This window comes from Acinetobacter colistiniresistens (assembly GCF_000413935.1).
GTDB lineage: Bacteria > Pseudomonadota > Gammaproteobacteria > Pseudomonadales > Moraxellaceae > Acinetobacter > Acinetobacter colistiniresistens.
The window spans coordinates 379,501-437,171 of record NZ_KE340379.1 but is presented as its reverse complement, the minus strand read 5'-3'; the positions used below and the strand labels follow the sequence as shown (position 1 = coordinate 437,171).

The window sequence follows — 57,671 nt, the reverse complement described above, 5'->3', positions numbered from 1 at the left end:
CACATCATTATCTTTTAGATAGAAAATTTCCCCACAATCCAAAATCGTTAAAACCTGAGCTTTTCTTTTTACTATCACACCCTTTCTTATTATTTTATAGATTTCTTCTGCTTCAATTCTAAATTGATAAAAAAATACGATTTGTCCTGCTTTAAAAGCTTCTGGTTCAACTTTTTTATATTTACCGCATGTTAAGCAAATCCATTTTTTCATTTTCGGTGCTCTATACAAGCTCACCCTATTGTATAAAAAACAACCTCAAAAAAATTAACATCAAACATGCAAAAAATTATCATATCGTGAAAATTTCAGCCTTTAGAACTAAAAATTATGCAGTTCAAACAAAATACAGGTGGCTAACAATGCCACCTGTATTTTTTTGGATCCTTAAAGTTATCCGTCTGGATTTAGAAGGTCTGGGAAATACTGAGTTTATAATCTCGACCTGTACCCGTCATATATTCACCTAAATACATTTTATAGTCTCGATTAAACAAGTTATCGATTGAAAGGTTCAATCTAGGCCCTTTTTCCCCTACAGGTTGCCAATCCGCATAAACGCCATGTAAGGAATAACCTTTGGTCTTAGGCAAAGAAAAAGAGGATGCCGCAATCGACTTATCATTATCCGATAAACTCCGATCTTGTTTAGCCACAAAAATCCCGCGCCAGCCCATAGTGAGATGATGTTCAGGCACATTTACCCCTAGCGTTGCAGTTGCCTTTTTCGGTGGAATATCCGTCATCCAAGTTTTTTGCTCAAACCATGGATTGACAGGTGAATTGTCACGTTGCCCCCGAATATAAGAATAGGTTAAACCCGTGAACCAAGTCGGCTGATTATAGAAAATCTCAGCTTCATAAGCTTTAATGGTATAGTCGGTGACATTGCGGTAAAAACCGTGCTTATAATTTCCATTACAGTCATTGATACTACCATTCCCACCATTGGCATTATTTTCAGCTTGTGCTTTACAGAACGTTGACCGATTACGGAAAATTTCATCACCACCCCGATTGTGATGATAGGTCAAGCGAACTTGTAAATGATCTTCTGCCGAAAAAAGATCATCAAAGTTCATTTCATTCCCTAAACGGATCGCCAACATTTTTTCAGGCAATAAATAACGACTGGTTGAGGGCACAGAAGTCATGGCGGATTGCACATAATATTGCTCATCTACGCGAGGGGCACGCCAAGTTTTACTGATATTGGCAAACCAAGTGAGATAATCTGCTTGCTTCCACGCCAAGGCTAAACGTGGCGACCACCCTGTATAAGTTTTGCTTGAATAATCATGCCCAGCACTTGGATCATTATAACGAGGTGCTCGGTTCGGATTACCGGTATTGGTAATATGATCATAACGAAGTGATGGTGTAATCGTGAAATTGGCAACCTGATATTGATCCTCCACAAATGCACTGAGCATTTGCTGTTTGCCTGAAGGCATATAGTTTGGTTCATAATAACCAAAATTATAATCAGGTTTTTTAGCATTATTCTTATCGTAAATGAGCGAATTCTGCTCCATTTTTTGATATTGCGCCCCGACCTTTACTTTATGCATCCCATATTCAGTCGCAATATCGCTGATATTACTGAGTTTAAATGCGGTATTGGTATAAGTCACCCAGCTTTCATTGCCCAGCGTTGCAGCCGACCCATTTACACTAGGTAATCTTTGATCATGCTGGTCAGTCTTTGAATAAGAAGCGACCGCTTTCAAGTTCACATAGGGATTTGCTTCAGGGTTTAACTCATAGCCCACTGAATAGCTACTATCATTTTGATCACGATAAACCAAACGACGTTTCCATGCTTCCTCATAACCATATTTCTTGATATCTGCTTCAGTCGGTACCGCATCCTGATCACGCATTGCAGCAAAAGGCTCCCACCCTTTATGCCCACTCTGCATCGCATTCAAACTGATTTTTTGACTGTCTGTCGGATGAAAATTCAGTTTGGCCAAATAGGTCTCTTGCTGTTGCGCTGAATATAAGAATTTAGAACCATCTGGACGTTTAACATCACCACTGTCCCGATTGGTATAATAGAACATCCCGTCAGCCCCACCGGCCTCAGTTTTTCCATAGACCGCACCCGTATAAGTATTTTGCTGATTATTGGAAAATCGTGAATATTTTACAAAGGCACCCACCTTTTTATTCTCATCGAGCAGATCAGTCGCATCTTTGGTTTCTAAGGTCACCTTACCACCAAAGCCACCATTACCCACTTCGACATTGTGGGGGCCCTTATCCACCGTAATTTTCTTTAAGAGTTCTGGCTCAATAAAAACTGAGCCTTGACGATATTTATCAAAACTTTTGACCGAATCATCCAAAGTAATTGGCACATCCTCAACCCCACCCATGCCGAGGATATTAATGGTTTGCCCGCCTGGTCGTGGTGAACCTGCTGAACCCACACTCGGCATATGATCCAGCAATTGAGCTACATTGTTGGCTTGGTAACGGTCAATGGCTTTTTGATTTAATACGCTCTGCCCAAACTGGATGGTATCTTCTTTCTCCGCTTGCACAACAATGGGGGTCATCTGATAGATTTGATTCTGTGCATTGGTCTTGGACAATGTTTCTTGTAAGGTCCGTTCTTTTATCGTAGCACTCGCCAAAGCCCCTGTCGTATTATCGGCATAGACGGGCGTGGTCAAGAAATTCATAGATAAAACGATAGCCATTACAAGTGGCTTTATCAACATTGCTTGAGAGAGGGATTGAGACATACATCTTCATCAAAAGATAAAAATTCATCAGCAACCTAAATAGGCCACAAAACAACCAAAAAAATTAAATAAAAAAACAATGAAGTAAAAAAATTAAGAAGAAAGCTTCGACTTAGCGATTGTCGTGGACGGCCATAGTAGTCGGTATAAAGCGTGTGAAGCAACCGTGGTGGAAATTGGGTAAGGGAATTATTCATCATTCAATGGAATAAAAGCAATAAACGATATTAATTATCATTTACATTTATAGATATGTAAATGGATTGTGACAAAAAACTGGAAATCTTTCGCAGTTTTGTATGCACAGTCTCAGTTGAATAGCCCTTTTTATTCACTGTCCTGGCTGTTATTTTTCATCTTCAAAGGTTATAAAGCTTAAGAACTGCAATTGAAATTTAGCCAATCATCATTCTAAAGCCTGCATCTCTGGCAAAGAGATCAAGACCCTGTAACACAAATAAAATTATGAATGATGATTTAAGATTTTTTTCTTTCGATATTGTAAAGGACTCATCCCAGTCCAGACTTTGAATGCTCGGATAAATGACGTTTGCTCTTGATAAGCCAACAACATTGAAATATCCAATATACTTAAATTGAGATCGGCAAGATAATCAAAAGCTAAATCTCTACGTACTTGGTTAAGCTTTTCTTTAAAGGTATAGCCTTGTTGCTTTAATTTTAACTGTAATATACGGGACGGCAAACCGATCCTATGTGCAACATAATCAACACTAATATTCCCTTTACTTACCGCTTGAATCAGCGTTTTTTGGATCAACTCATCAAAAACATCAAGATGAGGCCGTTTAGAAAGTAATAAGTTTGCTTGCTTAAGTAAAATATCATTTAGTATTGGATCAGCATTGGATACTTTTAGATCAAGACTATTCATTGAGATGTAGATTGCAACTTCTTCACTTTCGAATGCAACAGGACATCCAAAAAAATTTTCATAATTATAAAAATTTTTTGTTTTCTCCACACAAAAATCGACCTGATGTACTTCGATAATATTAGGATGAACCAATTGATTTAAAAATACATAGAAAACCCCCATTAACACCTCATCTATCAGTGCATTATTTTTAATATAAGGATCTACTCCCCAGCTTATGACAATAAACTTATCAGAGACAGACATTTTCGCTGGTTTAGTCTCACAAAAAAGTCTTTGGTATTTTATAAAAAAATTTAACACCTCCAATATATTTTCACAAGACAGCCCAATATACCCCAATATACCAAGATGCTTAGGCTGAGCATATTTTGATATTTCCAATCCCAGTGTCGGCTTTGGATATTTTTGATTAATCTCATCTAACAATTCAGCCCACTCTCCAAATGGGATCAACTGATTTGTTTTATATTCACTCAAATATTTTGCATGTTTCAGATCATTTTTTACACAGAAATAAATCAATAAATTAAGCATCGCACTTGATACTAATTTAACTTGATTAGGATGACTCAACACCATACTACCTACTCTACATCATATCAAAAACCACACCTCCAAGAAGGAATCACAAAACCAATCATGTAAGTATATTATTTAAGCAATTTAAAAAATTCACAGTACGTTGATCTTTTACCTCTTTGCACACAAAACAAAAAAGTAATTTTTTGTGACTTTTGTCACAGATAATGCTAAGAATCTACTTGAAAACTCAATAAAAAAATTATCATTTCAATAAAAAAATTTATCATTTCAAGGAAGTTTTTGAGCACAGAGGGTGATGTCTGCATAAAAATGACAGTTAAAGAATATTTGTATTCAGATTTGTAATCTCGGTTTTATAAAAACATTATTAAATCTTTATTTTTAAATTTATATTTTATCTTTCCTCCTTATTCATTAATCAAAAATTTTCTCATCGAATTGAGATATTTCAAAACCAATCGTAAAATTAAATCGGTGTTCTTTTTTATTCCAATAAGCAGACACAAAAACTACAGCTACTAAATTTTATAGCTCTTTATTTAAGAAAAATAATTCCATTAGAAACATCATAAAAACCAAAAACAAGATCACAATAAAACTAAATATAAGAGAAAAGCCAACTAAAAAATAAAACTCATTTACTATTTCAACAACAAAATTTAAAAAGTATAAAAACAAAGAACCATATCCAATATTCGTATTCCACAAGCACATCATCAACAAAAAAACCAGATAACTTCTTAGGTGAAACTTACTCACTCCAACTTCATTTTCTCTATTTATTTTCCCATATTCGGATACTATCGTTTTTTTATATACCACATGCAAGCCTTAGTTATATATTATCAAAATAACCATAAACTTTTTCATTTGAAATTTATTAGCATTTCAGACAGTAAAATTGTCTGTTTTTACACACAATCTGATTTCTATTCCTGACCGATCTCCACTCCTTGCTCACGCCATCAATCCCATACGAACTAAAAATAAGCTTACATTGCCCTATCTATGAACGTTTTTATGTCCTCAATAGAGCTTCGCTTTGTTCAGTCAACGTGAACCGTACCGGGTTTGTCGGAGACTTTTTTATTTAAGTTAAGCCACCTGACCTAACGGGTTAATCTTATCATAGTACATTGCTTCAAACTCAAAAGGCGATACATAACCCAGTGCACTGTGTACACGCTTTTTATTGAACCAATCTACCCAGTTTAGTGTCGCAAGTTGTACATCTGCTAAACCTTGCCAATCTGCTTTTAAATATTCAATCACCTCTGTTTTGTATAAGCCATTCACCGTTTCAGCCAGAGCATTATCGTATGAATCACCCGTTGTACCGACTGATGCTCGTAAATTTGCTGCTTCTAAACGATTGGTATAGCGAATGGAAAGATATTGCACACCTCTGTCGGAATGATGAATCACATTCTTTGGCATGCCTCGATCATGCAATGCTTGCTCTAATGCATCAAGCACCATATCTGTATTCATCCGTGTAGATACTTTCCATCCAACAATTGCTCGTGAGAACACATCAATAACAAATGCGGTATATACCCAGCCTGAATGAGTTTGAATATACGTAAAGTCACCCACCCATAGTTGGTTTGGATGATCAGCATTAAAATTACGTTTCACTAAATCATCTGCCCGTTTTTGGTCATCTCGGTTACGGGTGGTTTGTTTATTCTTACCACGCCAAACACCTTGTATACCTAGCTTTTGCATCAATCGAGCAACTGTACAACGTGCAATAACATAACCCTCACGTTTCAATTTTTGCCAAACTTTACGTACACCATATCGACCTGAACTTTCTTTCCAAATTCGTTTAATTTGTTCAGCATGATACTCATCATGTAGATCTCGTTTCGCTCGATGTTCTGGATTGTCAGTGAGATCTAAAGTTCGGTAATAGGTTGAAGGTGCAATCGGTAAAATTCTACAAATCGCTTCAACACCATATCGATCTTTATTGTTATGGATAAAATCCACCATTATTTGTGTGGGCGGTCGAGCTCCGCCTGGGCGAAAAAAGCGGCTGCTTTACGTAGAATTTCATTGGCACGTTTTAATTCTTTAATTTCACGTTCCATTTGCTTCATTTTTTCTTGGTCAGATATCTGTTGTACTTTGGCAGGATTTAGTTGATCCAGATGCTTTAAATACCAAACACGCAATGTTTCAGGAGTACAACCGATTTTAGGAGCAATAGCTGTGATTGCTGCCCAAGTAGAAGGATAATCTTTTTCAGATTCAATTAGTAATTGAACCGCTCTTTCTCTAATTTCGGGGGTATAGTTTGGTTTTGTCATCGGGATAGTCTCTCAGAATATTGACTCTCCGACAAACCCGGTACGGTTCAACGTTTTTATTGCCATACCCTTGATACATCATGAAATTAGAACAATACGTTTCATTTCTTCTAGATGAAACTTAAAACCGATACACTAAACTAAACTCAGTTAAAACATGGAATGAGGGGAATGATGATGTTTGATATACGTTTAGCTCATGAAAGAGGTGCTGCACATCATGGCTGGTTAAAGTCACGCCACTCATTTTCATTTGCAGATTATTGGGATCCAAAGCAAGTTGGCTTTTCTGATTTACTGGTCATCAATGAAGATACCGTTGCGCCGTCTAACGGCTTTGGGACACACTCTCACCGCAATATGGAAATTATTTCCTATGTATTAGAAGGTTCATTGCAGCACAAAGATTCAATGGGGACAGGGTCGGTCATTGTTCCTGGGGATATTCAATTGATGAGTGCAGGCCGCGGTGTAGCACACAGTGAATACAACCACTCTGCACAAGAAGAGGTTCACTTCTTACAAATTTGGGTGGTACCTAATGAGGCGAATACGGAACAAAGCTATCAGCAATTGCATATTTCACCTGAAGATAAACGTGGAAAACTGCACTTGATGATTTCACCAAAAGGTGGTGATAAAACATTAACCATTAAACAGGACATCAATATCTATTCTGGTCTATTCGATGGCGAAGAACATGCTGAATTCAGTATTCCCGAAGGTCGCTATGTCTATCTTCATATTGCTAAAGGTCACTTAGAGATCAATGGTCAAACCTTCAATGCGGGTGATGCAGCCCGTATCCGAGAAGGTGGAACCCTGTCTTTTCGCAATGGTGAGCAAGCTGAAGTGCTGATCTTCGATATGCGCCCAGAAGAACTTCCAACTATGCTGTAGATGACAGCGAGATTCCCGTTCTCCTCTAGTCTCCCTTAACACTCAGGTTAAGGGGGGACTTCATTTGTTATTTTTCCTATTTATAAAGATTGAATTGCATGAAGGAGCGTACTTCACACACAAAACATGCATTATTCGCAGCGGATCAGTAATTTATGTTCATAATAGGACATGACCAGTTCCAGCTCATTCCTTAACTGTTTCTCGGTGTATTCTTTGGATGCCAGTTTCAATAATGCAGGGATGTATTGCTTCTCAAATATCTCAGGATAATCATGGCACAGGACTTTAATCAGTTTTGCTCGCTCTGTCTGAGGACTGTCTAAGATATCCATGAGTACATTGATTTGCTGATCAATCAAATCAAATTGTTTTCTCGCCTCTGAATATTCTGCAATTTTATTCGGTTGCTCGCCACACCCTACCCCTAAAAAAGTTGCTACAAAACATAGGCTTAATATTTTTAAATTCATAGCAATCTGATAAAAATGTTTTGAGGAGTATACTTGATTTTTATTACATTTTTACACTAAGCAACACGATTAATGCTTAGAATGATCTCAGCTAAAGATTTCACAAAATCGTATAAGATTTTTTCCAAGCCATAAAAGTATTGGCTTTTAGCTCAACACTTTATCCATCTTGATTAAATACGATTGGCTCATCTCCATATTTATAGATCTTAGGACAAACGATTTCTAAACAACCACGCCGCTAAAGGCAAAGTCACAACTGCCAAGATAAACATTGGTACAAAATCCCACTTCACCTGTGAAAAATCAGCACCTTCCAAATACACCCGCTGCACCAAATCAATACCAAAGCGTAAAGGATTCGCATAAGTTGCCATTTCCAAAACGTATGGCATATTTTGAACAGGCGTTAACAACCCAGACAGAAGCATGAGTGGCATAATCAAAAAGAACGTAAACAACATTGCTTGCTGCATATTGAGTGAAATTGCTGAAATGGATAATCCCACACCAACCACCGCAATGTTGAAACACAGTAAACCAAAATAAAGTAAAGCCAGTGAACCATTCATGGGAATCTGAAACCAGAATAGAATAATGATCAGAATAATTGTGGACTGCATTAACCCCACAAAAATTGGGGGTAAAGCCTTACCAATCATAATGTGAATAGGTGTGTACGGCGTTACCAGCAATTGGTCAAAGGTTCCCTGCTCCCTTTCCCTAGCAACGGATAAAGAAGATAACAACAAAGTTTGCATCATACTTAAGGCAGCAATCAGAGATGGCATCAGCCCCCATCTTGATTCCTGATTTGGATTATACCAAGTACGGGTTTCGATATTAATGAAGGAAACTGCGCCCAAACGTTCCTGATTAAATTTTGCGACAATATTATTGATATAGGAACCAGCCATGCCCGCAGTTGAGGAATTGCGTCCATCTAAAATTATCTGAATGGGTGAGAGTTGGCCCTGATTGAGTTTATCTTCAAAATCAGGAGGAATTGTAATCACAGCTAAAGCTTCGCGATCATCAATCACCTGCTTGATTTGATTGTTATTTGCCAAAGTCGCAGTTCGGTTAAATACGCCTGAACCATCCAGATGTGCCAAAAATTGTTGTGATAGCTGCGTTTTACTCTGGTCCAATACTGCATAATCAACATGATTGACATCATAGCTGGCAGCATAGCCAAACAACAAAGCCTGCATCAGCGCGGGAACAAATAAAATAGTCCGATTTGCAGGGTCACTAAAAATGGTGAGAAATTCTTTCTTCACCAACACCATAAGGTAACTAAACCAGGCAGTAATACGTTGAATCATTGGAGTTACCTCAAGCGTTTTTTCAATGACTTGGTGGTTGCAAATGTAAGAACCACAACATAAATCATTAAAATCCCACACTGCTTAAACCATAAAGCCCAATCATCCCCACCTAAAAACAGGGTTTTGATGAGCGTCATAAAATGGGTTGCAGGTAAGAGCTGGCTAATCATTTGCACGACTGTTGGCAGATTGCGGGTATCAAAAACAAAGCCTGAAAGCATCATGGCAGGCATAAAACTTGCCAATAATGCCATTTGGCTGGCCTGAAACTGACTTTTTGAAACGCCCGAAATGGTTAAGCCCAAAAGTAATGAAACCAATAAATATAAGAATGACGAAGTGATAATAGAGAATAAAGAACCACGAATTGGAACATCAAAGACCAAAGAGGCTGCCAATAAACACACGACAATATCAATCATGCCAATCACGATATAGGGAACCAATTTTGCGAGTACAATTTCTAAAGGACGAACTGGCGTCACAAATAACGCTTCCAGTGTCCCTCTTTCACGCTCTCTGGCAATCAGCAACCCCGTCAGAAATGCGCCAATCAAGGTCAGTACCAATACCATTAAACCGGGTACTAAGAACCAAGTACTATTGGCTGACTCATTAAACCACATACGTTGTTCCACACTGACCATAGCAGCGGATGGCTGCATTTGACTACGATCGGCCTGAATCGTTTGAGGCGTCGTTAAAGCACCCGCAATATATCCTTGTAGTGCTGAAGCGACACTGGTTGAACGACCATTGCTAATGACCTGAATCGTGGCATTGTTATTGGCACTTTGCTCAGCAAAATCGGAAGCTAATACCACAATCGCATCGATTTCTGCTTTCCCCATGGCCTGTTCAGCTTGATGATAACTTTGATAATGTGTTGCGGTAATATACCGAGTCCCGTTCAACCCTGTAATCAGTTGCTGACTTTGTGGTGTCATATTTTGTACCACCACGCCAACCCGACCATTGCTTAAATCGAAAGACAGACCATAGCCAAATAATAGAATCAGGATAAGGGGCAAAATTAAGCCGATTGCCAAACTGCTTTTATCCCGTATCAATTGATGACTTTCTTTGCGAATTAACGCCACCAAACGCAGGGCAGATGCTGGGAGTTTCATACACTGTTCCCTGCCCGATCTGGATGACAACGGGCTTGCTCAACGATGGCAATAAAAGCACTGTTCATATCACTATGACCTTGCGCTCCAGCTTGTATCCGAACCTGTTTAGGCGAACCTAAAGCCAACATTTTTCCTGCATCCTGAATGGCAATGCGATCACAATATTCTGCTTCCTCCATAAAGTGCGTGGTGATAATGATAGTTATGCCTTGATTCGCCAGTTCACCAATGGTGTACCAAAATGAGCGTCTGGCCACAGGATCAATGCCACTGGTTGGCTCATCCAGAAAAACAATCTCGGGCTGATGTAATAAAGCCGCAGCCATGGATAATCGTTGCTTGAAACCATTGGGAAGATCACCACTTTTGGCATGCGGTTTCAGTTCAAAACGTTGTAGGGCCTCATCAATCTGCTGGTTTAATGTTTTCCCTGATAAACCATATGCTCCACCGAAAAACTTTAGATTATCCAAGACAGTCAAATTGCTATATAAAGCAAATTTTTGTGAAACATAGCCAATTTTTGCTCGTGCCTGTGCCCGTGCAGTCCGCAAGTTCATGCCTGCAACTTCCAGTGTGCCACTACTGGCTGGTAGCAACCCACATAACATTCTAAAGGTCGTGGTTTTTCCCGCACCATTTGGGCCGAGCAGTCCAAAAATTTCTCCCCGTTTCACTTCAAATGAGGTATTTGCCACGGCAGTAAAATCACCAAATGTTCGCACCAGATCTTTCACAGCAATTACGGGAGATTGCTGCGCAATATCCAGCACGGGGGTACCTTCGATCACACTCTGCTTATTCTTGGATTGTTCATGTGCGACCTGTTGTGCTTGTTGTAAAAACCACATAAAGGCATCTTCAAGCTCAGGCTCCCGACGAGAAACGACTGCATCTACAGGCAACTGCTCCGCTGGTAATTCTGGACAATCAGGTCTGGTAATAAATCGCACCACATTACCTTTGGGTACAGCATCAATAATATACTGATGCATATCTAATAACTGGCTTTGCAGAATCCGAGCTTTCATATTTTGAGGTGGTTCAACTTGCCAAGTTAGACCACGAACCTGCTCACTCAGACTTTGAGCGGTACCCTGTTCTAAAATTTTTCCTTCATACATCACATAAATGTCGGCACAACGCTCGGCTTCATCCATATATGCAGTACTGATAATAACGCTTAAATTTTCTTCTTTGACCAGTTGTTCAATAATGGTCCATAGATCCCGTCTAGACAACGGATCAACCCCGACACTCGGTTCATCCAATAACAATAATTCTGGTGAACGGACCAAAGTACACGCCAGTCCCAATTTTTGCTTCATCCCACCCGATAATTTACCTGCAGGTCGTTCTGTAAATTTACTCAGATCTGTAATTTCCAGTAATCGGGCAAAACGCTGTTTGCGTTGTTGTTGCGGAACACCATGTAAATCAGCATATAAATCCAGATTCTCCTGAATGCTTAAATCTTCATAGAGTCCGAAGCGTTGTGGCATATAACTGATACGGTTTTGTACCCCTTGTGGATTTTTAGCCACATCAAGACCCAATACCTCTAATGAACCTGCTGAGGGTTGATAGAGGCCTGCAACCAAACGCAGAAAGGTAGTTTTTCCCGCACCGTCAGGACCAACCAAAGCAGTCAGTTGCCCAGAGGGAATCTGTATATTCAAATCCTCAAGTGCCAAAATATCCACGCTGTTCTTATTGCCTGCCTGAAATACCTTACTTAAATTACGGGCAATCACGACATGAGAAGCATTATTATTTTGCAGGACATTCATATCAGTCTACTCAATTCGCCTTGGCAATCTTAACCGTAACGGGTTGCCCCATTTTGAGTTGATCACCTGGATCATTGACATACACCCGAACCTCATAAACCAGCGTCGTACGGATGTCTTCGGTCTGTACCGTTTTAGGTGTAAATTCGGCAACAGATGAGATATAACCTATTTTTCCTGTAATCGGCTGATGAGGTAGAGCATCCCGAATAACCTGAGCTGCCGCTCCCATTTTGATAAAGCTCAAATCATTTTCATTGGCATATACCCGTACCCATTTGGGATCAGTCAAAGCAAGCGTATAGACCGTTTTTTGTGCAGTGGTCATATCTCCTACTTCCTGTAATCTTGCCCGTACCACAGCATCGACTGGTGAACGCAATTCACTTTGCGCAATTTGATATTGGATTAAATCCAGATTGGCTTGTGTTGCCTGATATTGTGCTTTTGCTGCTGCACGTTCTTCTGCCCGTGCGCCTTGCTGCAATAACTGTAAATTTGCTTCACTTTCCTTTACTGAAGCGGCCGCGGTTGCTTGTGTACTTTGTGCAGCATCCAGTTCCTGTTTACTGATCGCCTGCCCAGAAGTTGTCTGATTCAATACGTTTAAACGCTGATAATCTTTATTAGCTTTTTGCAGTTGCGCCTGTGCTGAAACTAATTGGGCTTTTGCCTGAGCAATCTGTTCAGGCCGATTCCCTACCTTCTGCTCAATCAGGGTCTGTTTTTGCACATTCAGCTGAGCTTCCGCCTGTTGTTGCTGAATTTTCAGGGCATCTGTTTTGAGGGTAGCCAAGACCTCGCCCTGTTTCACTTTGTCTCCCTCCTGTACCGAAAGGGTTTCGATTCGTCCAGCCTGCTCAAAAGCTAAAGAGACCTGACGAATATCAACATTTCCATAAAGCGTCAGGTCATGCTCTGGATTTTTATCTTTCTTTATAAGCCATATCGCAATCCCTAAAATAACAATAATGCATAGCAGCGCACCCGCAATAACACGCTTCTTCATGGAATAACCCTTTTAATTAAATTAAAGTTTAAATTCAATTTAAATTTAAACTATATCAATTTAACAAAAAAAGCTATACTTGATCAGTAATGATTGATTCAGAGTAAAAGATGTCGAGAGCTAGGCGAAGTGATGGTGATGTAACTAAATCGAAAATTCTCGAAGCTGCGGGTCACTTGATTGCTCAAAATGGTTTTGCGCAAACTACAAATAAGCAAATTGCCAAAGCCGCAACGGTAGATTTAGCTGCAATTAACTATCATTTTGATGGTCGTGATGGTTTATATAAGGCGGTCTTAGCTGAAGCACATACACATTACATTGATGAGAAACGGCTAGCTGAGTTAGTAGAGAGTTCTGTCCCACCTACCAGAAAACTTGAAATTTTCTACGAAACACTGATTAGTAAGCTGGTTGAGCAAGATGTTTGGCATAGCAAAGTCTTTATTCGTGAACTGTTTTCTCCGACTCCCTACTTACATGAGTTTATGGCAAGTGACGGCGCAAGAAAATTCAACTTTGTACGCAAAATTATCAGTCAGGTTTCTGGGCTAGATGAGCATCATCCCGCTTTACTCCCCTGTATTTTAAGTGTAATTGCACCATGCTTAATGTTGATTATCGCAAACACCAATATCCCGACACCGATACAAAACATTTCGCAGATGCAGTCCCAACAACTTGTACAACATCTCATGACTTTTTCTATAGCAGGATTAGAAGCGATCAAGAAGCATCAATGATTAGAACGTGAGAGTTAGCCGAAGCTCTCTCACCTATAGCCTTATTCAATCAGATAAAGGTGCGCTGACAATAAAACAGGTTGGAACAATGTCGAGTGCTTTATATTCTTTGATCGATGATAAAGCCGATATAAAAACCTCAAAATTGATTGGTTGGGATTCTCATATTGATTACCGTCTGCTCGATGGTTAAAACAGCTTGCAGGAAGAGAACCAGATTTAAAATTGAATAGCTTAAATACGCAGAAAGCGGCTATTCAAGCTGGCTTAGGTATCGGCATACTTCCCTGTTTCATTGCAGATGGTTTTATTCGTATTCAACAACCCTATCTCTTTGAAGAGCCATTGTGGTTGGTCACACACGCTTCAGCAAAGCTCTCCCCAAGAATCAGACTTGTTTATGATGAAATCTCTTCGATCATGCAAGACCATCAATCCAGACTCCATCAGAAGTTTTAATCCGATCAATAGATATGTATCGAACTGGCTTATTTAAATCGCCAAAAAAAAGCCACATCTGGAGAATGTGGCTAAAGTATTGCTTTGCTTGCTACGGTTAAACCGTAGTTTTAGATTAAAACCCGTGGCTTAATTTAAACTGAATAGTTAACGTATATATCCCTTTTCGATAAATTTTGAGAACACAAATTGATAAACTTTTAAAATCCAGCTCACCAAGTAATTTCCATATTTCTGCCAAATCGAGATACCGACCATGTTAAGTAACAGTGCAAGCGTAAACGCCCCAATCATATCCAAAGGATAATGGACGCCTAAATAAACGCGAGACCATGCCACAAACCATGCAAGAATCAAAAAGAGATAACCAATACGCTTTTGCTGAGAAAATAAATATGAGAAAGCAATAGTGCTAAAAAATAGCATATGATCACTCGGGAATGATCCGCTCGGCGCATGTTCTATAATCGTCCGTCCAATCTCTACAACAAAAGGACGAGGATAATAAAAATAGCTCGAAATGATTTGGCTAACAATAAAGGCAATTAAAGTAAAAATTGTCGCTTTAACAATTTGCTTTTTAACCGCAAAACTTCCTTTTAACCAAGCAATCAAAAAACCTAAAACCACTAAATATAACAAATCATTAGCAACAAATATTGCAAGCTTTATTGTAAATTCAGATGCATTTTCAGAAGCATTGATAAAATGAAATAGGTTTAAATTAATATGCTCTATATTCATATAAGCAACCCAAAAAATTGAAGGAATATAGCATATTGGCTAAACAATACTGTTATATCCACTAAACAATTTTCCAGAGTTGCTTATATTTCAAAGAAATACAGACGCTTAGCAATGTATCGTTTCTGTGATCTTGATTTAACAAAGAAATCTAAGAATTAAGACCCTAATAATTGCCCTATTTCCAAGCTTGAATACCCTCGTTCTTTAAATATTAAAACGATGGCTTTTTTATAGGCTTCAGAATGAGAAGTTTTATATTTTGTGATCAGTTGAATTTCAGTATTCAGTTCAAGATCACTTTTTAAAGTCAATACTTCCGTAGAGATTGTGTCAAAAATCTTTAAATTAAACATACAGGCGCTCTTTAGCTAAGTTGTAGCGGCCCGACTACAACAAACACCTGCCTAAGTTTAACTAGACACCCTTTGAACAAGGATTACAAATTTAAGAAATGTCTGCAAGACTCTGCAAAAGAAAAGTGTAAATATTATTCAAGGCAAACTTATCAATAGATTGCATCTTCAAGTAAATGCGAGCCCAAGCGATAAGAGTCAGCTTTTTCTTACAAAGGACGTTGCCTTGATCTTCTCGGGTGAGATCTCTTCCATTGCCGCATAAAGAGCTCGATAATGAGTTTTTACAAACAACTTTGCACAACAGATCCGTTTATTTCTTTTTGTAATTCCAGTAAAGATCAATTTATTTTATATGCGCTCTTCTTGCTCATCTCAGTCATTCATCTGCACCTCATAAATCGATGAAGATATAGATTATACAATTTCATGATTTTACTTAAAAATATCTTTATAAAATCTTAATCATCTATTCTGAATATGGATCGAATCCAAAATTTATGACCTTGAATATTAATTGCATCATTCATCCGCAGCATAAAAAGTAAAAACACAAAACACACAAAGCAACAGATAGAAAAAACATAAAAAATATCCTGAAATTTAGCCATGAAATCTTTATAAATCTTAAGCAACTGATAAATAAATATTTAATCAGAAAAAGGCAAAATAAATTGCTATACACAAGCAAGACAATATGTGATTTAAATCACATATTAAAATAAAAGTGAGAAATACTTAACAATCAAATTATTTATGAAAAATATTCAGCCATTCCTTCCAACCAGTCTATTGTTTTTTTTAATTTCAAATCTTTCATATGCACACTCCACTGATTTATTAAGAGAAAAAGCGATTTTTCAGATTAAAAATGGACAAACAACACAAGGTTTGACAACACTTGAATTGCTGTTACAGCAATACCCTGAACAACAGAAAATTCTAGCTGACTACCTCTTGTCAGCTTCGCAAATCCAAGACATCCCCCAAACTACCTTGACCCATTTAACACAGCGGATTTTACCAAGCCAATTCCCAGAATATGCTCAGCTCGCAACAGTTAAACTTTTACGAGACCAAAAACAGTTTGCTGACGCATTGGTATTATTAGAAAAGTTTGAACCTTATCAAAAACATAATGAATTACAAGTTTCAATTCTAAAATCTGTATTATTTGCAGAAAATAAACAGCAAGTTGAAGCAGTGAAGATATTAAAAAATCTTGATGCCAAACCTATGAATGCTGAACAACTTGCCCTCGTCGCATATGTATATCGCCTATTACAACAAAATACTTCTGCCTTACAAACCATTCAGTTGGCTTATGCCCAACAGCCAACAAATGAAACCATTCAAAATGAGTATTTAAATATTTTAATTGCACTTCGCAGTTATGAAATGGCGACCGCTTTTTCTCAAAAACATCATCTCACTGATAAAATTGAGAATTTAACTTGGCAGACTAGAGTTGGAAAATTTTCACAAAACATAAATGAGGCAATCAAACAGCAAAAATATTTATCTGCTCGTGCAGAAACCGATCACAAAAGTTTTGAACAACTCGATCAAGTTCTGAAAGAAGGCGAACAAATTGCACAGCAGATTCCAGCGAATCAGGCCATGTTCAATCGTTTCTATTATGACTACCTGTATGCATTGAGTTATCGTGGGAGAAAACAACAGCTGTTGAGCATCTTAGGGCAAGTTCCCTTACCCCCTATCGAGCAAATGCCTGCCTATACACGCCATGCCATTGCAGATACCTACCTTGCAAATAAACAACCAGCCGAAGCTGAGATGATCTACCGTACCTTATTAACTGAAAAAAACTACCCAGATATTAACCTCTATACCTCACTGTATTATTCATTGATCGAACAAGAAAAATATCAGGATGCCAATGCACTCATTCGCTTGACTGATGAACTGCTTCCTACATATGAATACAGCGAAGCCAAAGGTGTCGATAAAAATGTACACCCAGATCGAAATGAATATCTATCTCTGCTTGCTCTAAATATGGCTTATAACAACCGCCTCGATTTATCTGAACAATATCTCAATGCTACCGTTGCCAAAGCTCCAAATAATGCTCAGTTTTTAAATGACTTAGCCAAAATCCAACGTTGGCGTGACAACCCTCGCCAAGCTCAACTCAGTATTGACCGTTTAAATGGTTTAGAACCTCGCTCAAAATATACACGGATCAATGCCATGCAAAACACTCAAGCACTTGGCGATATCCAAGCTTGGCGTAAGCAAACTAAAGATCTCGTTGAAGATTATCCAAACGATAGCAGCGTCATAAAAAGTAGTCAGGAATTAGATGATCGCAATCACGCGATGATTACACATGAAAGTCGATTTTCACGTAGCCGTTCGGAGCAAAATCAACTCTTACAATCACTCAAAGGGGCACGCGATCGCGAATCGAATACCTCCTTATATTCACCTTGGATTGCAGACAATTATCGTCTCTTTATTGAACATCAGAATATTTGGGGAAAATATGCCGATGGTAATCTACAAGAGCAACGCTTTGGTTTAGGCCTACACTGGCAAGACAAAGGTAAAAATTTGGCGCTTGTTGCCTCTCAAAATACTGAGGGTCAGCGCCAAGGCTTCAGAGCGGATTGGTCACATCAACTCAATGACAATTGGCAGTATGCATTATCCCTCAACACCCAAGCCAATATTCCATTACAAGCCATCAATCAAGGTGAAAATGGCGAATCTTATAGCGCTTCGATTCAATGGCAACAAAATGAATCCCGACAAGCCAATGCCGGATATGGCTACACCGATATTAGTGATGGAAATAAACGCCATGATTTTTTTGCAAACTATAATCAACGTATTTTTCAAACTGCCCATCACACCACACAAGCTGGTTTTTCCGCATTTTTAGGAAAAAATCGTTTAGATAACGTTGCTTATTTTAGTCCTAAACAAAGTTATAGCCTCGCGGTCAACTTGAACCATGACTGGCTGACTTGGCGAAATTACGAACGTCACTTCAATCAAAATTTTTCGATCAATGCAGGGCTGTTCCAGCAACAAGATTACGGCTCTAAACCCATTTTTGATGCGCAATATCGACATGAGTGGCAATTGTCTCGGATCTGGGCACTGCATTATGGCATTGGTTGGAAGCGACATCCTTATGATGGCATCAATGAGAATCAAACCTATGCCCTGTTCGGTTTTGGAGGACGATTCTAATGAAATTTTCTAATATTTTTAAAATACTCTCAGCTTGTGTCATCCTCATTCCAATCCATAGCTTTGCAGCAGACGAAGCAAAATTCGACACTCATCATTTTGTCAGCCTGACCTTTCATGATGTCCGTGACGATGTCTTGAAAACGGGTGACCGCGATATTTATGCCATTAATACCCAGAATTTAGTACAGTTTTTTGAATGGCTGAAACGTTCTGAATGGACTCCAATTACCTTAAAACAAATTATAGCCTCTCGGCAACATGGTGTTCCCCTGCCTAAAAATGCAGTTTTGATTAGTTTTGATGACGGCGCCTTAAGCGGATATAGCCATGTCTATCCTTTGGTCAAGCAATATCAAATTCCGGTTGTGTTTGCTTTGGTCACCAGCTGGACCGAAGGTAATACACAGGCTGCTTATGAAGCCTATGGTCAAAATAACTTGATGAGCTGGGAACAACTGCAAGAAATTCAAAAATCAGGTTTAGTAGAATTTGCCAGCCATAGTCATGATTTGCATAAGGGGGTACTGGCCAATAGACAGAAAAATGAAAAACCTGCCGCGCTGACTCGACAATATGATCTAAGCAATCAACGCTATGAAACTGAATCAGAATACCGCCAGCGGATCTATAACGACTTGGTGAAATCAAAACAGGTGTTACAGCAAAAACTAGGAATAGATGCACTTGCAATCATTTGGCCCTATGGTGCGGTCAACCCACAAGTCACTCAAATTGCCAATCGAGCAGGCTTTCCTCTGTCTTTTAGTTTAGGGACGGAAAAATTAAATGATGCCAATGATGCAACCTTTCAACGCGGCATTGTTTCGAATAATCCAACGGCAGAAAATTTACGTGAACAACTCACGGGTTTTATGGAATATGGTCAACGACAAGAGTATGAACCCATGCGCGGCTTGCAATTTGACCTAGCTCAATTTTCACAAGATGACGCCTTGTTTAATCAGCAATTAGGCAGCTTATTAAACAATCTAAGTGCGTTAAAAACCAATACCTTAATCGTTAATGCTTTAACTGATGATAATAAGAGAAACGATGATCAAGCGTATTTCCCAACCACACATTTAAAGCTGGCTCAGGATATTTTAAGTCGTACCCATTGGCAGGCCCGAACACGGGTTTTTCATCGGGTGTATGCCCAGATACCGATTTATCCCGATCTGAAGCAGACTCATTTAGCAGTCGATTTAAGTAAAGACCTGATTCAGAATAACCCCAATCTGGATGGCATTATTTTAAAAACAGACCAACTCCTTGCATGTCGTTATAGCACCGTTGTGGACTCAGCTTGTCTGGAAAAAGAAGCTCAAATTTTAAAGCTGACTCAGCAGGTACAAGCTGCGGTCACACCTTATCTCAATCAAAGCAATCTCTTTCATTTAACACTACAACTTTCACTCTCTGATTTAACAGATCAGGGCTTAGAGCAAATTGTTAAAACCTATCTGCCCTTCGTATCATTACTGAATATTGAGATCGACAGTCTAGACCACCTCCATACCTATCAAAAATTTATAGCACAAGTTGATCATTTAACTGCCCCACAAAAAGCCAGATTGATGGTCACCTTAGTGAATCGAGACCAAACTTCCGCAAAAGAATTACAGGTCTTGCAACAACAGTTTTTAAACTTACAAAGACATGGAATCCAAAAATTGGTTTTAAGCAATTACCGCTTTGATAATGCAAAAGTGGTGCATGAACAATTATTTACACCACTGAGCTTAAATGAGAGCCCAATCAGTTATCGCAATCCTTTTATTGATCAGCGGGTCCATGGAGCACAACCATGAGCTTAATGGAAATTCTTTTTTTATTTGCTTTTCTCTATCCATTGGTCATGGCATGGACATGGATGGTCGGTGGTCTATGGTTCTACTTTAAACGTGAATATCAACAAAACCACTTGCCCGAGATATCAGAACAGGGATGCAGCATTATCATTCCTTGTTTTAATGAAGAAGCTCAAGTTCGAGAAACCATACGTTTTGCAATACAAACACAATATCCTCAATTTGAAGTCATCGCGGTCAATGACGGTAGCTCTGACAATACCGCAAATATTTTGGATGAGTTGGCGCTTAAACATCCAAGTTTAAGGGTTGTGCATCTGGCAGAAAACCAAGGAAAAGCGTTTGCCTTACGTTCTGGCATGATGGTGAGCCAATACGAATATCTGATTTGTATTGATGGTGACGCTTTGCTGCATCCGCATGCTGCGATTTGGATGATGCATCAACTGACGGCGTTCAATCAGGTCGGCGCAGTGACTGGTAATCCTCGAATTTTAAATCGTTCAAGTATTCTGGGAAAACTACAGGTCGGTGAGTTTTCATCCATTATTGGCTTAATTAAACGTGCACAACGAACTTATGGGCGTATTTTTACAGTTTCAGGTGTCATTGCCGGCTTTAGAAAAACAGCCCTTATGCAAGTGGGGTTATGGTCAGAAGATAAGATCACTGAAGACATTGATATCTCTTGGAAACTCCAACTCGCTGGCTGGGATATTCACTATGTTCCAAATGCACTGTGTTACATCTATATGCCTGAAACCTTTAAAGGGTTATGGAAACAAAGATTGCGTTGGGCTCAAGGTGGCGTTGAAGTCATCAAAACCTACCTTCCCAAACTTTTTAAAGTTTCAGCACTCAAAATGTGGCCTGTCGCGCTTGAAGCAATTACCAGTATGATTTGGGCATACGTCATTTTTCTGATCATTATCCTGTTTTTCCTTGGATTAGTCGTTCCGCTGTCCCCAGCATGGCAGATTAAATCCTTATTTCCACAGTGGTACGGCGTCATTTTAGCGATCACCTGTCTGATTCAGTTTTTTGTCAGCTTATTCATCGACAAACGATATGACGGTAATCGTTTCTTGAGAAATTATTTCTGGGTGATTTGGTACCCGCTATTTTTCTGGATACTCAGTGCAGCAACCACCGTTGTTGCTGTCCCCAAAGCCTTATTTACACGTAAAAAAAGAGCGAGATGGATCAGCCCTGATCGTGGGTTTAGAGGAGAATCCGAATGAAACCACTCCATTCAAGTATTGTTGTTGATGAATCACAACTCGATATTCCTGAATATATTGACCAACAGCAATATGTAAAAAACAAAGGCGCACACTATTTACTTCAAGGCATCGGTTGGACGCTCTGGACACTGCTCTTTTTACCCTTATTGGCAATATTTTTATGGCTCTACCAAGGTAAATTAATTAAAAATTATATTTTTGCAGAACAGATCAGCGTACAGATCCATAATTTCTTCTGGTTAACACTGATCGTGGCGATTTGCTGTACCTCTTTATTGTTATGGGCAAGCTATAATTGGTTACGCTACCGCAAGACTGAAAAGACCACAATCAACAATGTTAGTCCATCTTTATTGGCAGAATGTTTTTTCATTCCAATGGATGATTTAGCAAAAATTCAGAATTCCAAAAATATTGTACTGCACTACGATCATGAAGGTCTGTTAGCTGACTACGAACTTAAATAAATCTTCATTCACTATGAAATAAAAAAGAGGCAAATCATTGCCTCTTTTTTATACGTTCTACGCTTCAATTTCAGCAATAAAGACGTATTTCAAACCTCACTCAATCAAACCAATAATTGATTCCGCTTGATTGGTACTTCCCTGCTCTGCCATGCTTTTTATTATGCCACTGCGATGTGCCAACACAGGGACTTCCATTTTCATGGCTTCCATAATGGCCACCACTTGTCCTTCTGTGACCGGTTCACCCTGTGCAACTTTCCAAGCGCTAATCACACCACTAATGGGTGCAAGTAAATGCTCAGCTTGTATTTCTGGTTCGGTAGATTGTGCTGGCGTTGTCGTTGTTACTGAACCTTGTGCAAACATACCTGCTGGTAAGCCTAAACGATGTAATTTGCCATCAATTTCAATATAACTGAGCAACATCGGTTGTTGATGGTTTGGAATACCGCGCTTGCTTGGCTTTAACTCTTGTTTAAAGTCATTTTCGATCCAGCGGGTATGTACATTAAATTCATCTGTAAAGTCAGGCTCATTGAGTACCGCACGATGAAAGTCTAGAACCGAGGCAACCCCTTCAATTTTAAATTGCTTTAAGGCACGTTTGGCACGAGCAATCGCAACCTCACGGGTTGGGCCAGTCACAATCAGTTTTGCCATGAGTGAGTCAAAATGACTAGAGACCAATGAGCCCGTGCGAACGCCTGTATCGACTCGCACACCATGACCAAAGGGTGCTTCAAACAAGCTCAATACGCCAAATGCTGGAATAAAACCGCGTGCTGGGTCTTCCGCATTGATACGAAACTCAATGGCATGACCTTGTGCTTTGGGTGTCTCTTTAATCGAAAGTTCATGACCTTGTGCAACACGGATTTGTTCTACCACTAAATCCACGTTTGCGGTTTCTTCAGTGACAGGATGCTCAACTTGCAAACGAGTGTTTACTTCTAAAAATGATAGCTTTCCATCACGGCTCAATAAATATTCAACTGTGCCTGCGCCGACATAATTGGCTGCCTGACAGATATTTTTTGCCGAGTGTAAAATTTGTTGGTAAGTCTCATCACTAATAAATGGTGCAGGTGCTTCTTCGACTAACTTCTGGTTACGGCGTTGCAATGAACAATCACGTGTCCCTAGCACCACAATATTGCCATGTTGATCGGCAATCACTTGAGCTTCAACATGACGGGGTTGATCTAAATACTGCTCGACAAAACATTCACCACGACCAAAAGCAGCTTTGGCCTCACGTACCGCCGAATCATACAGCTCTTTGACTTCTTCAAGTTTCCAAGCCACTTTTAAACCTCGACCGCCACCACCAAATGCGGCTTTAATCGCAACCGGTAAACCAAATTGTTTGGCAAAATCCAAAGCTTCATCAGCATTGTTGAGCGGGTCTTGCGTCCCGTGAACCAAAGGTGCACCGACTGAAGCGGCTATTTTACGCGCTTCAATTTTATCCCCCAGTTTTTCAATCGCGCTTGGAGATGGCCCTACCCATTTTAAGCCCGCATCAAGTACCGCTTGGGCAAATTCGGCACGTTCAGATAAAAAGCCATAACCCGGATGCACCATGGTCGCTTGGGATTTTTTTGCAATCTCGATAATGGCCGCAATGTTTAAATAGGTTTCACTAGCAGTCGCACCAGCCAAGCCCCAAGCCTCATCGGCAAGCTCGACATGCATACTGCCAATGTCGTCATCGGCATATAGTGCGACCGATGCAATGCCCATATCACGGCAAGCATGAATAATACGGACGGCAATTTCACCACGATTGGCAATCAATAATTTTTCAGTTTTCATCTTTTATTCTCAAAATCTGTCAATTCGGCAATTTTTTTAAATTGGATACGGCAACCCGCAGGAATCTGTGCCACCAAATTCCAATGGTGTTTCGCAACCGCAGCAATGACGGGATATCCACCCGTTAAAGGGTGATCATTCATAAACAAAACTGGTTGACCACTCGGTGGTATCTGCAAAGCACCAATGCACGCACCTTCACTTTCCAGTTCATGGCTAATTTTGCGGGTTAAAGGTTCAGCGCCTGACAGTCTGAGTCCAACGCGATTGCTTTCATTGGTCACCAACCATTCCTGCTGACATAGCAGGTCTATACTGTCTTGTTCAAACCAATCGGTGCGTGGACCCATCACAATATCGAGCTCAACTAGATCACCGACTTTGGGCAGATTCAGTTGAGCCACTTCGTTAATGCTGATATTGATGACCTTGGCCTGTCCTTGATAAATGGTATCACCAAGTTTTAACGGTTCTGGCCCTAGCACAGCCAAACTATCAAATGAAGCACTGTCTAAAACAGATTGAACCTCAATGCCACCACGAACGGCAAGATAGTTTCTAAGTCCCGCTGTAGGCGGCTGAATGTGAAACTCATCACCGTCATCCAGATCAATGAGCTGATAACTAGCAAAATCTGCAGTTTGACCATCGGCAAATTTCACACGAATTTTTGAGATGCCGCCTGTCACTGCAATTACGGCGGCATGCTGCAGTTTGGCCTTTAAGCCACCATTTAAAACCTCAATCACAGGCGTATCAGTTGGATTCCCCACAAGACGATTGGCACTGTGCATCGCAGATACATCCATTGCCCCTGCAACCCCAACACCAATCTTGGTCTGGTTAAAGCGCCCTTCATCCTGAATCAGCATCTGTAGACTAGGCATAGTGATGCTAAACAGTGGCACCGATTGTTTCGGTTCAACCATACGCGTGATCTGTTGAGGTACATTCACCGTTGTTGGACGATGCGTGACATCTTTAAAATGTACCGTCATGCCCGGCAACAAGAGCGCTGGATTTTTTCGCTCTAAATCCCACATTTTTTCTGTTGTGGTGCCAATCAGTTGCCAGCCACCCGGACTGTCTTTCGGATAAATACCAGAATATCTCCCAGCCAAGCCTAACGAGCCTGCAGGTATTTTTTTACGTGGAACCGTTAAGCGTGGAATATCGGTAAAAGGTCGGTCAGGACTGCTCATATAAGCAAAGCCCGGCGCAAAACCAATAAAAGCCACATTCCACACGCTTTGTTGATGTTTTCTAATCACATCGGCAACAGATAACCCTTGCAAGTCAGCCACCTGTGCAAGGTCTTCACCATCGTAACGAATCGGCACAATCACAGCTTGACCACTACGCTCAAATCCAGCATCAACTTTGAGGCTCTGAATTAAAGCAACCAGCGTTTTAAAGTTGGTTTCGATCTCGTTAAAAAAAACCAAAATTGTTTTGGCAGCAGGGACTAGGTCTTTAATTCCATTCAATGGCGTGTTTTGCAATGTATTGTACAAGGCCAAAGTTTCTTCTAGGCTTGCAAGCTCAATCAGGAAACAGTCGGCGTTTACCGATAAAAAACGCATTTGCTTATCCTTTTTAATGGTTCTTTATTCCAATTAGCCCATCCAAGCACGGTCAGGAATGTCGGTAATCAACATATGGCCGGGTGCATGGCTAATTGCAAAAGGAATTTTAGAGTTCATCACTGCCGCTTGTGGAGTGACTCCACAGGCCCAAAACACTGGAATTTCACCTGCTTCGATCCGGGAGGCCTCACCAAAGTCGGGTTGATTTACATCGCTAATGCCTAAGCTTTCAGGATGTCCAATATGTACGGGTGCCCCATGCACACTCGGCATACGCGCTGTAATTTTTACCGCTTCACTAATTTGATGTGACGGAATGGGTCGCATGGAAACCACCATATTGCCTGAAATACGCCCTGCGGGCTGGCACTGGATATTACTCAGATACATTGGCACATTGGTCTTATCCTGAATATGACGAACTTCAATCCCCGCTTCTTGCAGAGCAGTTTCAAAAGAAAAACTACAACCAATCAAGAAAGTCACCAAATCAGGATGTGCATGATAAATCTCACTGGCATCGGTCACTTCATCGACCATTTCGCCCTCTTTCCAAATGCGATAACGCGGGAAATCGGTTCTAATATCTGAGTCTGCAGCAAGCTTGGTTGCATAAATGCCTTCTTCGAGCACATCCAACACTGGACAGCTTTGTGGATTACGATGTGCATAGAGCAAAAAGTCATAGGCCCACGCTTTCGGTACCGAAATCATATTCACCTGCGTCATACCCGCAGCCATGCCTGCTGTCGGCTGATCAAAACCAGCACGGATTTTTAAGCGTGCATCTAAAGCGGCTTCAAGCTGAGCTGGGTCGACTTTAATATCCTTATACATGGTGCTCATCCTTATACTTTATTTACAAACGGGCGGATTTCAATCTTGTGTTTTAGTAGTTCTGCTTTAATCGCTGCTGACATTTCTAAAGCGCCATCGGTGTCACCATGTAGGCAAATGGTGTCAGCCTGAATGGGAGTAAATACACCATCAATTGACTCTACTCCACCATTTTTCAGCATGGATACCACACGACTGGCCACAAATGCCGAGTCGTGTAAAACCGCACCGTCTAAACGACGAGACACCAGTGAACCATCACTGTTATAAGCTCGGTCTGCGAATGCTTCCGACACCACTTTTAAACCCGCAGCACGTGCCTGCTCGACCAAGTTTGAACCGGCCAAAGCCACTAGAACCAGTTCAGGGTGATACATTTTAATCGCATCAATCACTGCGGCAGCCTGAGCTTGATCATGGGCAATGGTGTTGTAAAGTGCGCCATGTGGTTTAACATATTGCACTTTTGAGCCCGCCACTTTTGCCAAACCATCCAGTGCTGAAATTTGGTAAAGCACATCAGCAATCAGTTCGTCACGTGACACATCCATATTACGGCGGCCAAAACCAACCAAATCTGGATAAGACACATGTGCACCGATCGTGACACCCAGTTCAACGGCTTTACGCACTGTTTTTAAAATGCCAAGCGGGTCACCTGCATGAAAACCACATGCAATATTGGCACTGCTCACCACAGGTAAAATCTGGTCATCATTGCCCATTTTCCATGAGCCAAAGCTTTCGCCCAAATCACTGTTTAAATCTACAAACATGGCAGTATTCCTTTTTCGCTATACGATTATCTGGCTTAAAGTTTGGTCAAATAGTTAAATACGGTCGTAAATGACATATAGCCCATCCACCACGTCAATACACAGGTGAGTGCACCTAGAATAATTAACCATTTCGGATAATTATAATTGCCCATCAAGTCTCTACGGCAAGCCGCAACATAGACAAAAATTGTCAATCCAATCGGCAAGACTAAACCATTAAACCCACCAACAAAAATCAATAGACCTGCTGGGGTTGCCCCTAATACCACATACAGTAATAAAGCCAAGGCAATGAAGCTAATCGTGGTGTAATTACTTTGCTTAGGACTGAGATTCTTTTTGAATGCACTAAAGAATGAAACAGATGTATAAGCTGCGCCAATAGTGCTACTAATACCCGCTGCCCAAAAGATCAGGCCAAATAATTTATAACCAAATGTACCTGCTGCATATTGGAATGCTTGAGCTGCTGGATTGGCATTATGACTGGCTAGATCAATGCTTGCTCCACTGACCACCACCCCCAAAAATGCTAAAAAAAGCACATAACGCATGATGCCAACCACCACAATGCCTTTAGTCGCTGCTTTGGCTACTTCATCAATATTTTCAGGGCCAACAGCACCTTTATCCAGTAAACGGTGTGCACCTGCATAGCAGATATAACCCCCAACCGTACCACCGACAATGGTGGTAATAATGGCAAAATCAATTTGGTCTGGCGCAAAGGTTTGCTGTACCGCTTGTCCAACAGGCGGCATTACAATCACAGCCACAATGATGATCAGGATAATTTTCAGCAGTCCCAATACGATCATGCTTTTATCCATCGCAAGCGTGGCTTTTCTTGAAGCAAAAATCAAAATCGCCAAGGCACCACTTAATATTCCGCCCCACTTGGTATCCATACCAAATAGCGCATTGAGACCTAATGCAGCGCCTGCAATATTTCCAATGCTAAAGAAGAAACCGCCTAGAATCACCAGAAACGCGAGCAGATAACCACTGCCCGGTAAAGCCTTATTGGCAATATCGGATGCACGCATTTGCGTGAGGGTCACTACACGCCAAATGTTTTGTTGAACCACATAATCAATCAAAATTGAAACTAAAATGGCAAACCCAAATGCGGCACCTAACTTCACCGTAAATACAGCGGTTTGGGTTAAAAATCCAGGCCCCATTGCCGAAGTTGCCATCATAAATATTGAGGCGACGATGGCCCATTGGCGATCTGATAGAAAAGAAGACTTCAGTAAAGACATATTTATGCGTTCCTCATCCATTTGAGCTCAATAACGCGATTTTTAACTTGATCCAAGAGCATCATTTTATTTACAAACGATCTTCTTTAATCCTTTTAAATCACAAAGATTCCCTGTTTTCCCACAACGCGATGGGTAATCAAATCTTCCATTTAGAATAAGAACATAAGCAAGTCAGCTGGACAATACGACTTTTTACAGAACAAATTTAAAATAAGGATATGAATTTATTAACTTTTTATTTTTAATATTTTTCAATATAAATTTTACTTATAACATTCCATAAGCTGCTTTTATGGCTTATCCAACAAATGACCTTGTTCTAGAGCAGAGAAATACACTGCAAAGTAAATGAATCAGCTTCTATTTTTTGATGTGTTGATTCAGTCTTTGCATCGCACTTTCCGAGACCATCACAGCGACATCGGTTAATTTCTCTTTTAAAACAGCATCATTCCCTTGAATATAAATCGAGGTAAAATGAAAGGTCTTTAACTGAATTGGGGTGTTTAGTATTTCCAAGCGACCATCGGTAATTTCTTTTAAAGCCGTTAGCGTCGGTACCACGGCAATCCCTAAACCTTGCTCAGCAAGACGTAAAAGTGTTGCTAAGGAGTAACTAGTAATCGAAAGTGGCTCATCAAGCCCCTGTTCTTTCATTTTTGCTTTAAGTTCTTTATAGGGATAGGTAATTTTGGGATAGGTTAAGATCGTATGCGACATCAGGGTTTTCAATGACATTTGCCCAACCCCACCTTTAAATGAGGGTGAAGCCAAAAAGCTGAGTTCAAAATCACAAAGCGCCTGTTCAATACACTCAAACGCCAATGTTGGTCCCAGCAAAAAAGCCATGTCCAGATCACCTGTGCGTACACCTTCTTGTAAATTCGGGGTCAGATCAACCACAATTTCTACAGACACTTTAGGGAATTCTTGCTGAACCTTCTCGATATATTCGACCAACCAGGTATAGACAATAGTTTCTGAAACACCCAAGCGGATTGTACCGGTCAGATGCTGATTTTCCGTTAATTCCGCAATGAGTTCAGTTTCTAAACGCATTAACTTTTCAGCATATTTAAATAAGGTCATGCCCTTATGCGTGGGTTTAAGCTGGCGAAAGCTTCGATCTAAGACTTTAAATCCTAACTCGTTTTCAATGGCGGTGATTTTTTGTGAAACTGCTGGCTGAGTGGTCTGTAATTTGATCGCTGCCTTATTAAAACTATTCAGCGTCACCACCCAGTAAAATGCTTCAAGATTCTTTAAATTCACTTTAAACCAAAGCTCGCTATCCTTTTCTTGCTATATAGTATGAGAGTGATCCGCCTGATTAAGCTACCTATTTATTGATTTTTCTTGAAGCAGATTTTGCGACTGGCTTATTTCACCCTGACAAAGATAATGTCCAAATCCCGCTTTGGAATAAAACTGTGCTTGCTCATTTGAAATTGGGTTGGGCTGATTTTTTCAACTTTGCCATCCCAGCAAAATGAAACCAGCTCATTTTTATCGCGCTCAATGGTCAACTTAAAATTTTCAATCGGTTTGGCCCAATTGGCACCTGTGGTCAAAATGTAGCTCAACGCATTAAACGGTGAATTTTCTGCTTTGGCTTTTTTTAAGCCCTGCTTAAATTGTGCATCCATACAAAAGTTCTGATTATATTCATCAGGATATAGGGCAACCGAACCACCTACCAAAGGTTGATATTGATGCTGAATTTTAGTCAACGCATTGGCTTTAAAGGTTTGCTTCCAACTATAAATTACTTGAGATGACCATGGAATTTCATCATCTGGTTTAAAATTAGCCAAAATTTTCTGCATTTTTGGCTGCTTACATTGCTTTAATTTATCTACATAATAGACAGAGTCATCATTGTTACGAACCCAGGGATTAAGCATCTCTGTTTGGCTAAAACCGCATTGTTTAAATAGATCTGTTGCATCAATCAGCGGAGACTTTTCGTCCTTTTGAATAAAAGTGCGCACATGCATTTCTGGTTGAATATTTTTACCATCGACAATAATTTTAAAGCTTTTTAACAAGGCTTCCGTATGGGCAAAATCTGCTTCAAAGAAGTTATCAATACGGGGTAAGGGAAATAAAATAGTTTCCGTCACATCTTGGGAACTTAAATTTTTATACAGGTAATTGACCTTAATCAACTTTTTGCTAATAAATAGCTCTTCACTTTGCATCGCAATCTGTGCATTTTTAAGATAGGCAACGCCACCTGTACCAACATAACCCGTTGAATCATTGGCGAGGCTATAACTCGGTATTTGAATCAAAATGGCAGAAATAAATAAAATATTTTTCATTATTGAGTACTCAGTTTAATACTGTAATTATCAAGACAATCATAGCGGCTCAAGACCTCAGCTATTAACTTATTCTGTATCAAAGTAAAATCATTTTCAAAATCACATTACATCTTTATCTATGCATCATAAGCATTTAAAAATAAAAAGTTTTTATGCAAAACCACTGCCATTCGAAGTCTATGATTTTATCGCAAATGGCTAACTGTACATTGAATATACATACTGCCATTTCACCACCCTTTTTTTCAATAACTCAAATTTGTTACCATTGCATCACTAGAAAGGCTTGAAGCCGCTTTATACTATGGATGCAATTCTCTACGCTTATTTAGTTGTCATCATTATTTGAGTGGCATCCATATTCACAAAAACTGAAATTGGTTCAATCACCAAAAGTAAATATTATTGATTTTTAAAGAGTTTAATACGCATGAATAGCGCTGAAATCATGACTGATCTTTCATCACATACGCCGATGATGCAGCAATATCTCAAAGTCAAAACAGACTATCAACATGCTTTGCTGTTCTACCGTATGGGCGATTTTTATGAGCTTTTCTTTGAAGATGCACATTTAGCAGCCAAACTTTTAGGTATTACCCTGACTCATCGCGGCAAAGCCAGTGGTCAGCCAATTCCAATGGCAGGTGTACCTTATCATGCAGCAGAGGGCTATCTCGCTCGTTTAGTCAAAGCTGGCCGTACTGTCGCCATCTGCGAACAAGTTGGTGAGGTCACAGGCAAAGGTCCGGTTGAGCGTAAAGTAGTACGTATCTTAACGCCAGGCACATTAACCGATGATGCTTTATTGGGAAGTTACCAATCGTCGAATCTGGTTGCGCTCTGTATTCAACAAAATCAAATTGGTTTCGCCTTACTCGACTTGAGTGCAGGAATCTTTAAAGTTCAACAACAAGACTATAAGCCTGAACAATTGGCCATTGAACTGGCACGTTTAATGCCAAGTGAAATTCTGATCGATGAAGATCTGGTGGATCAGAATATTATTGAGCAAATTAAGAAAAATCTGGACTGCCCAATCACCAAACGCCCGAATGTCGATTTCAATTTAAATAATGCCCAAAAGACTTTGTGCGATCAGTTTAGTGTATCGACTTTATCTGGATTTGGCTTAGATCCACTTCCACTGGCAAAAGCCGCTGCCGCAGCACTGATTCACTATGCGAAAGAAACTCAAAAAACGGCCTTACCACATATCCGTTCTATTCAAATTGAGCAAAGTACCGACTTTATTGCACTTGATCCAATCACCCGTCGCAACTTAGAGATTATTGAGCCATTGTTTGAACATGGCACATCTTTATTCCAGTTGATTAATGATTGCCAAACTGCAATGGGTGGACGCTTACTCAGTCGGACCTTGATGCAGCCGATTCGTGATACGGCTGTTTTAGATGCGCGTCTTGATGCAACCGAGCAATTATTAAAAGGCTATCACGAATCACCTGTGCGCTTAGTGCTCAAAGAAATTGGTGATATTGAACGTGTACTCAGTCGTGTCGCTTTGGGAAGTGCGCGTCCACGTGATTTAGTTCAATTGCGTCAGGCATGTGCACAGATTCCATTCTTGCGTCATGCTCTTGATCCTGTATTAAAAACACAGCAATCTAAACTGTTAACACAATTAGATGAAGAACTTGGTGATTTTAAGAGCCTGCATCAACATTTAATGGCTGCCATTGTTGAACATCCACCTGTGCTATTGCGTGATGGTAATGTCATTGCAGAAGGTTATGACGATGAACTGGATGAGTTACGTAAAATTCGTGATCATGCAGGACAATTCCTGATTGACCTAGAAATCAAGGAACGTGAACGTACAGGAATTAATACCTTAAAAATTGGCTATAACCGTGTCAGTGGTTACTATATTGAGTTAACCCGTGCACAGGCAGAACAGGCACCTGCCGATTATATTCGCCGTCAAACACTGAAAAATGCTGAGCGTTATATCACACCTGAACTGAAAGGTTTTGAGGATAAGGTGCTTTCCAGTGAATCACGCGCCCTTAGCCGTGAAAAACTGCTGTTTGAATCACTTTTAGATGAGTTACGCCAAAATATTGCACATTTACAAATGATGAGTGCCTCGATTGCACATATCGATGTATTGGCAAACTTTGCCCATCAAGCCCGATTGAACAATTGGGCAAGACCTGAGTTTAGCGCAGAAACAGGCATCAAAATTCAAGCGGGTCGCCATCCTGTGGTAGAAGCCTTAAATAAAGCGCCATTTACACCAAATGATACCTTTTTGGACACCCAACATCGTATGGCGATCATTACAGGTCCAAATATGGGTGGTAAATCGACCTTTATGCGTCAAACTGCCTTGATTAGTCTACTGGCCTATTGCGGCAGTTTCATTCCAGCCAAGTCGGCAAAATTAGGTTCGATTGATCGAATTTTTACCCGTATTGGCTCTGCAGATGATCTCTCTACAGGTAAATCGACCTTTATGGTCGAGATGACTGAAACCTCCCAGATTTTGCATCATGCCACCAGTCAATCTTTAGTCTTGATGGATGAAGTCGGTCGTGGAACCAGCACCTATGATGGCCTTTCTTTGGCTTGGGCCTGTGTGGTTGATCTGACCAAACGGGTAAAATGCTTATGCCTGTTCGCAACACATTACTTTGAATTGACTGAACTTGGCAGTGAAGCAGGTATTGATAACTACCATGTCACCGCCCAAGAACTGAATGGTAACTTAATCTTGCTGCATAAAGTACAACAAGGCCCTGCAAGTCAAAGCCACGGTTTACAAGTTGCAAAATTGGCAGGTATTCCAGCCAATGTGATTAAAGAGGCACAGAAGCGTTTAAAAATTCTGGAGAAACAGCAACATCAACATTTGCAAAGTAGCGTACAGAATGATTTATTCAGTGCTGTTGAACATGAAATAGAAACTCAGGTGGTTGAACGAGTGATTGAAGTTGAAGTCAAATCTCCGGCATTAGAATTGTTACAACAGATTGATGTTGATGATCTGACTCCTCGTCAGGCACTTGAACAATTGTATCAACTCAAAGCCTTATTCAAGACAACACAGACGCTCGAAAGTTAATCCGCTCGAAATCAGCTCTGGTTTTATGCCAGAGCTGATTTACATAGTGCGCACTAAAACCAACAATCCCTCACCCTGTTATCGGCTTGATCATGTTATTGCTGTATGAGATCAATACCTCTGTGAGGAAAATCTCATGTCTCGTGGTGATAAATCGGCTTATACGTCCAAACAGAAAAGACAAGCAAAACATATTGAGCAAAGCGAACTGGAACAAGGTCGCTCTCTAGAAGAAGCTGAGCGGATTGCTTGGGCAACAGTCAATAAACAAGATGGTGGTGGGCTGAAGAAAAAGTCAAAATGACCAAATAAATGCTGTTTTTGAGAGTTATTATCAACAAAAGTCATATAAATAAGTCCATTTCATTGATACGAATAATAAATATCAATAAAAGGAATTGTTTATGTCGGTATTTTTTGCCTAAAATACACCATTAAAGATGAAAACCATATTTTTTAGGTAGCTGCCGCCATGACCTTCGTTGTCACTGAAAATTGTATTAAATGTAAATATCAAGATTGTGTTGAAGTTTGTCCTGTTGACTGCTTCTACGAAGGTCCAAACTTTCTTGTCATCAATCCAGATGAATGTATTGACTGTGCACTCTGTGAACCTGAATGCCCTGCAAATGCAATCTTCTCTGAAGATGAATTACCAGAAGGTCAAGAAGTCTTTATTGAACTCAATGCTGAATTGTCTGAGAAATGGGCTGGCAACAATATCACCCAAATTGGCGAACAACCTGCTGATCGTGAAGAATGGAACGGCAAGCCAGACAAACTGCAATATTTAGAAAAATAATTTGAAAGGCCAGTTTTACTGGTCTTTTTTATACCTGAATCACACATTTCTTTGCAATTACCTCATTATTCATGGCTTATTTTGCATTAAAATAGTACACCTACAGATTTTGAACTGCCTTTTTATCATGCAAAATAAATTACAGGGTCTATTATCATTATTTATCATCCCTGTGATGATGGTGGGTTGTAGCAGCTCCACAACAAAAGTAAATCAAAACCAAGGTAAAAGAATTTACATCCCACAAGAACAAGTGACCTTAACTCGCCCGATTCCAAATAAAGTTGAACCCGCATCATATCGCCAATGGCTCAATCAAGGTGATAACTATGCGCGCGTTCGTGAGTATGAACAGTTTCTGAACCGAAATAACGTTGCACACATCATTCCAAGTTTTGAGTTATTACGTACAGCACGTGACTGGCAGAAATGTGGTCGTACAGAATATATGGTACCCAACCGTGAATTGTGGGGGAATGCCCTATCAACCCTTCGCGTGTTTAAATATTTAATCGCAGCCAAAGTCTTAACCGATTTTGAAGTCACTTCCGTTTATCGCGATTTGCCTCTAAACCAATGTGCTGGCGGGGCTGGCTCTTCAAAGCATTTATTTAATTCAGCGATCGATTTTCGTATCGGGCCTGAATATCCTCAACCGCAAGACTATGCATATATTGAACAAACCAAGTTTAAGCTCTGCCAATTCTGGGCACAGCATGGCCAAAGTCTGGATTTAGGGATTGGCTTATATAGTTCTGGCCAAATTCATATTGACACTCAAGGCTACCGTACTTGGGGACCTGATCTGACCCGAAATAGCTCTATGTGCAATTTCTAAAAGTAAATAACGCAGTAAAAAGGGATCGAAATGATCCCTTTTTACTGCAATCAAATTGCACTCTGAGTATAAATGTTTAAAATGCAGCTAACAGATTCATAGGTAAACTTGATTATGCAACAGATGTGGACCGAGGTTGATGACTATATCAATTCACATTTAATTCCCACAGACCCAAGACTTCAACATGCATTAGATAATACCGATACTCAGGGCTTTTCTAATCATTTGGCTGTTGCGCCTAATCAAGGCATGTTTTTGCAGATGCTGATTCAGATGAACCAATGCAAACGCGTATTGGAATTGGGTACCTTTGGCGCATATAGCACCATTTGGCTTGCCAAAGCATTACCAGAAGATGGCTATCTACTCACCGTTGAAGGTCGAGATACCCATGTCATGATTGCCCAAGAAAATATTGATTTTGCCAATATGCCAACCCGTATTGAGCTAAAAAAAGGTCGTGGTGCAGATATCATGAATCAACTGATTGCGGATCACAGTGAGCCTTTTGATTTCATTTTTATTGATGCAGATAAACAAAGCTATCGTGAATATTTTGAACTGAGCTTACAACTTTCTCATCCAGGTACGATTATCGTGTTGGATAATGTCATCCGTGCCGGTGCGATTCTGGATGAAAACAACAAGAAGCCAAGTATTGAAGGGATTCGTAAGGCATTCACCGCCCTAAAAGATCATCCTCAATTGCTCTCTTGCACCGCTTTACAGACAGTCGGTTCGAAAGGACATGATGGTTTTGCCATCGCCATCGTAAAATAGAGATTAAAAAACAACCTATTTAATTTAGTTGTGTAATATCAACAGATTATATTTATCTCTAGTGCTTTTCCATATAGTTATCCACAGGAATTGCGGATAACTATATGGAACAAAATGAATCACTTAGCCACTAATAGTGGAACATTGGCATTACGGAAAATAGTGGTTGTAATACTACCTAAGAAGAATTGATGAATTTTACTATGACTGAAAGCACCCAAGACAATTAATTGAATATCATGTTCTCTTTGATATTCAAGAATATTTTGGGCAACATCGCCATAACGATAAATAGAAACCACGTCTAAACCTGCATCGGTCAAGTACTTTTCCGGTTCCGCCAACATTTCAGGGTGATCCCCAACATACAATAAATGGCACTGAAGTTTTTTCAACAGGTCACTTTGTGCAATGCGTTGCAACATTTTTTGGCAGGTCGGTGAATATTCATAAGCAAAGATAAAACGCTTTGGTGGCTGGAAGTGTTCCCCGACAGTAATCACTGTACAATTGGCACCACGAATAAAATTCTCAACATTACTTCCTATTGGTTTATTTTTTTCTGCTGCCCGTTCCCCAACCCGTCCGATAATCACGATGTCATTTTCATTGAGGAGATTAAAACTTTGCTCTAGAAAATCACCTTTTTCCTGAATCTTGGAACTGCTTAAGCCGTACTGTTTTTCAATCATTTCTGAAATATGTTTCAGCAAATTATTACTATAATCGAGTGCTAACTCACTTTGTTTTTGTTCCAACTCGGCAAGTTCTTTGAGAAGCATAGCATTACTCTCAAAACCAATCACCCCACTGATTTCACCTAAATGATAACTCGCTGGGTAATAGTCCAAGATTTGCAACAGTACTAATTCCCTTTGGGTTTGTCTGGCCACCCACACAGCCGCCTCTGCCAAAGCATCAATGCAGGGTGAAGAATCAATACATGCAATTACACGGTTCATTTTCGCCTCTCTCTAGGTATATACCTTAGGTCTTCTACTTATTTTTAACTTAACATAGATAAAAGCATGGTAGGTTAAATTTATGTATCGAATCTCATACGCTTTTTAGTGCTTTTTATTCAGTACGATAGCGAATTTTTTTAGCTGGATTTCCGGCAACGACAGCATAGTCTTCAACATCTTTAGTAACCATGCTATTCATACCGACTACTGCATGATGCCCAATTTTGATGCCATCTTTTATTCCAACATGCGCTCCCAACCAGACATCACGCCCGACCTCAATTCCTTTAGACCTAACAGGTTGCTGATAAATAGGACGATCCATCTCCATCCCATGATCAAATGCATATAAATGGCTATAAGCTGCAATTCGGACTTGATCATTTAATTTTATCCCAGCTCTTCCCCCATCCAGAATGCAATGATGATTAATCGCAACTTCATTCCCGATTTCCAAAGGGCCATGTAAAGTACAATCCGCCGCGATGAAAGTATTATCCCCAATTGAAATTTTTCGACCACGCTCGGCAAAAATATGCGCTAAAGGTGAAATAAAACAGTTCTTTCCAATTTCAACGGTTTCCATCTCCATCAAATAGGCTTGATATTCGGCTTGCCATGCTTCTGCCCATTCACGATGCTTGGGTTTTAGCGACCAATACAGCCACGGCATATAATTCAAACGTTGTTTATGCTGTTCCCGATATTTTAATAAAGGATCATGCGTCATGTTCTTGTTCCTCTATTACTTTTAGCAGTTCACGTCCCCGACTCACATCTTGGAGTTTAAGTCTCAAAGCTTCAATTTGATGCACTTGTAATCGGGCTAATACCACTACCCCTGTATCGGTATAACTTTCCTGATACTCAATCTGTTGCTGCATCAACTCATACTGAATAATCGCCCATTCATTAAATAGACAGGCAAATTGAACTTGTTTCTTTTCAATCAACTCTATTTTTTCAGCCAAGAGCAGGCATTGTCCTGCACAGCCCCCATAAGCACGAACCAACCCACCTGTTCCCAGTTTAATTCCGCCATACCACCGATTCACCAAGACAATCACATTGGTCAGTTCATTGCCTTCAATGGTTGCAAGAATTGGACGACCTGCTGTACCAGAAGGTTCACCATCATCATTGAAGCGAACATGGTGACCAATTTTCCACGCCCAACATTGATGCGTCGTCGACTGATCTTTATGCTGTTCCAGAAAATCTTTCACCTGTTGTTCATTTTCAACAACTGCAGCAATCGCTTGGAAACGACTTTTTTTAATGTCTTCTTCAAAAGTAACCGTACTGGCAATGGTAAATGGCATAAAAACAAATATAAACTTAAAACATAATTATAGCTTTTTACACCACAAATAAAAAACCTCGCATACAGCGAGGTTTTTTAATCAACATCGTCTAGCGTTCGCGCAATGCTTCTTTCGCTTTATTAAATGGTTTAAGTAAGTAATCCATAATGGTTTTTTGGCCTGTACGAATATCTACCGTTGCCACCATACCTGGCGTAATGCTAAAAGCCTTACCTGCTTTGTTATACAAACGGTCTGAATCCGTACGAATATAAACACGATAGTAGAATTGATCTTGCTTCACTTCATCACGAATAGTATCTGGTGATATCACTGTTACTTTTCCCTCTAAGCCACCGTAGATCGAATAATCATAGGCCGTGATTTTGACCAATGCCTCCTGTCCAGGGCGAATAAATGCAATGTCGCGTGGTGAAATGCGTGCTTCAATCAATAATTTGTCCTCTAAAGGAACAATCGTCATCAGCTTTCCGTTTTGCGGAATCACGCCCCCCAGTGTCGTAACATCAATCTCTTTCACCACCCCACGAACAGGAGCCTTAAATACTGCACGCTCCAAACTGTCATTCCGACCATTGACAATTTGTTGTTGGGTTTGGATATCGGTATTTGCCTTAGACAACTCCTCTCGTGCTTTGACATAATACTGATTACGTGTGTCATTGATCTTATTACTAAGATCATTGGCTTCACGTTTCAAACGTAGAACTTCAACCTCACTGGCTGCACCTTTTGCCACGAGCGGCTCGGTCATTGCCAATTCCTGACGGACCAATTTAGCCGCCTGTTCATAGCCTTCAATCGACTGATTCAGGTTGGCACGGCGAGAGAGATACAGCGCTGTTTCCTCTTGCACAAGTTTTGGATTCTGCTGCACTTCTTCTGGAAAACTCAATGTTGTTCCGCTTACTTCAGCACGCAAACGTGCTGCCGTTGCCTGTGCAGAAACCAACAAAGACTTTGACTCACCAACATTTGAGGCAAATCGCGTTGGATCAAGTTGGGCAAGTACTTGTCCTTTTTCAACAACATCACCTTCCTTGACATCAAGTTTGGTTAGAATCCCGCCTTCAAGTGACTGAATAATCTGTTCTTTTGAAGAGGGAATCACTTTCCCTGTACCGGTTGAAACTTCTTCTAAATTAAATAACCATGCCCAGATTAAGAGTGAAAATAAACCAATCCCAATCATCCAAACAACCAGCGTCGAACGAGGTAACTTAGGCTCCTTATAAGTTACATTCATCGAACGGCTGCTGTTTTGTTGTTGTTCACTCATAAATTTTCCTCTAAGTATTAAACTATTTTTTGTTTTATCGTTGATTGTTGTAAGACTTGATCTACTGGTCCATCCATGACGATCTTGCCCTCATTCATGACAATAATTCGGTCAACCAGTTCCAAAACAGCACGTCGATGCGTAGCAACGACCAAAGTTCGATAACCCAACCAATTTTTTAAATGATCAATTAATTGTTTTTCAGCGACATCATCAATTGCAGCTGTAGGCTCATCAAGCAATAAGATATTAGGCTGACGAATTAATAAGCGAGCCAATAACAAGGCTTGTCGTTGCCCCCCAGAAAAACCAACCCCACCTTCCAAGACCAAATGATCTAGTCCTTCTTTCTTTTCATGTACAAAGCTAAGTGCTCCAGTCACTTTGAGCACTTTTAGGATATCTTCATCTCGTGCTAGAGGTGCCCCAAGCGTCAGGTTCTCACGAATGGTGCCATAGAATAAATGTGCATTCTGATTGAGCAATCCCATATCACGACGAACATCTGCCGGATCAATCAGGCTAATATCTAGATCATCTAAATGTACTGAACCAGAGTTTGGAAATTGCATTGCAGATAGAATTTGTAGTAGCGTTGACTTACCCGCACCGTTACGCCCCAAGATTGCAATCCGCTCACCAGCTCGAATTTTAAGTTGTGGAATGACTAAACTTGGACGTGGATCTTCCTCAGTATATTGGAATACCACTTTGTTCAACTCATAATCACCATGCAGCACTTCTTTGTGTACTAAATGCGCTTGATCAGGTTGATCAACAGGTTTCTGCATCAATTCATCGAGACTCTTTTTCGCTACTTTTGCCTGTTGTAAACGGCCTAAAATCCCAGTAATTTGTGAAATCGGTGCGAGCATACGAGAAGATAAAATCGAACATGCCACTAATGCACCCGTCGTCATATCGCCTTTCATTACAGCAAAACAACCCACCAGAATTACCGCAGCATAAGTCAATCCTTGAATTTTCTGTGTCCAGGCCGTGAGTACACCAACAATCTTACGTTGCTGCATACTGATATCCGCAGAGACTTCATTCATGTGGTTCCATTGATTTTGAAACCGAGATTCCGCACGTAATAGCTTAATATCCTCGATGCCTTGAACGGCTTCTACCAAGATCGCATTACGGATAGACGACTCTCTCATCCCTTCTTGAGCAAGTTCCCCCAGTTTCTTTTGCGCCAAGATTGCAGGTAAAATCATTAAAGGCACCACCAAGAGCATGACCCAAAATAAATCACCACCAATAATTGCGAAGATCACCAAGAATAAGAAGAAGAATGGCAAATCTGCCAGAGCGCCCATCGTGGTAGATGTGACGAGATCCCGTACTCCTTCCAGCTCACGAATTTGAGAAATAAAAGTTCCGGTTGACTTAGAGCGTTCACTATTTTTAATTCTTAAGGCGTGACCAAAGACACGGGCTGAAATGCGTAAATCAGCACGCTTACCAATAATGTCAGAAATATAAACCCGAGAAAGCCTTAACGTAAACTCGAAAATAGCAGCGATCAGCACCCCAGCTGCAAGCACCCAAAGCGTTGGAATCGACTGTGATGGTACGACCCGATCATAAACCTGCATGGAAAAAATAATCGTTGCCAAAGCTAAAATGTTAGCAATCATCGAAGCTAACATAATGTCGATATAACGCTTCCAGTCTTGTAATACGATAGACCAGAACCAGCTTTGCTCATAAGGTTTAATGTATTCATCGATACGCGCGTCAGGCACCGATTGTTCTGGTCTCAGTACATAAACATTCTTTATGATATGTTTCAGTGCGCCAACGGCAAATTTCTGCGACAGACCTTGATCGCCACTCAGTTGAACACTGACATGCCCTGAGCCATCAGCTTTATCAATCACCCCCACTTGCCCATCTGCAAGCTCTACAAGTATAGGCAATCTCCAAGGATTAATGACATCATCACTAAATGCAATCCTTCTTACATTCATCCCCACCTGTCGACTAATCAAAATAAGGACTTCGTCTAAATTTTGATTTTGATTCCAGTCAAGTTGTAAGCGAATCCGCTCCTCAGAGGGTTCAATCCGATAATGTTTTGCAATCGTCAGTATGGCTTGTAACCAAGGCTGATAATTTATTTTTGTAGTGATCATGGTTGTACCTCAAATCCTTGGATTTTTATATTATTGAGGTCATAGGCTTGACGAGAACGTCCTGTCGCAGCAATGTATTGTGCAATACTGCTGTAGATATCATAACGTGCTGTTTCCGCCTCTGAGTCCGCACTATGAATCGCTTGCTCTGCATTGAGCAAATCCACCAAAGTACGAGTTCCCAATTTATATTGTTCTTGGTAAAGTTCTCTTGTTCGTATTGTTGTCGCTTGTTGCCCCGCCAAAACCTGCATTTGGCGTTGTTTATTTTCGATTTGTTCCCTGCTGGTCCGGATTTGATCCAGCACTTTTAAATACACGGCATTAACCTGTGCTTTTGCTGCCTCTTCAGCAAAACTGGCAGCCCGGGTTCTTGAAGATGTCGCCCCACCTTGGTAGAACTGACTGGTCGCTTCAAACATAATGGCACTATCAAACCCACCCTCTTTTTCGTTATTGGGGTTACGACCGTACAAAGCTTGACTCAGTTCTCCTTTTACAGATAGTGTCGGATAATTACTGACCTGTGTTTGTAATTTTTGATTACGTGCAACTTCAATTCCTGCCTGTGCGGCAATCATCTGAGGAATGGTATTGAATTGCGGTGCTGCATATAAATCAGACTGTTTAACAAAATCATCTGGAATGACCCATTGTATACTTTGTGTATCAAAACCCAATAAGGTATATAAATGCTGTTGATACTGACTCAGTAAAGACTGCTGGGCGATCATTGCAGATTGTGCCGACTGCAAATACGATTGTGCTTGTATCGGGTCAGCCTGACTACTAATTCCCGCATTTGCACGTAGATTTGCAATTTCCTGAATACGTCTTATCCCAGCAATCTGCTGATTGGCAATCTGTATAAGCTTCTGATAGCGCTGAATATTAATAACTGTTTGTGCAACATCTAATGAAATATCATCAATTTTAACCAAGACATTGGCTTGCCCAACAACGACTTTTGCTTTTTCAACATCGACTCCAGACTTCACTTTGCCAAAGTCATAGAGCATTTGCGTCGCGCTCAAAGTAAGTAATTGCTGTCCTCGGGTACTTTTCTTACCCAGATCCCCAGTGCTTACTCCACCACCCACTTGTGGATAGTAACCTGATTTGGCAACATCAATATTGGCATTTTGAGAAGCTAGTGCTGAAATCCCTTGAGAAATCTCTGGGTTCCGCTGTACTGCAACCTGTACAGCATCTTTTAATATTTTACGTTGATTCTGCCAAAAAGCCGTCGAAATCGTTTCTTGTGGACGCCCAGAACCAACCACGGGTAAATCACTACCTAATGAAGAGTCCACAGAGAAATTACTTAATTTCTGCATCTGTGCAACTTTAAACTCATCGCTGCTTTGCGGAACAAACAGTTTCGTTAGATTGTTCTTTAAAGTGTGATATTGCTCACTTGGCGGTGTTGCATGTGTCATTGGCACAGATAAGGTTGCTACATAAAGTAACCACTTGAAATCTATACTTTTTATCCACAATCCATTATTCACTTTTATATCTTTTTGCAAGTTCATATTTTTTTCGTATTGTTATCATTTCAGCATTTTCATTTTAATCATTTTTTTATAAAAAACACTATGTTCCGCACATAATTTCATCTATTGATATGTTTATATTTTTGTAAAACAGTTCACACTTTCATAGAATATAAAAATCATATAAGCGCCATAAAATAAATATTTATCAAAAACTTAATTCAAAAATTCCTGATCGGTGAACAATTTTTTTCTTCCTTAATTTCGATTCGACCATAAAAAAAGAACCCTTAGGTTCTTTAAAGCTTCGACTAGCACGTCTTAAACGACAAAATCGTCACCTAAATATACTTTACGCACTTGTTCATTGTCTAAAATTTCTTGAGGAGTACCCTCTGCAATGACAGAACCTTCACTCACGATATATGCCTTCTCGCAAATCGCCAAAGTTTCACGAACATTGTGGTCTGTAATCAGCACCCCAATACCGCGATCTTTAAGCGTTTGGATAATGTCTTTAATATCTCCAACAGAGATTGGATCAACGCCAGCGAAAGGTTCGTCCAAAAGCATAAACTTAGGATCCGCAGCCAAGGCACGTGCAATTTCAGCACGGCGACGTTCACCACCAGAAACACTCATTCCCAATGAATCTTTAATGTGATTGATTTTAAAATCGCTCAATAATTCATTAAGGCGTTGCTGACGCTGTTGTTTATTTAAGTCTTTGCGGGTTTCCAAAATTGCCATGATATTTTCAGCAATTGTGAGCTTTCTAAAGATTGAAGCTTCCTGTGGTAAATAGCCAATCCCTTTACGTGCACGCTCATGCATTGCAAGATCTGATAAATCAAGATTATCTAGATGGATCTCCCCCTTGTCCATACGAACAAGCCCGACCACCATATAGAAACTCGTGGTTTTACCTGCACCATTCGGCCCAAGCAAGCCCACAATCTGTCCACTTTGCATTGTAAAAGACACATCTTTTACAACCCAACGTTTACTATAATTTTTAGCTAAGTGTTTAATACAAAGTGTTTGTGGTTGCTGTCCCGACTGTTCCATTAATCACGCGCCCCTGGGAAACTTTTTGAACTAGAAGGTGGAATAATAATTTGTACCCGATTGGTCGAAGAACCTTGAGCCTCAACGTCGCCTTTGTTCATACTATATTTTAAGCTATTACCACGAATACTCGAGCCATCCTGATACAGATAGGCCTTACCCGTTAAGGTAATGATCCCTGTATCTGCATTATAGACAATCGTCTGTGCTTCACCACGCGCTAAACCTTTGTTGGTATCCATTTGCTGTTGAAATTTTGCAGGTTGCCCTTTAGCCGTGATAATTTGAATCTCTTTCTTGCTATTTAAATTTGCAACAAGAGAATCCGCCTGAAGCTTCATCGTCCCTTGCTCAATAACGACATTACCAGTATAGGTTGTTATACCCGTTTTATCGTTATAGGTGGCACGATCAGCAACCAAAGAAAGTTGTTGATTTCGATCTGATGGCAAAGCAAAGCTAGCTGCAGAAGAAAGTGCAACAAGAGCAGCACAAGTTGCTTGTTTAAGGAAAGCAGAACGAGATTTAGAATTAAGAGCTTGGCGCATACTTTCCTCGAATTTTATAAAATTCATATTGACCATTATTTAAATTAGCCTTTAAACCCTGACTCACGAACTCAGCGGATGGTGATTGAACCGTGACTTGATGTTGTGTTTCGAGTTCTCTTGTTTTTGGGTAACCTGTAAGTTCATCAGTGTGGAACTCCATTTTACCTTGATCAGACAATTTTGTTGCAACGACATCGCCCAGCAAGATGACTTTACTATTATCATCAAAGCCATTTGCTTGTTTGGCATAAAATGTTGCATCAGGTTTACCCTGTTTGTACATAACCGCATTCAGTTGATCAAGCTGAGAAGTTTTTGATTGCATATTCTGTTGTAGCTGTTTAACCTCAGCCCGAATATACAGATTCCCCTTTTCATCTGTTTGCGTTAAATGAACACCTTGTGCTGAATAAGTCATATTCTTGGCTGAATCAACATCCAGCTTTTTTGCTTTGCCACTATAATAGTAATAGCCACCGCTCACAGCAGCGACCACAACCGCGACAACATATAAAACTTTGGTATCCATAAACAGGGTTACCTAACCTTTGAGCAAATCAACACTATATTAATGTGGTACGGCAAGATATTTTTCAAGCAGTTCTTGGTAAACACCTTTTGCCATCAACAACATATCGCACACTTCACGCACAGCGCCACGACCACCCATCGCCTGAGTTACCAGATTAGCGCGACGGCGTACTTCCTCATGCCCATTTGGCACAGTGACTTTCATCCCTGCAATCGCGAATGCAGACAAATCAGGCCAGTCATCCCCCATATAGATACAATCTTCGGGCAAGAGTCCTAATTGAGCACAAGCTTCACGCAATGCAGTGCCTTTATCTTCACGGCCCTGAAAAACCAAATCGACGCCCAGATCTGACATCCGTTTTTCAACGATGTTGCTTTTACGCCCAGTGATGATAATCACCTTCATACCCGCTTTCTGGACAAGCTTCATGCCCAAGCCATCACGGATATCAAATGATTTAATTTCATCGCCGGAATTGGTTAGTGTGACAAAACCATCACTTAAAATTCCATCCACATCAAGTACAAGTGCTTGTAAATGACGCGCTTGTTCTTGTAAAGCATAAGATGCCATAGCTTAATTTACTCCAGCCTGAATAAGGTCATGCATACCAATCACACCAATGACCTTGTTAGCATCATCAACAACCACAAATTGATTCACTTTTTTCTCATGCATTTTTTCCAATGCTTTTACTGCACGAGCCTCTTGAGAAATCGTCAGTGGATTTTTAGTCATTACAGCCGAAATAGGCAAGTTCACATCAAAACCTTGTTGTTGGTCAATCATGCGACGTAAATCACCATCAGTAAAAATACCTAATAATGTATCATTTTCATCAACAATCGTGGTTAAACCCAAACGCTTATCTGAAATTTCATACAACACCTTATTCATCGGTGTATCAGGGCGAACTTTGGGTAACTCAATCCCTGTATGCATCAAATTTTTCACATGCAAAAGCAAGCGTTTACCTAATGCACCAGCAGGATGCGAACGTGCAAAATCATCGGCAGTGAAACCGCGTGCTTCCAATAATGCAACCGCTAAAGCATCACCTAAAACCAGTGTTGCAGTAGTACTTGAAGTTGGCGCCAAGCCTAAAGGACATGCCTCATCAGCCTCACCCAAGGTCAATGCCACATCAGCCGTTTGCGGCATTGGGCCTTTATCATCACGACTAATCGTAATTAGAGGCACCTCTAAATGCTTGATGAGAGGCATCAACATCATAATTTCATCACTCTTGCCTGAGTTAGAAATTGCGATGAGTACATCTCCCCGTACCAACATACCTAGATCGCCATGACCGGCTTCACCAGGATGCATAAAGAAAGATGGTGTTCCCGTCGATGCAAAGGTAGCCGCCATTTTACGACCAATATGACCAGACTTGCCCATGCCTGTAATGACGACACGTCCCTTGCATTGCAAAAGGATTTCACATGCAACATCAAAACGCTCATCGATTTGTGCAGCAAGAACTTCAATTGCTTGTTGTTCGACACGCAAAGTTTCTAATGCGCTTTTTTGGAAATCTATGGCTTGTGACATATGAGATTGACTCAAAATAATACTCTATCCACCCATCGGGTAGACGATTTTAATCAGAAGAATGATGCAGATTCTAACATATCTGCAAATCTTACACGTTTCTAAATGTATAAGTTTTCATGAAAAATGGAGAGATGAAGCATGAAACAAGACTCATTATATACGAGCTAAATGCCAATCTTTTTAACAGCCATATATTTGGTGCATTCACATTCACCTATAAGCGCTTATTCATTCCACGCTTTGTACAAAAGACTTGCTTATTATTAATCCAAATTGTATATACATATACATGTTAGCTTATACATGAATATACTTAAGCAACAAATCATGTATTTGTGAATAACGATAAGTACTTCAAGGATACGGAGTGAAAATGAGCTCATTGGATGAGAAAGAAAAACATCAATTTATTGAAAGCCGCAGTATCGATTTCATTCCAGAACATGAAAGGCATGGCAGTATATTTGGTCAATTTACATTGTGGTTTGGTGCCAACTTACAAATTACTGCAATCGTCACAGGTGCTTTAGCAGTTGTACTTGGTGGTGATATATTTTGGTCAGTTATTGGATTATTGATTGGACAATGCTTCGGTGCCATCGTCATGGCCTTGCATGCCGCACAAGGCCCTAAACTGGGTCTTCCCCAAATGATTTCCAGCCGCGTCCAGTTCGGTGTTTATGGGGCCTGTATTCCAATCTTCTTAGTTTGTTTAATGTACATCGGGTTTACCGCCACAGGTGAGGTTTTGGCGGGTAAAGCCATCGCACAATTGATCAATGTAAGCAGCACAACAGGAATTTTAATTTACGCAGCTTTTATTGTGATCTTTGCAACCATTGGTTATCGTCTAATCCACTGGGTCGGAAAAGTTGCCAGTGTCATTGGCATCATTGCCTTTGTGATTATTTTAAGCCAAATTTTGACTCATTCAAATTTTGCAGCGTTAATTGCCGTTCAAAAATTTAGCTGGCCATCCTTTTTATTAGCGATCTCACTGTCAGCTTCTTGGCAAATTTCATTTGGTCCTTATGTTGCCGATTATTCCCGATATTTACCCTCAAACACATCTTCCACACGTGTCTTCTTGGCAGTCGGTTTAGGCTCTTTACTCAGTTCCCAAATCTCGATGACTTTAGGCGTATTCATTGCACAGATTGCTCAAGGCGGATTTGTCGGAAATGAAGTGCAATATGTCGTCGGCATGAATACGGCTGCACTTATTATTACCTTTTTATATTTCAGTATTGCCTTTGGCAAAGTCACCCTGTCAACGCTGAATGCTTATGGGTGTTTTATGTGCATTGCAACGATTTGGAATAGTTTCAAACCACATTCTCAAATTTCAAAAATGACGCGTTTATCTATCGTGCTTGCGATGGTTGCCATTTCTACAATCATCGCAATTCTCGGTGAACATACTTTTTTAAATACCTTCAAGGCATTTATTCTGTTCTTGCTCACCTTTTTTATTCCTTGGAGCGCCATCAACCTCGTGGACTACTATTTCATTTCTAAAGAAGAATGTGATGTTGCCGCGTTATACGATCCAGATGGAAAATATGGTCGTTGGAACCGCATTGGTATTGGTTGTTATGCCATGGGAGTCCTGCTACAACTCCCCTTTATTCACAGTAAAGTTTACACGGGTGCAATCGCGACCATGCTAGGTGGAGTCGATATCTCCTGGTTAGTCGGCATCTTGGCAACGGCTATCATTTATTATTATTTTGCAAAAAAGGCACAAATTCGAGCACCGCGCCCTATCAGCGATGAATAAAGAAATATTGCAAACGAAAGCCATCTTTTTTCTACTGATAACTTTATGAAATATGGTGCATACGTTATGATGAATAACGATTTTTGTAGAGTGTTTGAAAACCCTTATGCAACCTTTTGTTCTATATAACTCTGAGCAACGTAAAAAAGTTGAATTTGTCCCACGTAAAGAAGGTCAAATCGATATGTATGTCTGTGGCATGACAGTCTATGACTACTGTCATATCGGACACGCTCGGGTTATGGTTGCATTCGACTACATCATTCGCTTCTTGCGCAGCCAAGGCTGGAAAGTTCGTTATATCCGCAATATTACCGATATTGACGACAAAATCATTGCACGTGCCAATGAAAATGGTGAAAGCATCCAACAACTCACAGCTCGTTTTATTCAAGCCATGAATGAAGATGCAGCAAATTTAGGTTGTGCTGAACCTGATGAAGCACCGAAAGCCACCGAATATATTGATCAAATGCAAAATATGATCGGTACATTGGTTGATAAAGGGGCTGCATACCCTGCTGCCAATGGCGATGTTTATTTTGAAGTCAGCAAGTTCAATAACTATGGCCGTCTGTCAGGTCGTAAATTGGATGATATGCAAGCAGGTGCATCTGAACGTGTCGATGTTGAAGTTGAAAAGAAGCATCCTTTTGACTTTGTGCTCTGGAAACACGCCAAAGAAAATGAACCAGCTTGGGCTTCACCTTGGGGTAACGGTCGTCCAGGTTGGCATATCGAATGTTCAGCAATGTCAACTTGCTGCCTCGGCAACCACTTTGATATTCATGGTGGTGGTTCAGACCTGATGTTCCCGCATCATGAAAATGAAATCGCACAAAGTGAAGCATCAACGGGCGAACAATATGTAAACTACTGGATGCATGTTGGCTTCATCAATGTAGATGGTGAGAAAATGTCTAAGTCTTTAGGCAACTTCTTTACCATTCGCGATGTGATGGAGAAATTCCACCCTGAAGTGATTCGCTACTTCATTGTGTCATCGCACTACCGTAGCCCAGTTAACTTCTCTGATGTGGCCTTAAAAGAAGCAAAAACAGCACTCAGCCGTTTCTATCACTCATTTAAAGCCTATCAACAGGTGTATGGTCAAAAAACGGTTGAGACGCTAGAACAGGGCTTTGTCGAACGCTTCAACAATGCCATGTGTGATGACTTTAATACTGCTGAAGCAATGGCGGTACTATTTGAACTGAATAAAGAACTAAATCGTGCAGTGAAAGAAGAGCAAGCCGAACAAGCGACAATGCTTTACTCTACCCTACGCCACTTAACCAATATTCTTGGTTTAGTTCAACATGATGTGGATGAATTCCTTAAGTCAGATATCGGTCAAGAAGCACTTACCCTGTCTGATACTGAAATTGAAAACTTCATTCAGCAACGAGTCGATGCAAAAAAAGCCAAAGACTTTGCCAAAGCCGATGGTATTCGCCAGTCTTTATTGGATCAAGGTGTAGTTTTGGAGGATACCCGTCAAGGTACAATTTGGCGACGTGCTGATTAATTCAACACTTAGCATTATAAAGAGTTGACACTTGAATGAAACTCTCTATAATGCGTCCTATTGCGGGAATAGCTCAGTTGGTAGAGCATAACCTTGCCAAGGTTGGGGTCGGGAGTTCGAGTCTCCTTTCCCGCTCCAGATTCAAAAAAACCCTCATCGAAAGATGAGGGTTTTTTATTTGCCATACTTATCTCATCACCCCTATTCTTCAAACAATAAGACAAACTTTACAGCACAAATCAAATGTAATACTATAACATTTCACTCAAGCTTAGGAACCAAAATGAAAGTATGCTCATCCCTTAAAAGCGCAAAGCGTCGTAGTGCTGATTGCCAGATTGTAAAACGTCGCGGCAAGCTATTTGTTATCTGCAAATCCAATCCTCGCTTCAAAGCAAGACAAGGCTAACCTGTCTTGCTTTACCAAAGGTTAAATAACCCTTACATTCCCTTACTACCATTTCTTTTTAAAATCTAATAACTTGGATATTAATGTTTTCACAAGGTCATATCTAAGATGAAAAAATCAATTATTGCCATTTCTTTAGCTTCTATTTTTTTAGTAGCATGTAATAAAGCAGAAACCCCTAAAACTGATGAACAAACCCCACCCGCAACAAGCACCGAAAGCAGCGCTGAAGTTGTGGATAGCGCACATACCGCAGAAAACTCATTAGACTGGAATGGCACATATAAAGGCGTTCTTCCTTGTGCAGATTGCGAAGGTATTGAAACCCAACTTGAACTCAACCAAGATAAAACATTTGAGTTAAAAGAGACTTATCTTGGTAAAGGTGATGGAAAAGCATTTGAAAGCAAAGGTAAGTTTACTTTTGACAGCAAAAACACCTCTGTTATTGAGCTCGATAAAGCGGGTGATGGCCGCAAATACTTTGTTGCTGAAGGCTACTTGAAAGCCCTTGATACAGAAGGCAAAGAAATTACTGGCGAACTGGCTGAGAAATACGAGCTACAGAAAGAAGACCAATAAGCCCATCTATAAAAAACCCACTCTTCTTGCTGGGCTTTTTAACAGGCAATAAAAAACCCAGTCATAAAGACTGGGTTTTTTAGAAGATACGAATTACTTCGCAGCAGCTTGAGCAGCAGCAACTTCTTCTGCAAAGCTCATTTCAGCTTTCTTCTCAATACCTTCACCCACTTCGAAACGAACGAATTGAGCTACAACAGTACCAGTCGCTTTTAATACATCAGCAACTTTCTTGTCATTGTCGATTACATACATTTGACGATCAAGAGCAACTTCGTTCAAGTATTTTTCAACTGAACCAGTTACCATTTTCTCAACGATGTTCGCAGGCTTACCAGATTCTAACGCTTTCGCTTCAGCAATTTCTTTCTCTTTAGCGATCAAGTCAGCTGGAACAGCTTCAGCATTTACAGCAACTGGGTTGAACGCAGCAACGTGCATTGCAATACCTTTACCAGTGTCAGCATCACCTGTGTAAGAAACAACAACACCGATTTTTAAACCGTGTTTGTAAACAGCCAAATTTTCGCCTTCAACGATTTGAGCACGACGAACTTGAATGTTTTCACCGATTTTTTGAACCAATGCAACACGAGCTTCTTCTACAGTTGCACCGTCTTCAAGCTTAAGTTCAGCAATTTTCGCAGCATCAGTTTCGTTTGCAGCAAGTGCAGCAGCAGCAACTTTATCAGAGAAGTTTTTGAAGTTTTCGTCTTTAGCAACGAAGTCAGTTTGACAGTTAACTTCAACAAGAATTGCTTTGTTACCGTTTTGAATAATAGTGATCGCACCATCAGCAGCAATGTTGCCCGCTTTTTTAGCAGCTTTTGCTTGACCTGATTTACGAAGGTTATCAATCGCAAGTTCGATGTCACCGCCTGCTTCTGTTAATGCTTTTTTGCATTCCATCATTGCAAGACCAGTACGGTCACGTAATTCTTTTACCATGCTCGCAGTAACTGCAGTCATGTTGATCTCCTAAAATCGGTAGAAAATAAATCTGTTCAACAAAAACGGCCCAAAGAATCTCTGGGCCGTTTGCAATCTCGACGCTTTAATTTGCCACCATTACATGTCGCAAAAATGACAAGCTTGCGTCAAAACGCATTAAGCCTCAGAAGCGTCTTTAGCAGCGTCGTCGCCTTTAGCTTGTGCATTTGCTTGTGATTGAGCATATTCTTTACCAGCAAGAATCGCATCAGCCATAGCAGAAGCATATAAAGTTACTGCACGGATCGCATCGTCGTTACCCGGAATAACGTAATCAACGTTGTCTGGGTTAGAGTTTGTATCAACGATACCGATTACAGGAATACCTAAGTTTTTCGCTTCTTTGATTGCAATCGCTTCGTGATCAACGTCGATTACAAATAATGCGTCAGGTAAACCACCCATGTTCTTAACGCCGCCTAAAGCACGTTCAAGTTTTTCCATCTCACGAGTACGCTCTAAAGCTTCACGTTTAGTAAGCTTAGCAAAAGTACCGTCTTGAGATTGAGTTTGAAGATCTTTTAAACGGTTGATAGATTGGCGAAGTGTTTTCCAGTTCGTCAACATACCACCTAACCAACGGTGATCTACATATGGTTGACCAGCGCGTTGAGCTTGTTCACGGATGATGTTAGAAGCAGCTCGTTTTGTACCAACGAATAATACTTTGTTCTTTTTGCTCGCCAAGTTGTTAACGAAGTTCAAAGCATCATTTAACGCAGGAACAGTGTGCTCAAGGTTGATGATGTGAATTTTGTTACGCGCGCCAAAAATGTATTGACGCATTTTTGGGTTCCAGAAACGAGTTTGGTGACCAAAGTGTGCGCCTGCTTGAAGAAGGTCGCGCATGCTTACGTTGTAATCTGCCATTTTCTTTACCTTAAAGTTTGGGTTAGGCCTCCATATATCCGCATTCTCCACCTATTGCTAGGCACCCAGAGTAATGTGTCGATATATGTGCGGATTTTTTTTACGACTATTGTTATCAGATATCTTCGTAAAATCTTTTCATAAATAATAAAAGATAGTCACGAAAAGCATTTGATAAAATAGGCGGCTATTTATACCATAGACGCTTGCAAATTACCAAAAGTTTTTAGAGATCATGAATACAACTTATACGGCCCCACGTCGATTAATCAAAACACCTGAAGAAATTGAAAAGATGCGTGTTGCAGGGAAATTGGCGGCTGAAGTTCTAGACATGATTAAACCGCATATTAAAGCGGGTGTAAGCACACTAGAACTCGATACAATCTGTCGCAATCATATTGAAGATGTTCAACAAGCAATTCCTGCCTGCGTCGGCTATGGTGCTGCACCAGGCCGCCCTGCGTTCCAGCATTCTATTTGTACTTCGGTGAACCATGTGGTTTGTCACGGTATTCCTTCTGAAAATAAAATTTTAAAGAATGGCGATATTCTTAATATTGATGTGACCGTAATTAAAGATGGTTATCACGGCGATACCAATATGATGTATGTCATTGGTGGTGAAACTTCAATTTTAGCTAAACGCTTGTGCTCAGTGGCTCAGGAAGCGATGTATCGTGGCATGGCAACAGTAAAGGATGGTTCATACCTTGGTGATGTCGGTTATGCAATTCAGCAATATGTTGAATCTGAGCGCTTTAGTGTAGTACGTGAATATTGTGGTCACGGCATTGGCAATGTGTTCCATGATGAACCACAAGTTTTACATTATGGGCAAAAAGGTACAGGTATGCGCCTAGAGGCCGGCATGACCTTTACTATTGAACCAATGGTAAACGCAGGTGTTTGGCAGACTAAACTTTTAGGTGATAAGTGGACCGTCGTCACAAAAGATCACAAGTTATCTGCTCAATATGAACATACGATTTTAGTAACACAAACAGGCATCGAAGTACTTACTGCTCGCCCTGAAGAAGATCTATCACGCTTTATGTAATTCATAATCTTTGAATTATTCTAAAAAAGTCACTTCGGTGGCTTTTTTACGTCTTCATAATTCATTCATCAATTTATTTAAATCAAACAAAAAGATTCATAAGCATAACAATTATAAATCCTAACTAAACAAAGCCCAAATAAAAATCGCGTTAAGGTGGGCGCAAGAAAAATCCTAACAAACATTCGGACATGGAGTCCTCAAATGATGAAAAAGCCCTTCGCTTGCCTGATTACAGGCTTATGTGCCCTACCCACTTTTGCTTTTGCAGACTCACCTTATTTCAGTCTAAAAGATGGCGATGGTTTCAAACGCTTTTCGGTTTCCGCAGGTTGGTTACATGCCATGCCACAAGGCTCTGCCAATCCAGTCAATATCAACACCAGTATCGCCGAGGGTACACAGGCCAAAGTCGGTGATGTCTCCAAGCAAGCTGTACTTGCAGCAGCAGATCGAGATTCGAATAAGCTTCTTTACGATGCTATTAAAATACAACCTTTAGACCCTGTTCCAGGTCTGTTAACAGGAACTGCAACAGTGAATGGTTTGTCCAACTGGAAAAGTCAGGGCACAGGTTTAGAAGCGGACAATGTCGATACCGTTGGTATTATGGCCAATTACCACTTTACAGATCACGTCTCTTTAGAAGTTAAAGCAGGTATCCCACCGAAAGTTGATATCAAAGGGAAAGGAAATATCTACGCACCCTTAAGCGGCAAGGCAGACACAGCCTTAGGCTCAATTGGTTTAAAACAAGATCTTCATATCACAGACTTAACCCAAGGTGATAAAGCAGCCTCAGCGCGAGCTTGGCTACCAGCTGTTGAGCTACACTATCAATTTGGTAAATCTGGCGTAAATAAATTCCGTCCTTATGTCGGTGCTGGTGTGATGTATGCCTACTTTAACGATTTAAAAATGAATTCAGGAATTGAATCCGATTTAATCAAAGCAGGTCATATGATTCAAAATATTCATGATGGCAAAGCTGGTGCAGCCTTAGATGGAAAAACATCATCAGCAGACCCTATCGTGAAGCTCAAAGCAACAGATACATTTGCCCCGATTGTGACTTTAGGTGCAACCTATGACTTTAATCCAAACTGGTTTGCTGTCGGTTCGGTATCTTATTCCAAAATGAATAATGAAGCCAAAATCTCAGTAACGGATCGCAACACAGGCAAAGAGCTCATCAAAGCAAATACCAAAATTGATATTGACCCACTGATTACCTATGTCGGTGTAGGCTATCGTTTCTAAATAATCACGACATAAAAGAGCAGCAATAGCTGCTTTTTTATATTCTAAAATTCAAAACCTGAACAAGCGCATTAAATCTAAACAGCCACAATAATTTTCTTGAGCAATCGAAATATCAATAGAAGTATTTTAAAATACTTTTCACTTATTCCACGATCACAACAACAATGCTAACTCCTCAATTTTCCAAACAATTGGTCTATATGCTAATTGGAAGTGCGCTGATTCTTGCACTCTCATTAGGTGTCCGCCATGGTTTTGGGTTATACCTCGTTCCCATGAGTGATACCTACGGCTGGGGTCATCATATTTTTAGTTTTGCCATTGCCATGCAAAACTTAATCTGGGGTGCAGCGCAACCATTTACAGGGGCAATTGCCGATAAGTATGGAACGAAAAAAGTGGTCATGGCAGGCGGTCTCTTCTATGCCATTGGCTTAGTGCTCATGGCATTTAGCTCCACAAGTCTTTTACTCAATCTTAGTTTAGGCCTTGTCATCGGGCTTGCGCTATCAGCAACCTCTTTTACCGTACTGCTCTCTGCAGTTGGTCGCGCTGCTCCTCCAGAGAAACGTAGCATGGTCATGGGGATTGCCAGCGCAGCAGGCTCCTTTGGTCAGTTTATCATGCTGCCGTCTACGCTGATTTTACTTAAAACCATTGGTTGGTCATCTGCATTACTTGTGAGTGCCTTTGCAATTGCATTTATTATTCCATTGGCTTGGCTATTAAAATCCCCCTCTTCAACGCTACCCAAAGCACTCAATCAATCCAGCCTCAGTTTTAAGCAAGTGTTAAACATTGCCAGAAAACACAAACCATTTTGGTGGCTGTCGCTCGGTTTCTTAGTTTGTGGCTTCCAAGTGGTGTTTTTAGGGGTACATCTGCCCGGTTATTTAATTGATCATGGCTTTGACGCGACAACAGGAACGGTGTTTTTAGCACTCATTGGTTTATTTAACATCATTGGGACTTATGGTGCTGGCTGGTTAGGCGACCGCTATTCAAAACCGAAGTTACTGATGTTGCTCTATGGTTTACGTGGGATTGCGATTATTGCATTTCTATTGCTGCCACTCAGCACATTGACCGTTTATGCTTTTGGGATCATTATGGGCTTACTTTGGCTTTCAACCGTCCCGCTCACCAATGGCATTGTAGCCAACATGTTTGGGGTCAAATATTTATCCATGCTGAGTGGTATTGTGTTCTTTACCCATCAAATCGGTTCATTTTTCGGTGGTTGGTTAGGTGGCGTCAATCATGACCTTGCAGGTAACTATAATATGATCTGGCTGGCCTGTTTAGTACTCAGCATATTTGGTGTGGTGATCCATCTTTTCGTCAATGAAGAGGCTATCATTCATGATGAATATTGAACGGTATTTTAAATTGATCCTGCTCGTCTGCCTTGTTGGCCTCATCAGCATCTCGATTCTGATCTGGTTTCAAACGCCTGATTTATTTGAATACTTCAATCAGGCCTTCTGTGCACATTAAGCACATATTTCGACTCTTCATTATTGTCACCTAACGATCAGAAAATTGTCATCAAATCATCAAATTTCGATGCTTTAATAAAAAATAAAAAAGCTCTAAAAATGCAAAAAGCCTATTGATTGAATCAATCAATAGGCTTTTTGCGCTATGAATAATGCATAAAATAAAAGAACTGCACTTAAGCAGCCCTTTTATTAATCGACATCAATCAAGTTTACTACTGACGCTTAGGCAGCGGAATATATTGCGATTGTGCATTTTGCTGCACTTTACGCTCCCCGACTTTCACTTGCACAGTTTGCTGCTTACCTTCACGCTCAATCACGACATCAATTAAGCTTTCTGGTGCTTGTAATGCAACATAATTAATTAAATGTGATGCAGAAGAAATCTGTTCGTTATTCACCTGAATGATCTTATCACCACGCTTAATCCCCGCTGAGTCGGCA

52 protein-coding genes, 1 tRNA gene and 1 other annotated feature (2 of these 54 only partly in view) are annotated in these 57,671 nt (G+C 40.4%); of the genes, 21 read left to right on the top strand and 32 right to left on the bottom strand.

Annotated features, from left to right (window positions below; translation table 11 throughout):
- The 4 genes from F907_RS11415 to F907_RS11430 form a co-directional block, all read right to left on the bottom strand.
- A protein-coding gene (locus F907_RS11415) for a hypothetical protein (protein ID WP_016651842.1) crosses the window boundary here: on the bottom strand, positions 1–213 show its 5' portion. Its footprint begins 69 nt before the window's first position; the window shows 213 of its 282 coding nt (coding positions 1–213); its start codon is at positions 211–213; its stop codon lies beyond the left edge, outside the window.
- Between the two features lie 194 nt (positions 214–407).
- A complete protein-coding gene (locus tag F907_RS11420; protein ID WP_016651841.1) occupies positions 408–2,753 on the bottom strand; it encodes a TonB-dependent hemoglobin/transferrin/lactoferrin family receptor in 2,346 nt (781 codons plus the stop codon).
- A 463-nt stretch (positions 2,754–3,216) separates the two neighbouring features.
- Positions 3,217–4,233 (bottom strand): AraC family transcriptional regulator, encoded by a 1,017-nt coding sequence (locus tag F907_RS11425; RefSeq protein ID WP_016651840.1) that lies wholly within the window; start codon positions 4,231–4,233, stop codon positions 3,217–3,219.
- A 1,059-nt stretch (positions 4,234–5,292) separates the two neighbouring features.
- Positions 5,293–6,512 (bottom strand): IS3-like element ISAba19 family transposase gene (locus F907_RS11430; protein WP_087486619.1). Its coding sequence is split into 2 segments (ribosomal slippage): positions 5,293–6,236 and positions 6,236–6,512, totalling 1,221 coding nucleotides; the frame shifts between segments, so codons are not numbered across the junction.
- Positions 6,121–6,237 (bottom strand) — a sequence feature (AL1L pseudoknot). (Overlaps the previous gene by 117 nt.)
- A gap of 177 nt (positions 6,513–6,689) precedes the next feature.
- Here F907_RS11430 and F907_RS11440 point away from each other — a divergent pair.
- The gene (locus F907_RS11440; protein WP_032862000.1) at positions 6,690–7,412 is read left to right on the top strand and encodes a pirin family protein; all 723 of its coding nucleotides are present in this window, start codon (positions 6,690–6,692) and stop codon (positions 7,410–7,412) included.
- Between the two features lie 131 nt (positions 7,413–7,543).
- Here the strand turns inward: F907_RS11440 and F907_RS11445 are convergent, their stop codons facing one another.
- The 5 genes from F907_RS11445 to F907_RS11465 form a co-directional block, all read right to left on the bottom strand.
- On the bottom strand, positions 7,544–7,885 hold the full coding sequence (locus tag F907_RS11445) for a hypothetical protein (protein WP_016651838.1): 342 nt from the start codon (positions 7,883–7,885) through the stop codon (positions 7,544–7,546).
- Between the two features lie 209 nt (positions 7,886–8,094).
- A complete protein-coding gene (locus F907_RS11450; RefSeq protein ID WP_016651837.1) occupies positions 8,095–9,213 on the bottom strand; it encodes an ABC transporter permease in 1,119 nt (372 codons plus the stop codon).
- Between the two features lie 5 nt (positions 9,214–9,218).
- Positions 9,219–10,346 (bottom strand): ABC transporter permease, encoded by a 1,128-nt coding sequence (locus F907_RS11455; protein ID WP_016651836.1) that lies wholly within the window; start codon positions 10,344–10,346, stop codon positions 9,219–9,221.
- Positions 10,343–12,139 (bottom strand): ATP-binding cassette domain-containing protein, encoded by a 1,797-nt coding sequence (locus F907_RS11460; protein ID WP_016651835.1) that lies wholly within the window; start codon positions 12,137–12,139, stop codon positions 10,343–10,345. Before F907_RS11460 ends, F907_RS11455 begins: the two co-directional genes overlap by 4 nt.
- 10 nt (positions 12,140–12,149) lie before the next feature.
- A complete protein-coding gene (locus F907_RS11465; RefSeq protein ID WP_016651834.1) occupies positions 12,150–13,148 on the bottom strand; it encodes an HlyD family secretion protein in 999 nt (332 codons plus the stop codon).
- Positions 13,149–13,258: 110 nt separating this feature from the next.
- Between F907_RS11465 and F907_RS11470 the strand changes: the two genes are divergently transcribed.
- Both F907_RS11470 and F907_RS19210 read left to right on the top strand, forming a co-directional pair.
- Complete coding sequence (locus F907_RS11470) at positions 13,259–13,891, top strand: TetR/AcrR family transcriptional regulator (protein ID WP_016651833.1); 633 nt, start codon at positions 13,259–13,261, stop codon at positions 13,889–13,891.
- A gap of 225 nt (positions 13,892–14,116) precedes the next feature.
- The gene (locus tag F907_RS19210; RefSeq protein ID WP_050570485.1) at positions 14,117–14,350 is read left to right on the top strand and encodes a LysR substrate-binding domain-containing protein; all 234 of its coding nucleotides are present in this window, start codon (positions 14,117–14,119) and stop codon (positions 14,348–14,350) included.
- A 147-nt stretch (positions 14,351–14,497) separates the two neighbouring features.
- Here the strand turns inward: F907_RS19210 and F907_RS11475 are convergent, their stop codons facing one another.
- Entirely contained in the window at positions 14,498–15,094 is a 597-nt protein-coding gene (locus F907_RS11475) for a phosphatase PAP2 family protein (protein ID WP_016651831.1), read from the bottom strand.
- Between the two features lie 158 nt (positions 15,095–15,252).
- Complete coding sequence (locus F907_RS11480; RefSeq protein ID WP_005272034.1) at positions 15,253–15,450, bottom strand: hypothetical protein; 198 nt, start codon at positions 15,448–15,450, stop codon at positions 15,253–15,255.
- A gap of 756 nt (positions 15,451–16,206) precedes the next feature.
- Here F907_RS11480 and pgaA point away from each other — a divergent pair.
- Genes pgaA through pgaD form a run of 4 tightly spaced genes read left to right on the top strand, consistent with a single transcriptional unit; the run spans position 16,207 to position 22,197 of the window.
- Entirely contained in the window at positions 16,207–18,672 is a 2,466-nt protein-coding gene (pgaA, locus tag F907_RS11485) for a poly-beta-1,6 N-acetyl-D-glucosamine export porin PgaA (protein WP_016651830.1), read from the top strand.
- Positions 18,672–20,486 carry a poly-beta-1,6-N-acetyl-D-glucosamine N-deacetylase PgaB gene (gene pgaB, locus F907_RS11490; protein ID WP_016651829.1) on the top strand — a complete coding sequence of 605 codons (1,815 nt, stop codon included), beginning with the start codon at positions 18,672–18,674 and terminating at the stop codon, positions 20,484–20,486. The genes pgaA and pgaB overlap by 1 nt, the downstream gene beginning before the upstream one ends.
- Positions 20,483–21,727, top strand: coding sequence for a poly-beta-1,6-N-acetyl-D-glucosamine synthase (gene pgaC / locus F907_RS11495; RefSeq protein ID WP_016651828.1), 1,245 nt, complete (start codon positions 20,483–20,485; stop codon positions 21,725–21,727). Before pgaB ends, pgaC begins: the two co-directional genes overlap by 4 nt.
- Positions 21,724–22,197, top strand: a complete 474-nt coding sequence (pgaD, locus tag F907_RS11500; protein ID WP_005272044.1) for a poly-beta-1,6-N-acetyl-D-glucosamine biosynthesis protein PgaD — start codon at positions 21,724–21,726, stop codon at positions 22,195–22,197. Before pgaC ends, pgaD begins: the two co-directional genes overlap by 4 nt.
- 96 nt (positions 22,198–22,293) lie before the next feature.
- Here the strand turns inward: pgaD and F907_RS11505 are convergent, their stop codons facing one another.
- The 7 genes from F907_RS11505 to F907_RS11535 all read right to left on the bottom strand — a co-directional run bounded on the left by F907_RS11505 (position 22,294) and on the right by F907_RS11535 (position 30,809).
- Positions 22,294–24,015, bottom strand: coding sequence for an acetyl/propionyl/methylcrotonyl-CoA carboxylase subunit alpha (locus F907_RS11505; RefSeq protein WP_016651827.1), 1,722 nt, complete (start codon positions 24,013–24,015; stop codon positions 22,294–22,296).
- Positions 24,012–25,598, bottom strand: a complete 1,587-nt coding sequence (locus tag F907_RS11510) for a 5-oxoprolinase subunit B/C family protein (RefSeq protein ID WP_016651826.1) — start codon at positions 25,596–25,598, stop codon at positions 24,012–24,014. Before F907_RS11510 ends, F907_RS11505 begins: the two co-directional genes overlap by 4 nt.
- Positions 25,599–25,631: 33 nt before the next feature.
- Positions 25,632–26,447, bottom strand: coding sequence for a putative hydro-lyase (locus F907_RS11515; protein WP_111804949.1), 816 nt, complete (start codon positions 26,445–26,447; stop codon positions 25,632–25,634).
- 2 nt (positions 26,448–26,449) lie between these two features.
- Positions 26,450–27,214: a LamB/YcsF family protein gene (locus F907_RS11520; RefSeq protein ID WP_016651824.1), complete on the bottom strand. Its 765-nt coding sequence runs from the start codon at positions 27,212–27,214 to the stop codon at positions 26,450–26,452.
- A gap of 35 nt (positions 27,215–27,249) precedes the next feature.
- A complete protein-coding gene (locus tag F907_RS11525) occupies positions 27,250–28,503 on the bottom strand; it encodes an NRAMP family divalent metal transporter (RefSeq protein WP_111804948.1) in 1,254 nt (417 codons plus the stop codon).
- A gap of 342 nt (positions 28,504–28,845) precedes the next feature.
- A complete protein-coding gene (gene mumR, locus F907_RS11530) occupies positions 28,846–29,757 on the bottom strand; it encodes a LysR family transcriptional regulator MumR (protein ID WP_016651822.1) in 912 nt (303 codons plus the stop codon).
- A gap of 107 nt (positions 29,758–29,864) precedes the next feature.
- A complete protein-coding gene (locus F907_RS11535) occupies positions 29,865–30,809 on the bottom strand; it encodes a DUF4424 family protein (RefSeq protein ID WP_016651821.1) in 945 nt (314 codons plus the stop codon).
- A 433-nt stretch (positions 30,810–31,242) separates the two neighbouring features.
- Between F907_RS11535 and mutS the strand changes: the two genes are divergently transcribed.
- The 5 genes from mutS to F907_RS11560 all read left to right on the top strand — a co-directional run bounded on the left by mutS (position 31,243) and on the right by F907_RS11560 (position 36,323).
- The gene (gene mutS / locus F907_RS11540; protein ID WP_016651820.1) at positions 31,243–33,900 is read left to right on the top strand and encodes a DNA mismatch repair protein MutS; all 2,658 of its coding nucleotides are present in this window, start codon (positions 31,243–31,245) and stop codon (positions 33,898–33,900) included.
- Between the two features lie 136 nt (positions 33,901–34,036).
- On the top strand, positions 34,037–34,204 hold the full coding sequence (locus F907_RS18940; protein WP_016651819.1) for a hypothetical protein: 168 nt from the start codon (positions 34,037–34,039) through the stop codon (positions 34,202–34,204).
- A gap of 168 nt (positions 34,205–34,372) precedes the next feature.
- Positions 34,373–34,702 (top strand): ferredoxin FdxA, encoded by a 330-nt coding sequence (fdxA, locus tag F907_RS11550; RefSeq protein ID WP_004652744.1) that lies wholly within the window; start codon positions 34,373–34,375, stop codon positions 34,700–34,702.
- Positions 34,703–34,826: 124 nt separating this feature from the next.
- Positions 34,827–35,540, top strand: coding sequence for a D-Ala-D-Ala carboxypeptidase family metallohydrolase (locus F907_RS11555; RefSeq protein WP_032861998.1), 714 nt, complete (start codon positions 34,827–34,829; stop codon positions 35,538–35,540).
- A 114-nt stretch (positions 35,541–35,654) separates the two neighbouring features.
- Positions 35,655–36,323 (top strand): O-methyltransferase, encoded by a 669-nt coding sequence (locus tag F907_RS11560; RefSeq protein WP_016651817.1) that lies wholly within the window; start codon positions 35,655–35,657, stop codon positions 36,321–36,323.
- Between the two features lie 119 nt (positions 36,324–36,442).
- Here the strand turns inward: F907_RS11560 and F907_RS11565 are convergent, their stop codons facing one another.
- From F907_RS11565 to F907_RS11615, 11 genes are all read right to left on the bottom strand, one after another.
- A complete protein-coding gene (locus F907_RS11565; RefSeq protein ID WP_005243166.1) occupies positions 36,443–37,285 on the bottom strand; it encodes a universal stress protein in 843 nt (280 codons plus the stop codon).
- 115 nt (positions 37,286–37,400) lie between these two features.
- On the bottom strand, positions 37,401–38,018 hold the full coding sequence (locus tag F907_RS11570) for an acyltransferase (RefSeq protein WP_005272073.1): 618 nt from the start codon (positions 38,016–38,018) through the stop codon (positions 37,401–37,403).
- Entirely contained in the window at positions 38,008–38,610 is a 603-nt protein-coding gene (locus tag F907_RS11575) for an IMPACT family protein (protein ID WP_016651816.1), read from the bottom strand. The genes F907_RS11570 and F907_RS11575 overlap by 11 nt, the downstream gene beginning before the upstream one ends.
- A gap of 91 nt (positions 38,611–38,701) precedes the next feature.
- Entirely contained in the window at positions 38,702–39,892 is a 1,191-nt protein-coding gene (locus F907_RS11580; RefSeq protein ID WP_016651815.1) for an HlyD family type I secretion periplasmic adaptor subunit, read from the bottom strand.
- 17 nt (positions 39,893–39,909) lie between these two features.
- Positions 39,910–42,033, bottom strand: coding sequence for a type I secretion system permease/ATPase (locus F907_RS11585; RefSeq protein WP_032861997.1), 2,124 nt, complete (start codon positions 42,031–42,033; stop codon positions 39,910–39,912).
- Positions 42,033–43,571, bottom strand: coding sequence for a TolC family protein (locus tag F907_RS11590; protein WP_016651813.1), 1,539 nt, complete (start codon positions 43,569–43,571; stop codon positions 42,033–42,035). The genes F907_RS11585 and F907_RS11590 overlap by 1 nt, the downstream gene beginning before the upstream one ends.
- 282 nt (positions 43,572–43,853) lie before the next feature.
- Entirely contained in the window at positions 43,854–44,600 is a 747-nt protein-coding gene (gene lptB, locus F907_RS11595; protein ID WP_005243178.1) for an LPS export ABC transporter ATP-binding protein, read from the bottom strand.
- Positions 44,600–45,148, bottom strand: coding sequence for a lipopolysaccharide transport periplasmic protein LptA (gene lptA, locus F907_RS11600; protein ID WP_005243179.1), 549 nt, complete (start codon positions 45,146–45,148; stop codon positions 44,600–44,602). The genes lptB and lptA overlap by 1 nt, the downstream gene beginning before the upstream one ends.
- On the bottom strand, positions 45,132–45,680 hold the full coding sequence (gene lptC, locus F907_RS11605; RefSeq protein WP_016651812.1) for an LPS export ABC transporter periplasmic protein LptC: 549 nt from the start codon (positions 45,678–45,680) through the stop codon (positions 45,132–45,134). The genes lptA and lptC overlap by 17 nt, the downstream gene beginning before the upstream one ends.
- Positions 45,681–45,719: 39 nt before the next feature.
- Positions 45,720–46,259 carry a KdsC family phosphatase gene (locus tag F907_RS11610; RefSeq protein WP_005272095.1) on the bottom strand — a complete coding sequence of 180 codons (540 nt, stop codon included), beginning with the start codon at positions 46,257–46,259 and terminating at the stop codon, positions 45,720–45,722.
- 3 nt (positions 46,260–46,262) lie between these two features.
- Positions 46,263–47,240, bottom strand: a complete 978-nt coding sequence (locus F907_RS11615; RefSeq protein ID WP_016651811.1) for a KpsF/GutQ family sugar-phosphate isomerase — start codon at positions 47,238–47,240, stop codon at positions 46,263–46,265.
- A 376-nt stretch (positions 47,241–47,616) separates the two neighbouring features.
- On the opposite strand from F907_RS11615, the gene F907_RS11620 reads away from it, so the two are divergent.
- The 5 genes from F907_RS11620 (at position 47,617) to F907_RS11635 (ending at position 51,542) form a co-directional block, all read left to right on the top strand.
- A complete protein-coding gene (locus F907_RS11620) occupies positions 47,617–49,023 on the top strand; it encodes a purine-cytosine permease family protein (RefSeq protein ID WP_016651810.1) in 1,407 nt (468 codons plus the stop codon).
- Between the two features lie 106 nt (positions 49,024–49,129).
- A complete protein-coding gene (gene cysS, locus F907_RS11625; protein WP_016651809.1) occupies positions 49,130–50,551 on the top strand; it encodes a cysteine--tRNA ligase in 1,422 nt (473 codons plus the stop codon).
- A 62-nt stretch (positions 50,552–50,613) separates the two neighbouring features.
- Positions 50,614–50,689 (top strand) — tRNA-Gly (locus F907_RS11630).
- A gap of 145 nt (positions 50,690–50,834) precedes the next feature.
- Positions 50,835–50,960, top strand: coding sequence for a type B 50S ribosomal protein L36 (gene ykgO, locus F907_RS18415; protein WP_005231541.1), 126 nt, complete (start codon positions 50,835–50,837; stop codon positions 50,958–50,960).
- 108 nt (positions 50,961–51,068) lie between these two features.
- Positions 51,069–51,542 (top strand): copper resistance protein NlpE, encoded by a 474-nt coding sequence (locus F907_RS11635; protein ID WP_005272102.1) that lies wholly within the window; start codon positions 51,069–51,071, stop codon positions 51,540–51,542.
- A 93-nt stretch (positions 51,543–51,635) separates the two neighbouring features.
- Here F907_RS11635 and tsf read toward each other — a convergent pair whose 3' ends face one another.
- Complete coding sequence (gene tsf / locus F907_RS11640) at positions 51,636–52,511, bottom strand: translation elongation factor Ts (protein WP_004652724.1); 876 nt, start codon at positions 52,509–52,511, stop codon at positions 51,636–51,638.
- Between the two features lie 138 nt (positions 52,512–52,649).
- Complete coding sequence (gene rpsB / locus F907_RS11645) at positions 52,650–53,402, bottom strand: 30S ribosomal protein S2 (RefSeq protein WP_004652723.1); 753 nt, start codon at positions 53,400–53,402, stop codon at positions 52,650–52,652.
- A gap of 235 nt (positions 53,403–53,637) precedes the next feature.
- On the opposite strand from rpsB, the gene map reads away from it, so the two are divergent.
- The 4 genes from map to F907_RS19360 all read left to right on the top strand — a co-directional run bounded on the left by map (position 53,638) and on the right by F907_RS19360 (position 57,222).
- Positions 53,638–54,462 carry a type I methionyl aminopeptidase gene (map, locus tag F907_RS11650; protein WP_016651808.1) on the top strand — a complete coding sequence of 275 codons (825 nt, stop codon included), beginning with the start codon at positions 53,638–53,640 and terminating at the stop codon, positions 54,460–54,462.
- 204 nt (positions 54,463–54,666) lie between these two features.
- Entirely contained in the window at positions 54,667–55,722 is a 1,056-nt protein-coding gene (locus F907_RS11655) for an OmpW/AlkL family protein (RefSeq protein ID WP_016651807.1), read from the top strand.
- Between the two features lie 167 nt (positions 55,723–55,889).
- Positions 55,890–57,101, top strand: a complete 1,212-nt coding sequence (locus tag F907_RS11660) for an MFS transporter (protein ID WP_016651806.1) — start codon at positions 55,890–55,892, stop codon at positions 57,099–57,101.
- Complete coding sequence (locus F907_RS19360) at positions 57,088–57,222, top strand: hypothetical protein (protein WP_005272111.1); 135 nt, start codon at positions 57,088–57,090, stop codon at positions 57,220–57,222. Before F907_RS11660 ends, F907_RS19360 begins: the two co-directional genes overlap by 14 nt.
- A 217-nt stretch (positions 57,223–57,439) precedes the next feature.
- Here F907_RS19360 and F907_RS11665 read toward each other — a convergent pair whose 3' ends face one another.
- Positions 57,440–57,671, bottom strand: partial view of a trypsin-like peptidase domain-containing protein gene (locus F907_RS11665; RefSeq protein ID WP_016651805.1) — the 3' portion only. 950 nt of this gene lie beyond the right edge of the window; only the last 232 of its 1,182 coding nucleotides appear in the window; its start codon lies beyond the right edge, outside the window; the stop codon is at positions 57,440–57,442.

Bases quoted from the DNA above. Each gene is read 5' to 3' on its own strand.
- F907_RS11420 (WP_016651841.1), bottom strand. From the start codon at position 2,753: ATGTCTCAATCCCTCTCTCAAGCAATGTTGATAAAGCCACTTGTAATG.
- F907_RS11425 (WP_016651840.1), bottom strand. From the start codon at position 4,233: ATGGTGTTGAGTCATCCTAATCAAGTTAAATTAGTATCAAGTGCGATG.
- F907_RS11440 (WP_032862000.1), top strand. From the start codon at position 6,690: ATGTTTGATATACGTTTAGCTCATGAAAGAGGTGCTGCACATCATGGC.
- F907_RS11445 (WP_016651838.1), bottom strand. From the start codon at position 7,885: ATGAATTTAAAAATATTAAGCCTATGTTTTGTAGCAACTTTTTTAGGG.
- F907_RS11450 (WP_016651837.1), bottom strand. From the start codon at position 9,213: ATGATTCAACGTATTACTGCCTGGTTTAGTTACCTTATGGTGTTGGTG.
- F907_RS11455 (WP_016651836.1), bottom strand. From the start codon at position 10,346: ATGAAACTCCCAGCATCTGCCCTGCGTTTGGTGGCGTTAATTCGCAAA.
- F907_RS11460 (WP_016651835.1), bottom strand. From the start codon at position 12,139: ATGAATGTCCTGCAAAATAATAATGCTTCTCATGTCGTGATTGCCCGT.
- F907_RS11465 (WP_016651834.1), bottom strand. From the start codon at position 13,148: ATGAAGAAGCGTGTTATTGCGGGTGCGCTGCTATGCATTATTGTTATT.
- F907_RS11470 (WP_016651833.1), top strand. From the start codon at position 13,259: ATGTCGAGAGCTAGGCGAAGTGATGGTGATGTAACTAAATCGAAAATT.
- F907_RS11475 (WP_016651831.1), bottom strand. From the start codon at position 15,094: ATGAATATAGAGCATATTAATTTAAACCTATTTCATTTTATCAATGCT.
- F907_RS11480 (WP_005272034.1), bottom strand. From the start codon at position 15,450: ATGTTTAATTTAAAGATTTTTGACACAATCTCTACGGAAGTATTGACT.
- pgaA (WP_016651830.1), top strand. From the start codon at position 16,207: ATGAAAAATATTCAGCCATTCCTTCCAACCAGTCTATTGTTTTTTTTA.
- pgaB (WP_016651829.1), top strand. From the start codon at position 18,672: ATGAAATTTTCTAATATTTTTAAAATACTCTCAGCTTGTGTCATCCTC.
- pgaC (WP_016651828.1), top strand. From the start codon at position 20,483: ATGAGCTTAATGGAAATTCTTTTTTTATTTGCTTTTCTCTATCCATTG.
- pgaD (WP_005272044.1), top strand. From the start codon at position 21,724: ATGAAACCACTCCATTCAAGTATTGTTGTTGATGAATCACAACTCGAT.
- F907_RS11505 (WP_016651827.1), bottom strand. From the start codon at position 24,015: ATGAAAACTGAAAAATTATTGATTGCCAATCGTGGTGAAATTGCCGTC.
- F907_RS11510 (WP_016651826.1), bottom strand. From the start codon at position 25,598: ATGCGTTTTTTATCGGTAAACGCCGACTGTTTCCTGATTGAGCTTGCA.
- F907_RS11515 (WP_111804949.1), bottom strand. From the start codon at position 26,447: ATGAGCACCATGTATAAGGATATTAAAGTCGACCCAGCTCAGCTTGAA.
- F907_RS11520 (WP_016651824.1), bottom strand. From the start codon at position 27,214: ATGTTTGTAGATTTAAACAGTGATTTGGGCGAAAGCTTTGGCTCATGG.
- F907_RS11525 (WP_111804948.1), bottom strand. From the start codon at position 28,503: ATGGATGAGGAACGCATAAATATGTCTTTACTGAAGTCTTCTTTTCTA.
- F907_RS11535 (WP_016651821.1), bottom strand. From the start codon at position 30,809: ATGAAAAATATTTTATTTATTTCTGCCATTTTGATTCAAATACCGAGT.
- mutS (WP_016651820.1), top strand. From the start codon at position 31,243: ATGAATAGCGCTGAAATCATGACTGATCTTTCATCACATACGCCGATG.
- F907_RS18940 (WP_016651819.1), top strand. From the start codon at position 34,037: ATGTCTCGTGGTGATAAATCGGCTTATACGTCCAAACAGAAAAGACAA.
- fdxA (WP_004652744.1), top strand. From the start codon at position 34,373: ATGACCTTCGTTGTCACTGAAAATTGTATTAAATGTAAATATCAAGAT.
- F907_RS11560 (WP_016651817.1), top strand. From the start codon at position 35,655: ATGCAACAGATGTGGACCGAGGTTGATGACTATATCAATTCACATTTA.
- F907_RS11565 (WP_005243166.1), bottom strand. From the start codon at position 37,285: ATGAACCGTGTAATTGCATGTATTGATTCTTCACCCTGCATTGATGCT.
- F907_RS11570 (WP_005272073.1), bottom strand. From the start codon at position 38,018: ATGACGCATGATCCTTTATTAAAATATCGGGAACAGCATAAACAACGT.
- F907_RS11575 (WP_016651816.1), bottom strand. From the start codon at position 38,610: ATGCCATTTACCATTGCCAGTACGGTTACTTTTGAAGAAGACATTAAA.
- F907_RS11580 (WP_016651815.1), bottom strand. From the start codon at position 39,892: ATGAGTGAACAACAACAAAACAGCAGCCGTTCGATGAATGTAACTTAT.
- F907_RS11590 (WP_016651813.1), bottom strand. From the start codon at position 43,571: ATGAACTTGCAAAAAGATATAAAAGTGAATAATGGATTGTGGATAAAA.
- lptB (WP_005243178.1), bottom strand. From the start codon at position 44,600: ATGGAACAGTCGGGACAGCAACCACAAACACTTTGTATTAAACACTTA.
- lptA (WP_005243179.1), bottom strand. From the start codon at position 45,148: ATGCGCCAAGCTCTTAATTCTAAATCTCGTTCTGCTTTCCTTAAACAA.
- lptC (WP_016651812.1), bottom strand. From the start codon at position 45,680: ATGGATACCAAAGTTTTATATGTTGTCGCGGTTGTGGTCGCTGCTGTG.
- F907_RS11610 (WP_005272095.1), bottom strand. From the start codon at position 46,259: ATGGCATCTTATGCTTTACAAGAACAAGCGCGTCATTTACAAGCACTT.
- F907_RS11615 (WP_016651811.1), bottom strand. From the start codon at position 47,240: ATGTCACAAGCCATAGATTTCCAAAAAAGCGCATTAGAAACTTTGCGT.
- F907_RS11620 (WP_016651810.1), top strand. From the start codon at position 47,617: ATGAGCTCATTGGATGAGAAAGAAAAACATCAATTTATTGAAAGCCGC.
- cysS (WP_016651809.1), top strand. From the start codon at position 49,130: ATGCAACCTTTTGTTCTATATAACTCTGAGCAACGTAAAAAAGTTGAA.
- ykgO (WP_005231541.1), top strand. From the start codon at position 50,835: ATGAAAGTATGCTCATCCCTTAAAAGCGCAAAGCGTCGTAGTGCTGAT.
- F907_RS11635 (WP_005272102.1), top strand. From the start codon at position 51,069: ATGAAAAAATCAATTATTGCCATTTCTTTAGCTTCTATTTTTTTAGTA.
- tsf (WP_004652724.1), bottom strand. From the start codon at position 52,511: ATGACTGCAGTTACTGCGAGCATGGTAAAAGAATTACGTGACCGTACT.
- rpsB (WP_004652723.1), bottom strand. From the start codon at position 53,402: ATGGCAGATTACAACGTAAGCATGCGCGACCTTCTTCAAGCAGGCGCA.
- map (WP_016651808.1), top strand. From the start codon at position 53,638: ATGAATACAACTTATACGGCCCCACGTCGATTAATCAAAACACCTGAA.
- F907_RS11655 (WP_016651807.1), top strand. From the start codon at position 54,667: ATGATGAAAAAGCCCTTCGCTTGCCTGATTACAGGCTTATGTGCCCTA.
- F907_RS11660 (WP_016651806.1), top strand. From the start codon at position 55,890: ATGCTAACTCCTCAATTTTCCAAACAATTGGTCTATATGCTAATTGGA.
- F907_RS19360 (WP_005272111.1), top strand. From the start codon at position 57,088: ATGATGAATATTGAACGGTATTTTAAATTGATCCTGCTCGTCTGCCTT.